The sequence below is a fragment of the Cohnella xylanilytica genome, from assembly GCF_014212175.1.
Lineage (GTDB): Bacteria > Bacillota > Bacilli > Paenibacillales > Paenibacillaceae > Cohnella > Cohnella xylanilytica.
In genome coordinates this window covers 57,467-115,137 of sequence record NZ_JACJVR010000064.1, presented here as the reverse complement: position 1 = coordinate 115,137, position 57,671 = coordinate 57,467, and the positions used below count along the sequence as shown (strand labels likewise).

Here is a 57,671-nt window from a genome sequence, read left to right as displayed (position 1 = left end):
ACGAACCCCAGGACGAATCGAAACGCCGGTTCCTGAAATACGCCGGCACCGCCGTCGGCGGACTCGTCGTCGGCGGCGTTGTCGGCGGACTGATCGGCGCGAACAGCAAGGCGGGCAACGAGGCGTCTCCGGCTCCGTCCCCTTCCGGCTCGACGCCGGCCGCTCCGTCCGACCGGGACTTCAACCAGGCGCTCATGTACTTCAACCAGGACCAGTTCCAGACGGCGGAAGCCGCCGCGGAGCGGATCTTCCCCGCCGACGATCTCGGCCCCGGAGCCAAGGAGCTCGGCGTGGCGTTCTTCATCGACCACCAGATGGCGAGCGCCTACGGCATGAACGCGCGGGATTACATGTCGCCGCCGTTCCACCCCGGAGAGGCGTACCAAGGGTATCAGCTGACGTTCAAGCGGCAGGAGCTGATGGCGCTCGGACTGGACGCCCTGAACGAGTACAGCCAGGACAAGTTCAAGAGCAAATTCGCCAAGCTCACGCCGGAAAACCAGGACGCCGTGCTGACCGCGTTCGAGACGAACGAGGTCCATCTGAAGGGCGTGCCCGCCGGGACTTTCTTCAACATGCTTCGCGCCCTGACGATCGAAGGCGTCTACGCCGATCCGCTGTACGGCGGCAACAAGAACATGGGCGGCTGGAAGATGCGGAGCTATCCCGGCAATCAAATGAGCTATTTCGACGTGATCGAGAAGGAAGGGCTCGTCAAGCTCGAGCCGCTCAGCTTGCACGATCATCTGACATCCTGACAAGGAGGGCGTTACGGAGATGGCTACCAAATTACCGAAGACGGACGTCGTCGTCGTCGGCATGGGCTGGGTGGGCGGCGTCATCGCGGCCGAACTGACCAAGGCCGGCCACAGCGTCGTCGGGCTGGAACGGGGCAAGATGCGCACGACCTCCGACTACTATCACGTCCACGACGAGCTGCGTTACGCGAACCGCTACGAGCTGATGCAGGATTTGTCGAAGGAGACGGTCACGTACCGCAACAACGAGAAGATCGCCGCGCTGCCGATGCGCTCGTACGGCTCCTTCCTGCTCGGCGACGGGCTGGGAGGCGCCGGCGTTCACTGGAACGGCCAATATTTCCGCTTCCTTCCGTACGACTTCCAGATCCGGACGAAGACGGTCGAGCGGTACGGCAAGTCCAAGATCCCGGACGGAATGACGCTGCACGACTGGGGCATCACGTACGACGAGCTGGAGCCGTACTTCGTCAAGTGGGAGCAGATGGCCGGCATCTCCGGCGACCCGACGACGACCGAGCACGTCGGCAAGATGTCCAAGCCGTTCCCGACGGCTCCGATGAAGGAGACGCCCGGGATGAAGCTGTTCGTCGAGGCCGCCAAGAAGCTCGGCTACCATCCGTACCGGATGCCTTCGGCCAACCTGTCGGTCAATTACAAGAACCCGGACGGCATCGAGCGGGCCGCCTGCCAATATTGCGGGTTCTGCGAGCGGTTCGGCTGCGAATACGGCGCGAAGGCCGATCCGTGCGTCACCGTCATCCCGGTCGCGCAGAACACCGGCAAGCTGGACCTGCGCACGTATGCCAACGTGACCGAGATCGTTCACGACGGCAAGAAGGCGTCCGGCGTCCGGTACGTGCACATGCCGACGGGCGAGGAATACATCCAGCCGGCCGAAGTCGTCGTCATGGCCAGCTACGTGTTCAACAACGTCCGGACGCTGCTGCTGTCCAAGCTCGGCAAGCCCTACGACCCGAAGACGCAGTCCGGCGTCGTCGGCAAAAACTACTGCTATCAAGTGAACGGGGCCAGCACCGCCGCTTTTTACGAGGACAAGGAATTCAGCACGTTCATGGGCGCCGGCGCGCTCGGAGCGGTGCTCGACGACTTCAACGGCGACAACTTCGACCATACGGACCTGAAGTTCCTTCACGGGGCGAATATCAGCTTCACGCAGACGGGCCTTCGCCCGATCGAGTACAATCCGACCCCTGCCGGAACGCCCGCATGGGGCGCGGCATTCAAGCAGGCGTCGATCAAATACGCCAACCGGGTGCTGAAGGTGTCCGCCCAAGGCTCCTGCATGCCTTGGCGGCACCATTACCTCGACCTGGATCCGACGTACAAGGATTCGCTGGGACGCCCGCTCGTCCGCATGACGTTCGACTTCGAAGACCAGGACAAGGAGCTCGTCAAGTTTTTGGCGGCGAAGACGAAGGAGATCGCCGACCAGATGGGCGCCGCGAAGACGGAGATGAACGACAAGCTGTCTACCTACAACATCGTGCCGTACCAATCGACGCATAACACGGGCGGCACGATCATGGGGTCCGATCCCGGGGATTCCGTCGTCAACAGCTATCTGCAGATGTGGGACGCGGAGAACGTCTTCGTCTGCGGGGCGTCCGTCTTCGGGCACAACAGCGGATACAATCCGACGGCGACGGTCGGGGCCCTCTCGTACCGGGCGGCGGAAGGCGTGCTGAAGTATCTGCAGAAGGGCGGTTCCCTCGCGTGAGCGGCGGGGAAGGCTCGGCGGCGCCGGTCGAGTGGCTCAAGCATCTGGCCGAGCTGCGCAAGCGGCTCATCTTCGTCGGGCTGTGGTTCCTGGCGTCGCTGGCCGCCGGCTTCTGGGCCTCCCCGCGGCTGCTCGGCTTCCTGAAGCGGCATACGGGCGATATCCGGATCGATTGGAGCGTCTTCTCCCTGTCCGACGGGCTGATCGTCTATATGAAGTGCGCGGTTCTGATCGGCGGCGTGCTGACGCTGCCGTTCGCCCTGTATCACGTCTGGGCGTTCGCGAGACCCGGGCTGACGGAGAAGGAGGCGAGGACGACGCTGCTGTTCGTGCCGGCCTCGTTCTTGCTCTTCCTCTGCGGGATCGCGTTCGGGTATACGGTCGGGCTGCCGATGATGATCCGCTTCATGATGCGGCTGAACGAGAGCATCGGAGCGGAGGAGGTATACGGAATCCGCCACTACGTGACGTTTATTCTGAGCTTCCTCTTCCCGATGGGGATCGCCTTCGAGATGCCGCTCGCGCTGCTGTTCCTGACCCGGCTCGGCCTGCTGTCGCCGGCTTCGGTCAAGCGGGCGCGCAAGTACGCTTACGTCGGCCTGGCCGTCGTCGGCTCGTGCATCTCTCCCCCGGACTTCGTCTCGCACCTGGCGGTGACGCTGCCGCTCATTCTGTTGTTCGAGCTCGGGGCGTTCGTCTCGACGCGGTATTACCGGCGCAGGGAGCGGCTGTCGGCCCAGACGGCCTAGCCGCGGATAAGAGGGGCGCCCGCCGTTCATCCACTCCCGCCGCCTCGGCGCACGCCCGCGAACAACGATAAGTAAAGCCGCTCCCGAATAGGAGCGGCCGCGAAGGAGGTGATCCCATGTTCAACAACATCGGCGTATCCGGCTTGATCATTATTCTCGCGATCGCGCTGATCGTCTTCGGGCCGGCGAAGCTCCCGCTGCTGGGCCGGGCGTTCGGCGACACGCTGCGGGAGTTCCGCAATTCCACGAAGGGAATCGCGGACGACCGGGCGGACGAAGAGCCTGCGAGAATCGAAGCGAGAATCGAAGAGATCAACGGGCGATAGGACGGGCGCGATTGCCGCCGCTGCTGCCGTACGAGATGCGGTTCGTCGTGCGGCGGCGCCGGCGGGACGAGCCCCACACGCTGCCGATGCCCATCAGGAAGGTCGGAATGCCGGCCGCGACGAAGACGAGCGCCCAATCCCGCAGGGTGAGCGGAACGGTCTTGAACACGGGCTGCAGCGGTTCGACGTACAGGACGGCGAGCAGCAGAAGCAGCGACGACAGCACGGCCAGCACCAGGAACTTGTTCTCGAAGAACCGCCGGTGGAAAATCGAGCGGGAGCTGCGGCAGTCGAACACGTGGATGAGCTGGGCGAGCACGAGCGTGGCGAACGCGACCGACTGCGCGTGAACGAGCTGGGCGCCTTCTCCCTTCAGCCCGCCGAGCGTCAGCACGAACGCGGCCAGCGTGCACAGGCCGATCAGAACGCCGCGGCTGATAATCTTCCACCCGAGCCGGCGGGCGAAGATGTTCTCCTTGGCGGAACGGGGCTTCTGGCGCATCAGGTCGCTCTCCGCCTGGTCGACGCCGAGGGCCATCGCCGGAAGGCCGTCCGTCACCAGGTTCACCCACAGAATCTGGATCGGAACGAGCGGCAGCGGCATGGCCAGCAGCATGGCGAAGAACATGACGAGAATCTCCCCGACGTTGGAGGCGAGCAAGTAGCGGATGAACTTGCGGATGTTCTCGTAGATGCCCCGCCCTTCCTCCACCGCCGCGACGATCGACGCGAAGTTGTCGTCGGCCAGCACGAGCGACGACGCCTCCTTCGTCACGTCGGTGCCGGTGATGCCCATGGCGATGCCGATGTCGGCCGCCTTGACCGCCGGAGCGTCGTTGACGCCGTCGCCGGTCATCGCCACGACGTGCCCCTTCCTCTGAAGGGATTGCACGATGCGCAGCTTATGCTCCGGAGAGACGCGGGCGTACACGTATACGTCGTCGGCCAGCTTGTCGAGCTCTCCGTCGTCCATCGCCGACAGGTCCGCCCCGCTGAGCACGCGCCCGCCCTTCGGCAGAATGCCGAGCTCGCGGGCGATCGCCTCGGCGGTCGTGCGGTGGTCGCCGGTGATCATGACCGTCTTGATGCCCGCCTGCCGGCACTTGACGATGGCGTCGAACACCTCGCGGCGCGGCGGATCGATCATGCCGGCGAGGCCGACGAAGATGAGGCCGTTCTCGGCCTGGTCCTCGGACTCGCACGACTCGTGGGAGCGAACGTCGCGGTAGGCGAAGCCCAGCACGCGCAGCGCGTCCTGCGCCATCGCTTCGTTCGCCTGCAGCACCTTCGTCTTGAGCGTTCCGGTGAACGGCACGACGTTCCCTTCCCAGAGCACGTACGCGCACCGGTCGACGAGCAGGTCGGGCGCGCCCTTCGTGCAGATCAGCTTGCCGCCCTGATGGGAGACGAGCACGGACATCCGCTTGCGCTCCGCGTCGAACGGGAATTCCTTGACGCGCGGGTACAGCGCTTCGAGCGACGGGCGCGACGCGCCCGACTTGCCGGCCAGCACGAGCAGCGCGCCTTCGGTCGGATCGCCTTTGACGTTCCATCCGGAGGAGGCCGCGGCTTCGGATTCTTTGGCCGTCTTCTTTTTGCGGGCGTCTTCCCCTCTCTCGTCCTGGGCCAGCTCGGCGTTGTTGCACAGCGCCGCGATCTGCGTCAGCCGGCGGAGACCCGCGTCGCTCTTCGCCTCGACCGCGCGGCCGTTCGCCAGGAACTGCCCGATCGGCTCGTAGCCTTCGCCCGTGACGTCCAGCCGCCTGCCCCCGACCCACAGCCGGGTGACGGTCATCTTGTTCTGGGTCAGCGTCCCCGTCTTATCCGAGCAGATGACGGACGCGCAGCCGAGCGTCTCGACGGACGGAAGCTTCCTCACGATCGCCCGCCGCTTGATCATCCGCTGGACGCCGAGCGCGAGAGCGATCGTGACGATGGCCGGTAGCCCTTCCGGGATCGCCGCCACCGCCAGGCTGACGCCCGCGAGGAACATGCCGTAGACCGGCTGCCCGTGCAGCACCCCGGCGAGCACGACGACGACGGTCAGCGCCAGCGCCAGGACGATCAGGATCTTGCCCAGCTGCTCCAGCCGCCGCTGCAGAGGCGTCTCCGCTTCCTCCGTCTGCTGGATGAGCCCGGCGATTTTGCCCATCTCCGTGCCCATTCCCGTCATGACGACGATGCCCTTGGCCGTGCCCCGGGTGACCATCGTCCCGAGATAGCCGCAGTTCTTCCGGTCGCCGAGCGGAAGCTCGGGAGAGTCGATCGGCGCAGCCGTCTTGACGACCGGCACGGACTCCCCGGTCAGCGCCGCCTCCTCGATCGTGCACTGGTTGCTCTCGATCAGCCGCAGGTCGGCCGGCACGCGGTCCCCGCTCTCGAGCAGGACGAGGTCGCCCGGCACGAGCTCCTTCGCCGGCACGACGACCATCGAGCCTCCCCGGATCGTCTTGGCCGACGGAGCCGACAGCTCCTTGAGCGCCTTCAGCGACTTCTCGGCCCGGTATTCCTGGAAGAAGCCCAGCACCCCGTTCAGCACGATGATGGCGATGATCGTGAGCGCGTCGAGCATCTCCCCGAGCAAGCCCGAGATGACGGTCGCCCCCGCCAGCACGAGCACCATGAAATCTTTGAACTGATTAATGAACAGCTTGATGGGCGACTCGCCTTGCCGTTCCGACAATTCGTTCGGTCCGCGGTCGCGCAGCCGGCGCGCCGCCTCCTCCGGGCTTAACCCTCCCTTGGCGTCCGTGCCAAGCGCCGACGCCAATTCGTTCTCGGTTAACTGGTGCCAAGCCTTCCCTTCCACGACGGTCATCCCCTCCCGCAAATCGCCGTCCGCCGTCGGCAGGACAGCCGTTCTCCCCTATGTGTATTCAGACAAGCCGGGAAATATCCCCCCTCGTCCGAATCGGCCGAATCGGCCGGCCCTTTCCCTTTGACGGCAACTGTGGCATCATAGGAGAACGGAAATCGTTCCGAATTTCGCCTATTACCGGGAGTAACCACAAGATGTCGCTGGACGGAATCGTAACCCGCGCGCTCGTTCATGAGCTTCAAGCTCTGAAGGGCGCCCGCATTCATAAAATTTATCAGCCGACGGAGAACGAGATCGTTCTTCACGTACGGGGCCAGGGGTTCGGCCGGAAGCTGCTGCTGTCGGCCCATCCTTCGCTGCCCCGCATTCACTATACGGAGCAGCCGTGGACCAATCCGATGGAGCCTCCGATGTTCTGTATGCTGCTGCGCAAGCATTGCGAGGGCGGCATCATCGAGGAGATCCGCCAGGACGGCATGGAGCGGATCGTCTGGATCGACATTCGGCACCGCGACGAGCTCGGGGACTTGTCGATCAAGCGGCTCGCGCTCGAGATCATGGGGCGGCACAGCAACCTGATCCTGCTCGATCCGGCGTCCGGCACGATCCTGGACAGCATCCGCCACGTCACGCCGGCCATCAGCAGCTATCGCGTCGTCATGCCGGGGACGGCCTACGTGCCGCCTCCGCCGCAGGGCAAGTCGAATCCGCTGGACGTCGTCGGGGAAGCGGCGTTCGCCGCGGAGCTGGAGAAGGCGCTGCAGGGCTCAGGAGGCAGAGCGGAGCGGAAAGGTAACGGCAGCGGGGACCGCGACGGAGGAGTCGCAGGAAGCGGTGGCGGCGCCGGAAGCGGTGGCGAAGGCGGTGAAGGCGGCGGCAGGACGGACCTCTCGCCTAAGGAGCTGGCCGGCGCGCTCGTCGGCGCGTTCTCGGGAGTCAGCCCGCTGCTGGCCAAGGAGATCGTCCATCGGGCGGGCGGCGAGGCGGCTTCCCTGTGGCCGGCGTTCCGCGGTCTAATGGCCGAATTCGCCGGCCACCGCTACGAGCCGACCATGATCGAGACGCCGGACGGGCGGACTTCCTTCTCGGCGGTGCGGCTCACCCATCTGCAAGGGACCGAGCGCTCGTTCGGGACGATGAACGAGTGCCTGGACGTCTATTACGGGGACAAGGCGGAGAGGGATCTCGTCCGGCAGCGGACGACCGATCTGGCGCGCCTGCTCGCGAACGAGACGGCGAAGAACGAGAAGAAGCTGGAGAAGCTGCGCGAGACGCTGCTCGAGGCCGACGAGGCGGACCGCTTCCGGCGGCTCGGCGAGCTGCTGACGGCTCACCTGCATCAGGTGAAGCGGGGCGACGCCTCGGCCGAGGTCGTCGATTATTACGAGGAAGAGCAGCCGACGGTCGCGATCCCGCTCGACCCGCTGCTGACGCCGACGGAGAACGCGCAGAAGTACTTCCGCAAGTACAACAAGCTCAAGAACAGCCGAGCGGTCGTCACCGAGCAGATCGAAGGCGCCGAAGAGGAGATCCGCTACCTGGAGTCGGTGCTGCAGGGGCTCGAGACGGCGACTCCGGCCGACATCGAGGAGATCCGCGAGGAGCTGACCGAACAGGGTTACATCCGGTTCCGGGGTTCCAGGAAGGGCGCGAACGGGAAGAAGAGAAAGGGCGACCGACCCGCGATTCTCTGCTACACGTCGAGCGAGGGCGTTCCGATCTACGTGGGCAAGAACAATACGCAGAACGATTATGTCACGAACCGGCTCGGCCAGCCGACGGACACGTGGCTGCACACGAAGGACATCCCCGGCTCGCACGTGCTCATCCGCGGCGCCGACTTCGGCGAAGCGACGCTGCACGAGGCCGCCATGATCGCCGCCTACTACAGCAAGGCGAAGGAGTCCAGCGGCGTGCCGGTCGACTACACGCGCATCCGCCTCGTCCGCAAGCCGAGCGGCGCCAAGCCCGGCTTCGTCATCTACGAGGGGCAGAAGACGCTGTACGTCACCCCGGACGAAGCGCTCGTCCGTTCGCTGCCGAGCGCGGTGAAGCAGGTATAAGGGATGGAAAAAGCCTCGCGGCCGGCCGCGAGGCTTTATGGTCTATTCGTCGGCGGCCCGGGCCGCCGGTAGGACGAGCCTTCACCCGCGCGCGCTCCTCCGCCGGAGCTCCGCCAGAACCGAGACGTCCACGGTCCGATTGCCGATCGCGCCGTGATAGATCTTGCCCTTGCGGGCGCCGTGGAAGTCGGAGCCTCCGGTCGCCAGCTTGCCGTGCTTCTCGGCCAGCTCCCGGAAGTACCGCTCCGCCTCGGGACCGTGGTCCGAATGATACGCCTCCAGCCCGTCGGCCCCGTCCAGCAGGAACTTCTCGGCGAGCGCGTCGTTGCGGTACAGGCCGGGATGGGCGACGATCGCCGTCCCTCCGGCCTCGCGGATCCACCCGAACACCTCCAGCGGCGAGATGCGCGGCGGCGGATCGACGTAACCCGGCTTGCCTTTGGCCAAGTAGCGGTCGAACGCCTCCTGGGTCGTCGCGACGACTCCCCGGCGGACGAGCGCTTCCGCGATGTGCGGCCGGCCGATAGTCTCGTCCATGCCCGGCTCGCGGCCGGCCGCCTCGGCGACCTCCGCCATCGTCAGCGGAATGCCCAGCTCGTTCAGCCGCGCGACGATTCCTTCGTTGCGGGCGTCGCGCACGTTCCGCTGGGAGACGAGCCGGCGCAGCAGCGTCGGATCCTCGACGTCGATATAGTAGCCGAGCACGTGGATCTCGGTTCCCTCGTACGAGGTGCTGATCTCCACGCCCGGCACGACTTCGACGCCGCAGCGCCGGCCGGCCTCCTTCGCCTCCGCGATGCCGGCCACCGTGTCGTGGTCGGTGATCGCGATGGCGGCGAGGCCCGCTTCCTTCGCCATCTTGACGTTGTCCGCCGGCCGGTGAACGCCGTCCGACGCCGTCGTATGCGTATGCAAATCAGCTCGATTCATTCGTCAGTCCCCTTAAGTATTCTAGTAGCACGGCGGCATGCAGCGGCAAATCGGACGTCTTCGGCCGCACGGCGTAAAATTGCCGGCGGAAGCGGACCCCTTCGATCCGAACCGGCTTCAGGATGCCGAGAGCCGATTCGTTCTTGATCGACCATACCGACAGGAAGCTGAGGCCGAGCCCGGCTTCGACCGCCGACTTGACCGCTCCGTTGCTGCCGAAGTCGCTGACGATGCGAAGCTGGTCTTCCTTCACCCCGTGCCGCTCCATCTCCTCCACCATGACCTGCCTCGTCCCCGAGCCGCTCTCCCGAAGGACGAGCGGTTCTTTGGCGACCTCGGCTATCGTCACCTCTTCGCGGGAAGCGAACGGGTGGCTCACGGGAACGATCAGGACGAGCTCGTCGTTCATGACGGGCTCGGTGAGAACCCCGGGATCGTCCGTCGGAGCTTCGACCAAGCCGAAGACGAGCCCGTGGTGGGCGATCTCCTCGACGATCTCGCTCGTGTTCATCACCCGCATGCTGACCGAGATGTCGGGGTAACGCTTCAGGAACGGGCCGAGCAGGCGGGGCAGCACGTATTCGCCGATCGTCAGGCTGGCGGCGAACTTCAGCTGGCCCTTCAAGTCTTCCACATATTTGGCCATGACCGCGTCGGTCTCCCGCATCAGCTCGACGGCCTTGCGCGCCTGAGGCAGCAGGCAGCGTCCCGCTTCGGTCAATTCCAGCTTCTTCGTCGACCGAAGCAGAAGCTTGACGCCGAATCTCTCCTCCAGCGCCTGGATTTGCATCGTGACGGCGGGCTGGGTCATGTGCAGCGCCTGCGCCGCCGAAGAGAAGCTGCCCCGGTCCGCGACCGTGTAGAAGATATGGAGCTGGTGAACGTTAAGCGACATCTGTCTTCTTCACGCCTTTCCCGGTCGATAAACTGATTCCCATTATACCATAAGATGGAGACGTTCCCGCGCGGAAAAGCATAACGCCCACGGCCCCCATAATGGGGGAGCCGAATCAGGAATCGTCGGAGCCGGCCGGGCAGCTCCCCGCTCCGGCCGCCGTTCGTCCGTAGCATCCCCCGAATCCGGCTTCTACCGGCGCAGCCCGTTCAATCGTCTTCGGCCTTCATCGTCGTCTGCTGTCCCGGATCTCATTCGGCCTTCCGCCGCCCGTCCCCGCCTTCGCGCCCGATCCCCGCCGCCCCGCCGGCAACGCAAAAAGGCATGCCCTCAAGGCATGCCCGGCGCTTCTTGCTATCTTCTCTTGCGATTGTTCTTGATCAAGGTCATTCTCCTGGAATGGCGCAGCCAGGAATAGTACGTCTTCAAGTCCCTAAGCTCCATCGTCTCGGACATGCGGCCCAGGAAGGTCACGACGATCATCTTGTGCAGCGGATTGCCCAGCAGGTCCACTTCCTTCTCGGAGACCGCGAATTCCGCGACGAAGACGAGATCGTCGTCGATCGTGTACACGTCTTGCTCGTGCCGATAGTAAGAGACGATTCGGCCTTCCTTCAGGCATTGCCACAGATACTGGGCAATATCGGAGTAACCGGTCTTCACGGCCTCGACCCGGTCGGTCCAACGGGCGCGCGCGTGATTGGTGATAATGATGTCGACGATCTTCTTGTCGCCCAAGGCGACATGGAAAGGTTCGTATGTACCCCAACGCTCGGTCTGCTTGTCTTTCACCGGGTTACCCCCTTCCTGAATGTAAGCCTTAAGGACTAGATATCGGGCACAAAAATAGGAAGTTAAGTACATTCTAACCCACGTATTCTCGAAGATTCAACAAAAAATTAAAACCGATCCAAGGTTGGAAGAAAAAGGGCGGACGCTCTGCTCTCCTCGAGCTCGATCGCGGTCAGCAGCTCCTTCAACGCCTTCTCCAGCCGGGTAAACGGAACGATCCATCTCTCGGTCGAGAGCCCGCCGTTCGCGGCCGAGATCGCCGCCTCCAGCGATTCCGCCGCCGCGAATACCGCCCGCGCCGACAGATTGCCCGCGACACCCTTCAGCGTATGGAGAAGCTTGGCCGCCGCATCCCCTTCTCCTCCTTCCAGCTTGCCGCGGAGAACATCGGCGAAGCCGTCGTACTCCTGGCCGAACGTCCGGAGCATGTGCCTGAGAATCGACTCCTTGCCGTTCACCCGGTCGAGCGCGTCCTCCCAATCGATCTGGCGGGCGTGCCGCAGCCACCGGTCGACGACTTCGAACAGGACGTCGGCGCGAATCGGCTTCGTGACGACGTCGTTCATTCCCGCGTTCAAGCATTTGACGCGGTCCTCCATAATGACGTTGGCCGTCATGGCGACGATCGGCAGCTGCCAGCCCGACCGCCGGGCGCGGATCGCGCGGGACGCCTCGATCCCGTCCATCTCGGGCATGTGAAGATCCATCAGAACGAGATCCCAATGGTCCCGGCGGAGCAGCTCCAACGCCTCGCGGCCGTTCGACGCGATGCCGGTCTCGTACCCCCGGCTGTGGAGCAGCTCGCACGCGACCTGTTGATTGATCGTATGATCTTCCGCGAGAAGTATGCGCGGCTTGTCCGGCCGCGAGCTTTTTTTCTTGGCCTTCCGCGGAGCTTCGGGGCTCCCGTGCTCCCGCTCCTGCCGGATGCTCTCGATCAGGTTGCGAAGCGCCCGGCGGTTCACCGGCTTGATCAGCATCCGGTCGGGCCGGGCCGATCCTTCCATGCGGAGCCACTCGCTCTGGCCGTAAGGCGTCGTCATCGCGATCGTCAGCGCCGGCCGAGCCGCTTCCTGCAGCTTCCGCCACGTCTCTTCCCCGTACATGTCGGGCATCTCCATGTTGCAGATGACGAAGTCGAACCTCTTCTCGGCCTCCGGCCCGCCGAGCAGCGCCAAGGCGCTCTTCCACGAATCGGCGAAGACGGCTTCCGCGTTGCAGGAAGCGAGCATCCCGCGCAGCGTGTTCTGCATCAAGCCCGGCCTCTCGATGCACAGTACGGAGGAACGGGGAACGTCCCCCGCGGGAATCGCGGGACGGGGCGCCGCTTCGCCCGTGGCGACGGGGAAGCTGAGCGAGAAGAAGAACCGGCTTCCCTGCCCCGGCTCGCTCTCCGCTTCGAGCCTTCCCCCCATCAGCGACACGAGCTCGTCGGCGATGACGAGGCCGAGGCCGGTTCCGCCGTACTTGCGGCTCGTCGACCCGTCCGCCTGGGAGAACGGCTGGAACAGATGGGCCATCTGCTCCTCGGAGATGCCGATTCCCGTGTCCGCCACCGAGAACTCCAGCTTCACCCGTCCGGCGGAAGCTTCCGGCATCCGGACGCGGAAGTGCACGTGGCCCCGGTTCGTGAACTTGATGGCGTTGTTCGCGAGGTTGAGAAGAATCTGCTCCAGCCGCAGCGGGTCTCCGATCAGACGCTGGGGAAGCGAATCCGGCACGTCGAAGATCATCTCCAGCTGCTTCTTGCTCAGGAAGATGCTCAGCGTGTCCCCGAGCTTCCGGAACAGCTCCTCCGGCTCGAACGCCACCTGCTCCAGCTCGAACTTGCCCGCCTCGATCTTGGAGAAGTCCAGGATGTCGTTGACGATGCCGAGCAGCACCTCGGAGGAGGTGACGATCTTCTGCAGGTAATCCCGCTGCGCTTCGGTCAATTCGGTCCTCTGCAGGAGCTGCGACAAGCCGACGATCCCGTTGATCGGAGTCCGGATCTCGTGGCTCATCCGGGCGAGGAACACGCTTTTGGCCATGTTCGCCTCTTCCGCGCTCTGCTTCGCCCTCGTCAGCTCGGCCTGGATCTCCTTCTGCTTCGTGATGTCCCGGAACAAACCGACGTACCCCGTGACCCTTCCGTGCTTGTCCACGATCTTGCTGACGTTGAGGAACACGGGGATCGGTTCCCTGTTCTTGCGGATATAGATCCGTTCCTCGGAATACGACATCCGGCCCGCGAGCATGGCGCGGAAGTATTCCAGGCCGGGTCGGACCGTCCGGCCGAGCTTGCCGGACAGCCGCTTCGCCTTCGCCTCGAGCTCCTCCATCGAAGAGAAATGCAAGGGCGTCATCTTCCCGACGACTTCATCCGCGGAATAGCCGAGCATCCGCTGCGCCGTGTCGTTGAACTGCGTGATCCGATAATCCCTGTCCGTCACGATGATGCCGTAGTCGTTCTGGTTCGTGACCGCTTGCAGCGGCTCGAACAGATTCCTCAGCTGCTCGACCATGCCGTTCACGGACGACGCGAGCGCTCCAATCTCGTCGTTCATGCCGGGCTTCAACGGCTCGGCGTGGAAGTACCCGGCGGCGACCGCCTCCGTCGTCTTCAGAATCTCGCGGATCCGCTTGAACGGGGGCGTGATCAGCAGCAGGAACAGCACGGCGAGCGCCAGCTCCATCGCCAGGCAGATCGCGATCGTGCGCAGCAGCAGCTGGTGCAGCGGCTTGTACAGCTTGTCCGTCGGCACGACGAGAACGAGGCTCCATTCCGTTCCGGGGACGGCGGACGCGAACAATCGGCTTCCTTCCCTGGCGATCGTCGTCTCCTTGCGGCTCGCGAGGGCCCGGACGATCGTCCGGTTGTCCTCCGGGGTCAGCCGGGTCGCCGTGTAAGTCGAATAGAGAGCGTTGCCGGTCCGGTCCAGCAAGGCGAATTCGTTCGGAACCCGTTCGTTCTCGGAGAGCCTCAGAACCGTCTGCGACAAGCTGCCGCCGATCTGGCCGATCGGAACCGAAGCGACGAGCACGCCGGAGACGAGCCGGGTCCGGTCGTATACGGGAAGGAGGATGTACGCCGAGTCTTCGTCCGGGAAGGCCTCCAGCTGATAAGCGTGCCGGATGACGCTCGCGCCCTGAAGCGCCGACGCGAAGGCGGGTTCGTTCCGGATGCTCGCGGCGGTTCCGTTCGTCATCCGAAGGCGCCCTTCCCGGTCGCTGAAGCCGAGCGCGCGGAAGGTCCCCTGCAGCAGCCATTCCTGCTGCAGGGCGGTCATGAATCTCTCCTCCGAGCCTCTCTCGAACGGAATCCGGTCTCGAAGCGACGCCGCCTGGCGGATCAGATCGTCCACCCGCACCGCGACGGAATCGGAGCCCGTCCGCACCGACAGGCTCGCGTTGTCGAGCAAGGAAGCTTTGATCGTCGACTGCGCCGACCGGTAATAGATCAAGCCGCAGACGACCAGCGTGAAGCCGGTCGTTAGTAGAAGCAGAAGCCAGGTCCGCAGGCGCAGCGATTGGAACAACCGTCTCTCTCCTCTCCGCGATGCAATTCCCTTTAAGCCCGATTCGCCCCGGCAATGACAAAAACCTCCTTCGCGCCCAAAAAATCCGTTCGGATTCCGGCAGGAAGGAGATTCGATGAAGCCGCCGTCCGTCCCGTCCTCCGCGGGCGGCGGATGCGCGGCGGCGTTATTCCAGCGCGAGCTTGTAGCCGACTCCCCATACCGTCTTGATGTACTGGGGCTCCTTCGGGTTCTTCTCCAGCTTCTTGCGCAGATTGGTAATGTGGACGTCGATGGCGCGGTCGTTGACGTACGAATCGATGCCGCGAAGCGTATTGATCAGCTCGTCCCGCGTGAACACCCGTCCGGGGAATTCGAACAGCAGCTTGATCAGCTCGAATTCGGAGAACGTCGTCTCCACCGGCTGGCCGTCCACCGTCACCGTTCTCTTCTGCAGGTCCAGTCCGATTCCGTGCGCGGCGTCCGGATCGGCGGCCGCCGCGGCCGTCTCGGCGGGGGCGGCGAGCGAAGGCTTGTACCGGCGCACGGCGGCCCCGATCCTCGCCTTGAGCTCCTGCATGCTGAACGGCTTGCACATATAATCGTCCGCGCCGGCGTTAAGGGCGCGGACGCGTTCGTTCACCTTCGTGTTCATGGAGATGACGATGATCGGCGTATCGAATCGCCGGCGCACGGTCTCGCACAGATCGATTCCGTCCATGTCCGGCAGCATGAGGTCCAGCAGGATCACGTCGGGCCCGAAGGCGTCGACCGCTTCGAGGCCGTCGCGTCCGGTCTCCACCCTGCGCACGGAGAACTCTTCGTCGGTCAAGTACATGGAGATCATCTCTCCGATGATCTTCTCATCTTCGATGACGAGAATCTTGGTCAATGTAGGCGCACCTCGAATCGAAGCGAATTGTTTTGATTCTTAAAAATGCGTTAACATTTTACCTGAAGCTCATTATAATTGGATCGGAAAATGATGTCTATATTGCGCTTTCTATGTATATATCGGTCGAATGTCGCGAAATTGTTAAAGAAATATGAAGAAAAAATTCGTTCAAGCCGCGTTCGGAGAGCCCGTCGGACCGGGCGCGCGGACAAAAAAATTCCCTTCCCGCCGATGGGGAAGGGAGTCGAACAAGCGGCCGGTCCCGATTACAATCCGTAAAACCGGGTCTTGTCCGGAACGTTGCGCTCGTATTCCGTCTTGATCTCGTTGCGATATGAACGCTCGATCTTCTTGACGTAAGGAAGCCGCTGAAGATGGCGAAGCGTCTCTTCGGAAGCGCTGGCGTCGACGTACAGCACCGCGTAATGCATCTTGCGCGAGAGGTAATGCAGCGTTCCGTATTTATCGAGCCCTCTCGCGGCCTTCCAATCGCTGTACCAGACGATGTAACCGGTCCGTTCGCCGAACTTGCCGGCGATCGTATTGTCTTGCTCCGCGGGAGCTTCGGCGCCTGCCGGCTCCACCACTTCATCCATCATCCGCATCCTCCTCCGCCGCAAGAACAGCTGCCTCCGCTGCCGCAGCCCTTCGGATTCGGATTGTTGTCCGGAACCTTGATGCTGTCGGACACCGCGCGGGCGATCACGAGAGACACCTCGTGCAGCAGGAGGTCGACGGCTTGCTCGGCTTCCTTGTACTGCTTGACCGGTCCGATCGCTTCCAGCCGGGCTTCCAGTTCGTACACCCGGTCGAGCGCTTCGTTGTAATCGGGATGGAACCGGCCGAACCGTTCGCATTCCGCGAACCGTTCCTTGGCCTTGGCGAAGTCGCGGGCCAAGGCGTGGACGTCGGCGTCGCGACTCACCTTGTCCTTGTAATAAACGTATTCCGCGGCCAGCGCGGATTGCTTGATCATCTCTCCCAGCTCGTAGGCGCGGGACAGCAGCGTCGCGAAGTCGGCGGGCTCATCTTCCGACGCGCGGCTCGGCACCGCTGCCTCGGGCTGGTTCTCGGTAACTCCGATCAACGGGTTCACCCCACCTTTCGGCTAGTGTGCTCCCCAATATCATACCACAAACGTCGACCGTGCGGTCAATGATTTGTCCAAGTCCCGTCCGGCCCCGGCCCGGAGGGCGCCGGAAGCTCGATCATCATCTCCGCGAAGAGGTCGGCGGACCACTCTTGGCGCGGGAAGCGGACCGGCCCGGTCTCCCCGTCGGGCCGGATCCAGCCGGTCGCCGCCCAGCCCCGTTCGGTCGGCGTCACCTTCTCCGGAACGAAGCGGACCCAATCGTTCTCCCGCCGAAGCTTCAGCCCGGTCCGCCAGGCGATGGCCCGCTCCACCAGCTCGCGCCGGGTCGAGACGTGGTAGCTTCTCGGCTCCTTCAGCCAAGCGGCGGGAACGTCCCCGAGTCCCGGGAACAGCTCCTCTTCCTTCGGCGGCGAGCGATCCTCCTCGTAGAAGGACGAAGCGGGCCGCCGCTGCACCCAGCCCGGGTCGGCCGGCCTTCCCCCGCGTTCCGGAGAACCTCCGTCCGGGACGCCGGGTTCGGCCCTGTCTTTGGCCTCCGGCTTGCCGCCCGCCGTCCGCGCGCCGGCCGCGGGGACGGCCGCGGCGGGATAGCCGAGCTCGCCGAGACGCCGGACCAGCGCTTCCGCGCAGCCGGGCCTGACGACGAAGACGCGCTCCGAGAGCCGCTCCTCCAGCAGGCCCGACGCCGTCTCGTCCCGCGCGACGAGCTGGGCCGCCTCCTCGTCGGCGAGCCGCAGCAGCGTCGCTTCCGCGACCGAAGCCTTGCCGAGCCGCGAGAACCAGTCCGCCAAGGCGCGCCTCGCCGGCTCGGGAAGCGGGCTGCCCGACTCTTGCGCGAGCCAATCGGCTAGCGAAGAGAACGTCCAGCCGGCTTCGCTCGCCCGGCGGCACGATTCGCGGGTCAGCCGGTACGCGAAGACGACATCGGCGGCCGTCCGCTCGGCGACGCCCTCGAGTATCCACCGCGCGTCGAAGCCCGCTTCCGGCGGCACGAGAATTTCGAGATCGGGCTGAACGTAGATCGTGCCTTCGCCGGGAGCCGCCTCCGCGGCCGCGCTTCCTCTTCGAAGGCCCGGAGGCCTGGGATCGATCGTCCAGCGCAGCATTCTCTCTCCCGCTCCCGGCGGATCCGATACGACGGCTCTCTCCAGCCAGCCGCAGGCCGCCATCAGGCCGAGCCATCTCTCCCAGGCTTCGTCTTCGCCTTCCGCGGCCGAATCCGCGCTCCCGCGAACCTCGCTCTCCTTGTACCAGAGGCCAGGCGTCAAGCCGCGCAGCGCCGTCGCGGCTCTATGCAGCTTCGCGTCCCGCCCCGCGTACCGCAGCGTCGCAAGCTCCAGCAGCCCGGCGTCGACCTCGGGACGGGTCTTGCCCGCCCAGGCCGCGGGCGGCCGGTCGGACACCACGATACGCCCCGGCTCCCTCGCGAGCGCCCCGACGCAGAGGCCGATATCGAGCGCGAGCGCGACGTTCGGCGGCGCCGGCTGCTCGCGCGCGGTCACAATGCCGGAGGACTCGACCTCCTCGCCCGTCAGCCGCATGGCGGACACGAGCTTGTCGGCCCGCGCCTTATGGGGAACCCCCTTCGCCGTCAGCGGGAAGCCGTGGCGCCTCATGGCCGACCAGACCGTCAGCAGCTCCAGCGACAAGGGGAGGCGGGAGCCGGCCGAGAGAGGCTCCGCGTCCGCCTCCCCTTCGAACGGCAGCGGCTTCGCTCCCGGAGGGTCCAGCGTCAGCTGCCAGATTCCGGCCTTCTCGGCGGGCACGTAGAGCAGCCGGTCTCCCCACGCCTTCCGGACGGCCAGCAGAACGCCGTCCCGGCGCATCCGGGCCAGCGCTACCCGGATCTCCGCCCCGGTCCAGGCTTCGTCGGCCGCGAAGCCGAGCTCGGCTTCGTCCTCGCCGAACGGGAGTCCCGCGTATCTTCGGACAATCCACCGAAGCAGCCTTCGCTCGAGCCGGCTCGCCCCGCCGGCCCAATAACGGCACGCGGCGGCCTCGTCCAGTTCGATCTCGAGCGTCCCGTCCTCCGCCGGCTTCGCCCGAAGCTCGGCCGCCGGCCCCGAACCCGCCTCATACTCCGGCAGACTGCCGGAAGTTCCCGCACGCTCCCTCTTCACGCTTCCGCCCCTCCGATCGGCGAAGCCTCCGGCTCGAACCGGTCGACCTCGTACGGATAGCCTTGCTCCAGCAGGAACCGCTGCCGCTTGCGGGCGAATTCGACTTCGTCCGTCCCTTCGCTGACAAGCGAATAGAAGTACGCTTGCGAGCCGTCGCGCTTCGGCCGCAGAATGCGGCCCAGCCGCTGGGCCTCCTCCTGCCTCGAGCCGTAGCTGCCCGAGATCTGGATGGCGACCGAGGCGTCCGGAAGATCCACCGCGAAGTTGGCCACCTTCGAGACCGCCAGGACGCCGAGCTCTCCCCGGTTGAACCGGTCGTACAGCCGCTGCCGGTCCGCCTGGGGCATCGTGCCGGTTATGACGGGCAGATCGAGCCGCTTGGCGAGGAAGCGGAGCTGGTCCAGATAATGCCCGATGATCAGCGTCTGCTGCTTCCGGTGCCGCTCGAGAAGCCGTTCGACCGCTTCGAGCTTCCGCGGATTCTCGCCCGCGATCCGCTGCCGGGAGCGCTTCGGCGCGGATTGATAGAGAGAAGCCGACTCCTCGGCGAGCGGAACGCGGACTTCCCGGCACGAGGCCTTGGCGATCCAGCCCTCCTTCTCCAGGTTCAGCCAAGGCGCGTCGTACTTCTTCGGGCCGATGAGGGCGAACACGTCGTTCTCGCGGCCGTCCTCGCGGACGAGCGTCGCCGTCAGGCCGAGCCTCCTCGTCGCCTGAAGGTCGGCGGTCATGCGGAAGACGGGCGCGGGCAGCAGATGAACCTCGTCGTAGACGATCAGCCCCCAGTTCCGGTCGACGAACAGCTTCCAGTGCGGGTAAGCGCCGTCCTTCGATTTGCGGTGGGTCAGTATCTGATAGGTCGCCACCGTGACCGGCCGCACCTCCTTCCTGTCCCCCGTATAGACGCCGACGTCCCGCTCGCTCAGCGTCGTATGCCGCAGCAGCTCCCGGATCCACTGGGAGACGGAAGTGGCGTTCGGCGTCAAAATCAACGTCTCGCAGCGCAGCCGGGCCAGCGCCCCCATCCCGACCCACGTCTTGCCCGCCCCGCAGGGCAGGACGACGACCCCGCTTCCTTCGCCGCGGACGTCTCCGCGCTCCGGAGCGAACGCTTCTACCGCTTCGGCCTGGTAGTCGCGAAGGGCGACGGCTTCGCCGGCCTCGGTCGTCCGCCGCAGTTCGACGGCGAGCGCTTCCCCCGCCCGGTAGCCCGCTTCGTCGACGACGGGATAGCCCCGCGCCGCCAGCTCGCGCTTGACCCAGCCCCGGGCCTCCGGCCTCACGCGCACGCTCGCGGCGAGCGGCGGTTCGAGCCAGCATGGCCGCAGGGCTTGAACCGCCGCGATCTCGCGCAGCAGCCCCGGGTCGTCCGAGCGGAGGACGAGCCCTTCCTCCTGAACGAGCCGAAGCTTGCCGTACCGGTCCATCGAACGCCGGATCTCGCCTTCCAGGGCGGCCGGCACGCCGTAGCGCGCCAGCGACCTCAGCTTCCGCAGGACGCCGTCGGCCGTCCAGCCGGCCGCGGCCGCGTTCCAGAGCGTGACCGGGGTGACGCGGTAGGTATGCCATTCTCCCGGCCGCTTCCGCAGCTCCGCGACTTCCCGCAGGACGTCCCGGGCCTCCTCGTACCGCGGATGACGCTCGCTGAGCAGCATCGTGCCGTCGGATTGGATCAGCAGCGGCTGCGAATGAACGATGCTCATGGGATCTTCCTTCTCCTTCCGGCGCGCCGCCGCGGCCTTCCGGGCCGGCTCGGGCCCGGCCGATCGGGAGCGGCGCTTGAAGAATATCGCTATCTGGTCCCATGATGTCCAATTCGCCGCCCGTTCAGCCGCCCGCCGCCCGAACGGCGAAGAAGCCCGGCTCCGCCGCTGGCGGAACCGGGCTCCGGTTCGATTCGGATTCAGTGCGTATAAGACGGTTCGCGGTGCTCCTGCTCGGAGATGGCGCTGAGCGCTTCCCCGGCTTCGCTGACGAAGATCTCTCTCATCGCGAGGTCGCCGATGGAGACGACCCCCAGCAGCTCGCCGCCGCGGACGACCGGCAGCCGGCGGATCTGGCGGGCCGCCATCAGCTGGCCGGCTTCGTCCACGGACAGGTCGGGCGAGATCGTCTCTACCTCTTCAGTGAGCACGGTCATGACCGATTCCGAACCCGGATGCTTCTCCGCGTAGCCGCGGATGACCAGGTCGCGGTCGGTAATGACGCCGATCAGCTTGCTGCCTTCCACGACGGGGAGGAAGCCGATGTCGTGCTTCTTCATCAGAACGGCGCATTCGTAAATGTTGTCTTGCGGCTTCACCGTCACGCAGTCGGTGGTCATGATGTCGGACACTTTGCGCATGCTGTTCATCTCCTCCTTGTTCACGCACGCCTTAGCGTGGCCGAAAAGCAAGGAGATCATGCGCGGCCCTCATGCCCTCACGCTCGCGGGCCGGCGTCCTCGGCGGAATCGTCCGCCACTCCGACGAGCAGCTTCGCCGCGGTCAGCATCGCCTTCTCGTCGATGTCGAACCGGGGATGGTGGTGGGGCGCGGAGGAGCCGTCCTCCGCCCCGGCTCCGACGAAGAAGAAGCAGCCCGGCCGCTCGCGCAAATAATAGGAGAAATCCTCTCCGGCCATAATCCCGTCGCAGCGCCGGACGTCGCCGGGCTCCAGGATGGACGACGCCACCCGGAAGAAGCGCTCCGCTTCGGCCGCGTCGTTCACGACCGGAGGGTAGCCCTCGTAATACGCGACCTTCGCTTCGGCTCCGTGCATCGCGCCTACGTGGCGGGCGACCTCTTCGATCCGCTGCCGGATATGCGCCCGGGCTTCGGGCGTGAACGTGCGCACCGTGCCGGCCAGCGTACACCTCTCGGCGATGACGTTCCGCGCCGAGCCGGCGTTCAGCATGCCGACCGACACGACCGCGGATTCGAGCGGGTCGACGTTCCGCGACACGATCGTCTGCAAGGCGACGACCAGATGGGCGCCCGCGACGAGCGCGTCGACGCTCTGGTGGGGCAGCCCCCCGTGCCCGCCTCTTCCGACGATCTCCACCTCGAATTCGTCCGGCGAAGCCATGAACGGGCCGGGCCGGGTCGCCGCCGCTCCGCTCGGGAAGGGCGTCCAGAGATGGACGCCGTACACCGCGTCCACGCCGTCCAGCGCCCCGTCCGCGATCATGCCGACGGCGCCTCCGGGCAGCGTCTCCTCGGCCGGCTGGAACAGGAACACCCGCGTCCCCGCCGTCTCCTCGCGATGAAGGCTGTAATATCTCGCCACGGCCAGCAGCTCGGCCGTATGGCCGTCATGGCCGCAAGCATGCATGACGCCGGGCACGGACGAAGCGTACTCGGACGTCTTCTCGTCCTGAATCGGCAGCGCGTCGATGTCGGCCCTAAGGGCGATCGTCCTCCCCGGCCGGCCGCCCGTCAGCCGGGCGACGAGGCCGGTGCCGGCTACGCCTCTGCGGACCTCGAGCCCCCACGCCTCCAGCTTCTCCGCGATCCAGGCCGATGTCCGGTGCTCCCGGAACGACAGCTCCGGATGGCGGTGCAGATAACGCCGCCATTCGACCATGTCGCCGAACAGCGAGTGCAGTGTCTCTTCTCTCATCGGCACGTCTCCGCTCCTCTCCCGCTATCGCTCTTGATGCCTCCTATTGTAGCAGAAAGCGAGTCCCTTCGTAATCCCGCGGCAATCCCGCGATAATCGCGTGCGAAAATGTCGACGAACGTTCGCAGATTCCAAGCAAGGCAGGCTTGCAGAAGCACGGTAAACCGTCTATGATGGAGGGTGAACAGAGGCTTGTTTGCATTTTCCAAAGGAGGAACTTTGATGATTCTCGAGAATACGGGTCTGAACGGTTTGAAGAGCGATCTTGCGCATCTGGACGAATCCAGCGAGAAGCTGGGCTTCGTTCGTTGGCAATGGGAATATACCCGCGCGACGTACGACCTGAAGCTGGAAGACCGCGCGAGCAACAACGACTACTACCTGCGGATCAGCACGCGGGCCGTGGAGGGCAAGCTGGAGAATCCCGACGCCATCCTGCAGATTGAATCCGTCTACATCGGCCGCGCCACGTTCCCGCACGGCCTCGATTACGAATCGCCGATTCCGCAGCCGATTCTTAACGCCGCCACCCAGCGGGCCCAAGAACTGAAGACGCTGCTCGGCTGACGGGAACCGGGGGACAACCAATGAAGACCCCTGCGAGCGGCGGGCGCGGAACGCCGGACTTTCTGCTGCTCATTCTGACGCTTCTGCTGGTCGGCTTCGGCTTGATCATGGTCTTCAGCGCCAGCTCCAGCATGACCGTCGTCTCCCCGAAGTACGGGAACGACGCGCTCTACTTCACGAAGAGACAATTGATGTTCGCGGGACTCGGAACGTTCATGATGCTTATTCTCATGAACGTTTCTTATATGAAGTACAAGAAATGGTTCGCTCCGTTCCTCTTCATTATGCTGATCACGCTTATGATCCTTCCGTTCATCGCCGCGGAACGCAACGGGGCGCGCAGCTGGATCGGAGTCGGCAGCCTCGGCATTCAGCCGACCGAATTCGCGAAGATCGCGGTGATTCTGTACTTGGCCGCGATCATCACGAAGAAGGACGACAAGTTCCGCGAATTCAAGCGCGGCCTGCTGCCGGTCATGATCGTCATCGGACTCATCGCCGGCCTCATCATGCTGCAGCCCGACCTCGGGTCTTGCGTGATTCTGCTTCTGGTCGCCACCGCCATGGTCGTCGCCGGCGGAGCCAACCTGAAGCACGTGCTCATGTCCGCCGGGGTTATCGGGGGAATCGGGGCGCTGTGCTTCAGCATCTACATGCTCGCCAAGCCGGGCTTCGACGGCGGCTACCGGATGGCCCGCTTCACCGCCTTCCTCGATCCGATGGCGGACAAGGACGGCGCCGGGTACCAGCTGCTTCGCTCGCTCGAAGCGTTCGGCCACGGCGGCTTCGCGGGCGTCGGCCTCGGCAACAGCGTGCAGAAGCTGTTTTACTTGCCTTATGCCTACAACGACTTCATCTTCGCCATTATGGCGGAGGAGCTCGGCTTCATCGGCACGACGCTGTTCCTCCTCTTCCTCCTGCTCTTCCTGTGGAGGGCGCTGATCGTCTCCTTGCGATGCCCCGACGTCTTCGGAACGCTCGTCGGCGTCGGCATGGTGTCCCTGATCGCACTCCAGGCGCTGATCAACGTCGGAGGCGTCAGCGGGGCGATTCCGATGACGGGGGTGACGCTTCCGTTCATCAGCTACGGGGGCTCGTCCTTGCTCTCGCTCATGATGGGCATGGGCGTGCTGCTGAGCATCTCTCGCGAGTACAATCGCGACGGACGCGACAGCTCCCCGGCGCGCGAACGCCGGGAGACCGCGCGCAGAAGATAGGGCTTCGGCGGAAGCCCGAATAACGGGAGAGCCCCCTTCGGCGTTGTGCCGAAGGGGGCTCTCCCGTTCTGTTCTTCTCGCTCTATTTGACCCGATGAGCTTCCTCGATCTCCGCCTCGTCCTTGAAGGCGACGCCTTCAACCTTGACGTTGACCTCGACCACGCGAAGGCCGGTCATATTCTCTACCGCCTCGCGAACGTTCTCCTGAAGGCGCAGGCCGACCTCCTGGATCGGAATGCCGTACTGGACGACGATCCTCAGATCGATCGCCGCCTCCACTTGCCCGACTTCGACGGACACGCCTCTCTGGGCGTTGCGGCCGCTCAGCCTCTTGGCGAGGCCTTCGGAGATTCCGCCCGACATCGCGGCGACTCCCGGCGTCTCCAACGCCGCCAAGCCGGCTATTGTGGCGACGACATCATCGGAAATACGGATTAACCCTTGCTGCAGCTCTTCGGTCATCGGCGGCTCACACTCCCGGAAACATGATCATTCCTATTGTACTGGAAGTACACGCCAGAAGGCAACATCGCGCGCCGGCGCCAGGGCCTGGCGGCGCATTTACTTCATGCGATCTTTCCGATATAGTTAGAACAGTTGACGCAGGTTCCAAGCTCATCCATCGTACAAGAGGTGTCGTATCGTTGAAAAAGCTGTTTTTCCCCCTTCTGATCGCGTTCTTCGCTCTTAGCGCCGTCGCGCACTACGCGCACTGGAACGCCACCGTGCAATTCATCCTCTCGGCCGTAGCCGTCGTGTTCGTCGCCGGCTTCCTCGGCAAGGCGACCGAGTCCGTCGCCCACTACGCGGGACAGAGGCTCGGAGGCTTCCTGAACGCCACGTTCGGCAACGCGGCGGAGCTGATCATCGCGATTTTCCTCGTCAAGGAAGGCCTGTTCGACATGGTCAAGGCGAGCCTCACCGGCTCGATCATCGGCAACCTGCTGCTCGTGCTCGGAGCGAGCGCGTTCGCGGGCGGCCTGAAGTTCAAGGAGCAGAAGTTCAACATCCACCTGGCCGGCCAGAACGCCTCGCTGATGCTGCTCGGCGTCATCGCGCTGTTCATCCCGGCGGTGTTCGTGAAGACGGAGCATCTGTCGACCCATGACACGATGTCGATCAGCGTGACGGTCGCCGCCGTCCTGATCATCGCGTACGCGGGATGGCTCGTCTATTCGATGATCACGCACAAGAGCCTGCTGGAAGACAACGAAGAGACGAAGCCCGACCACGGCGAGGAAGCGAGCTGGTCGAAGGGCAAGTCGATCCTCTATCTCGTCATCGCGACAGTGATGGTCGCCTTCGTCAGCGAGTGGCTCGTCGGCACCCTGGAAGTGTTCACCCACAAGTTCGGCTTGTCCGAGCTGTTCGTCGGCGCGTTCATCGTCGCCATCGTCGGCAACGCCGCCGAGCACAGCGCGGCCATCATGCTCGCCATGAAGAACAAGATCGGCGCCGCCGTCGAGATCGCGGTCGGAAGCAGCCTGCAGATCGCTCTGTTCGTCGCTCCCGTCCTCGTCTTCGTCAGCCTGTTCTTCAACCAGCATATGGACATTCTGTTCTCGACGATCGAGCTTGCGGCCATCGCCGTCGCCGTGCTGATCGCCACCTCCATCTCGAGGGACGGGGCGACGACGTGGTACGAAGGCAAGCTGCTCCTTCTCGTCTACGTCGTGCTGGGAGTCGCGTTCTACTTCGTCTAAGCGCGGGAAGAAGCGAGCCTATGAGAAGAAGCCTTGGAAAGGCCGTCCGGCCGATCCAAGGCTTCTTCTCTATTCTTCTCGCTGTCCGCGCAGGCCGTCCCGGCCGAGGCTCTCCGGAACTCCGGCCGAACAAAGCGGCCCCGGCGCGGAGCGGCGCCGGGGTCCGATCGTGCATGTATCGGGAGGGACTACTCTTCCCTCTGAGCCATCGCTTCGTATAGCAACGCAAGATTGCGTTCCAACTGCATGACGAGAAGCTTGCCCGCGCCTTCGTCTACGAGTCCCGCGCGCACCGCAAAGTCGACCGCCCGGGAGAAGCCGTACATCTGAGTGTCCAGCACTTCCTCATAAAGCGGGCATTTGCGGGTCGCCAGATTCTCCATTTGAATGGCGATCAGTTTCTCGATCTTGTCCGCATCTTCCTGCAGCAGGCGAAGCGCCTTCTGATTCAGGTGCACCATGACATCCGATGAAGCCATTCCAACTCCCCCTGTGCCCTTACTTGCCAATCCATCCTAATCCTATCCCTTTCATATTAGACGAAATCCGCTTCTAGCACAAGGACAGGAACCGGGAAAAACGGACCGGACAAGCAAAATCCTTCGGCGACCTTAGAGAAGCCGGTTCGGAACGACAAAAAGCCCGGATCGGAAGGATCCGGACCTTGATTAACAGAGATGCCGCGGTCAGCTCCTGGCCTTGGTCCCCAACCGGCGCCACAGGATCGCTCCCAGCGCCAGAATCGCCGCTCCGGCGAGGAGGTAAGCGAAGTCGCGGTTCACGACCCCCGTCACCTCCCGCCAATGCTCTCCCAGGAGAGTGCCGATCAATTGGAACGAGCTCGTCCACAAGAGCGCCCCGAGAGCCGCGTACAGCACGAACGAACGGTAGGAACGCTTGCCGACGCCGGCGAGCAGCGCCGTGGCGTGCCGGAGGCCCGGCACGAAATACCCGACGAGGATGATCGCCTGGCCCCACTTGGCGAACAGCCTCTCGTGACGGTCCATCCGGGCGGCCGTGAAGCCGAGACGGCGTCCGTACTTCTGAAGCAAGGAGAGACCGAGCGTCCGGCCGATCCAATAGCTGGCCGACATCCCGACGACGCTGCCGCCGATGGCCGCCAGCATCGTCCATCCGAGCCGCATGCCGCCCTGGGACACGAGGTAGCCCGCCGCGGTCAGCAGCACCTCGTCCGGCACCGGAAGGCCGACGATGCCGAGCGACATCGCCCCGAACAAACCCCAATAGCGATAATGGAACACGAGCTCCAGAAGCGGGTCGGTGACGTTCACGTGAACTCTCTCCTTGCTGTCAGAAGACCCCCGTCCGGGCTCGGACGGGGGCGTTCGGATCGCGTTGTATGTCTATAAATCCGCTAGCGACTCGCAGAATTCGTCAGTCTACGATCGTGACGTTCAGGTTGTGCTTCGCGAATACGGTGGACAGCTCCTTCTTCGCCTCGTCGGCGTCGGGGCCGTGCACGTGCAATTCGTAAGCGTGTCCGCCCACCAGCGTCGTGAACAACCCGAGGATGCTCTTCACATCGATATACTTGTTCTCGGCTTGAAGTACAATGGAAGAACGGAATTTGTTGGCTGTCTGCGACAGTTCCACGATGGCTGCGTTGTTGGACATGGAAATCCCTCCAAATGATAGGGTGGTCAACTACTTCCCTCATCATACCTTGACGCCCCCCCGTCATGCAAGGGGGAAAACGCTTTATTTAAGCGCATCGGGATTTAACCCCAGCAGCTCGGGCACGACGAACAGGCCGTCCTTGCGAATGAGGACGTCGTCGAAGTAAATCTCCCCGCCGCCGTAGTCCGGCCGCTGAATCTGCACCAGGTCCCAGTGGATGGACGAACGGTTGCCGTTGTCGCAATCCTCGTAGGCCTGGCCGGGGGTGAAGTGGAGGCTTCCCGCGATTTTCTCGTCGAACAGAATGTCCTTCATCGGATGCAGGATATACGGGTTGAAGCCGAGGCTGAACTCCCCGATATAGCGGGCGCCCTCGTCGCTGTCGAGCACCTGGTTGATCCGGTCCGGGTCGTTGGCGGTCGCTTCCACGATCTTGCCGTTCTCGAAGCGGAACTTGACGTTCTCGAACGTGAAGCCGTTGTAGACGCTCGGCGTATTGTAGGCGATCGTTCCGTTGACGGAATCGCGGACCGGGCAGGAGTATACCTCTCCGTCCGGAATGTTCCGTTCGCCGGAGCACTTCTTCGCGCCGATTCCCTTGATGGAGAACGTCAGATCCGTCCCCGGGGCGACGATGCGCACCTTGTCGGTCCGCTTCATGAGCTCCTGAAGAGGGTCCATCGCCCGGTCCATCTTCTCGTAATCGAGGTTGCAGACGTCGAAGTAGAAGTCTTCGAACGCTTCCGTGCTCATGTTGGCCAGCTGCGCCATCGAGGGGTTCGGGTAGCGGAGAATGACCCACTTCGTCTTCTTGACCCGCTGCTCCATATGGACGGGGTGACGATGCACGCGGTCGTACAGCTTCATCTTGTCCGATGGGACGTCGGCCAGCTCGTTGGCGTTCTCTCCGGAGCGGATACCTATGTAGCCTTGCATTCTCTGCATCCGGTTGAGGTCGTAGGCCGCCCAAGTCTCCATCTGCTCCAGCGTCGCGTGCTTCAGCAGCGTTCTCGTGACGGAGCGGTCCTCGATCTCGACGTACGGACGTCCCCCGCGCTTGGCCACCTCCTCGATCAGGCATTGGAGCAGCTCGCGCTCGGAGCCGATCATCTCGATCAGCACGTTGTCTCCCGGTTGAACCTTAACGGAATAGCCGGCCAGGTTGGCGGCGAGTCTCTGCAGACGCGGATCGCGCATGCGCGTTTCCTCCTTTGAAGCTTGATTGATCTTCATGCGTTATAGAGCGGGCCTTGCCGTCCGATCGGGACGCCGGAGCGCGCTATGAACCCATTGTATCACCGGAGCCGCCCTTGCGGAAAATCGTGACGGAAGTTCTTCTCTCCCGGCGTTCCTTCCCGTCGGCCTCGTACCGGAGCTCGGTCTCCTCCCGCAGCTCCTTCGGGAACCACGTGCGCTTGTCCGCGATCCACGTGAAGACGGTGGACGCTTCGAGGGAGGCGAGCCGCTCTTCGAGCTCCGCCTCCGAGCGGCCGAGCGCGCGGAACGCCTTCGCACGCGGATTCCGATCGTTCTCCCGGCTCGGATCGATCCGGGCGTTCAAGCTTCTCCGCGCTTCCTCCATCTGTCTTCGCAGCGGCTCCGCGATCGCGCGCCGCGCCGCTTCCGGACGGACCGCAATCCGGAACGCGACGGTATCCCGCGAGGGCGGCGGCGCGTACGCGATCTCGGAGGCCTGCAGCTGGGCCGCCTCCGCGAGCGCCAGCGGATGATGGCCTTGTCCGCCGCCCGCCCCGCCGGGCCCGTCCCACTGGAGAACGATCGGCCGGTGGCCGGACACGAGGCCGCGGTAGCTCGCTCCGCCCAAGGCCGCTCCGTCCGCGCCGAACGCCGCCCATTCGCCGGCGTACGAATAGCCGTCGCGGCCGGACAAGGCCGACGCCGACAGCGCGAACGCCTTCTCCGGGGGCATTCGCGAAGGGGCCAGGCATCCGGGCGAGAGAACAAGCCCCGCGAGGGCGGCCGCGGCCATTCCCCATCGAAGGAGCGTCCGTCCGAGCATCTCTCCCCCTCCTTTTCCCCCGTCATCGCATGCCTCCCTATCGTCTCCCCCCGTCCGCCCGTTATTCCGCTCCCCGCCTGGCGAAGACGAAAAAACCCCGTTCCCGGGAACGAGGCTTCTTGGCGTATATTCGATGCGGACTTATCCGACCGCGACCGTGTTGCGGCCCTTGTGCTTGGCGTCGTACAGCGCCATATCCGCCCGGTAGAACAGCGATTCGACGCTGACCTTGTCGTCGGCGGCCGTCCATTCGGACAACCCGCAGCTGACCGTGACCTTCGGGCTTGTCTCCTCCTCGACGCGCTTGCGGATTCTCTCCGCGACCCTCATCGTCTGCTCCAGGCTGAGCTTCGGCAAGTAGATCGCCAGCTCCTCTCCGCCCCAGCGCGCGGCGATATCGGTATCGCGGATGGCGGAGCGGATGATGGTGCTCACCTGGATGAGAATCGCGTCGCCGATCTGATGGCCGAACGTGTCGTTCACCTTCTTGAAGTGGTCGATATCGACGAGAATAAGCGAGCCGTAGCCGTCCTTCTGCTGCTTGCGCTGGATTCTCTCGTTCAAGTAATGGCGGGCGAACAGTCCGGTCAAGTTGTCGGTGATGACCATCCGGCGCACTTCCGCGTGCAGCGACGAGTTCGACACCGCGAGTCCCAGATGGGCGGACAGCACCTGCAGCAGCTTGTAATTGTCGTAGGAGAAGTGGTTCGGCAGCTTGTGCGTGACCATGACGGCCCCGATCATCTCTCCGTTGAGCAGCAGCGGTGAAGCCAGCAGCGAACGCGATTGCGTCACGTCCATCAGATGGGAGCTTACGGGCGTCGCGGAGTGGTAGTCGGACAGAATGATCGGCTCCTTCGTCGTCAGCATGACGCCGCAGAATCCGTAGTCCTTGTCGAACTTCTCGTTCGTCATCTCCGGAGCGTTGGTCGACATGACGATGAAGTGGCCGTTCAGCGGATCGAGTTGAAGGATGAAGCAGTAGTCGGCCTTGAAAATGTGAAGCAGCTCCGCCGTCGCGAACTGCATCGTGTCGGAGAGCCGGAGGCTGCTGTTGAGCCGGTGCGTCAACTCGTTAATGAGGCGGAGCTCGCCGATGAGCGTATTGGCCTGCTCGTGCAGCTTCGCCTTCTCGAACGCGGTGCCCGCCCCTCCCGTCAGCATCGTGACGAACCGCAGGTCGACGTCGTCGAAGTCCTTCGCGGACACGTCCAGCAGCAGCACGCCGTAGACGCCCTGCTTCCCGGTCAGCGGCAGCGCGATCCGGCGGCGGGTTCCCTCGTATTCTTCCCGCATCTCGCCTTCCATGAACGCCTTCCAGCAGATGTCCATCTCCTGCTGGTGGAAGGCGAGCGGCTTCACCTTCTCGTTGGAGCTGCTGTAATCCTGGGACAGGAACAGATCCGTCCGGCACATCGGGTACACCTGCTCCAGAATGTTGAACACTTCCGCCAGGACGTTCTCGACGTCGATGTGGTCGTTCAGCCTTCTTAAGACGTCGAACAGCAGGTCGCGCCGGCGCTCTTCCCGCGCCGTCAGATGCGACGCCTGCAGCAGGTCCTTGACGAACAGCAGCTCGAAGCGCCGGTACAGGCAGCTCCGGAAGTGGAGGGCCGCCGCCTGGAGCAGCTTCAGCTCGCCCGCCTGGGCCGTGCCGGCCGGCAGCAGGCAGGCGAGCGCCGCGCAGGGGATTCCCGACGTGCGGGTGAAGACGGGCACCGCGATCGAGTCGAACGACCGAATGGACGGCGAGACGTGCTCGTCCGCCCGGACGAGCGTCGGACGGCATGTCCCGAGCGCGATGCTCGCCGCCGTCGGACCGAGCGTCTCCTCGCCCCAATGCCACGGAACGATCGCCTTGTCGTCGGCGCCCGTCCCGGCGACGGCCACGGTCGTGCCGTCGGGATGCAGGAGCAGAATCGGATAATCGGGCGTCCAAGGGAACCCTTCGGTCTGCTCCTGCCAATCTATGAAGCTTCCGTGAAGAAGCGAATGCGTATAGGGCATGTCGGCTTCGGCCAGATCCTGCCGTTGTACCCACAGCGGAAGTTCGTTCGGAGTGCGGGGTGATTGATCGTTTGCCTGATTTTGTCGAAACGAGCCTTGCCAATCGTCTTGAAGTGCCATCCCCCGTCCCTCCTTGCCGGACTCGCGCTGATTCTTTTAACTTAACTATACAATGAAACCAGGAATTTTGCACTATATCATAAGGAAAATACAGGGACTTGCGGCCGAATCGACCGCCGTTATTTTATTTTAAAAATGCAAACGGTTACCATGCGGTTCATTCTTGACTTCGCGGCCTGGGATCGTATAATATAACTTGTTGAATATTGGGCAAACGGTTTGTGTCACCCTCACGGAAGAATCCACCGGCGGGCTGCGGCTGAACATCCCTGCCGGGACCGGGGAAGACGGACAAGTCTCTCCTCGGTGCGGAATCGACCGGCGCAACGATACCCCATTTTCAAAATCTTATTTTGAAAAAGGAGTCTGCACACTCATGGCACGTTATACAGGACCCAAGTTTAAACTGAGCCGCCGTCTCGGCATCTCCCTGAGCGGGACCGGCAAAGATCTGAAGCGCCCGTTCCCTCCGGGACAACACGGCGCGAACCAACGCCGCAAGGTTAGCGGCTACGGCCTTCAATTGCTGGAGAAGCAGAAGCTTCGCCACATGTACGGCCTGAACGAGAAGCAATTCCGCAACCTGTTCGACCGCGCTTCCAAGCTCAAAGGTAAAGCCGGCGAGAACTTCATGTTCCTGCTCGAGAGCCGCTTGGACAACCTCGTGTACCGTCTCGGCTGGGCGAACTCCCGTCCGGGCGCGCGCCAATTGGTCTCGCACGGTCACGTGACGGTTAACGGCCAGAAGGTCAACATCGCGTCCTACACCGTTCAACCGGGCGACGTGATCGGCCTGCGCGAGCGCAGCCGCGGCCTGAAGGCGATCAAGGAAGCCCTCGAAGGCCGTCATCACCTGCCTTCCTACCTGGACTTCAACGCGACTTCGATGGAAGGCAAGTACGTCCGTCTGCCTAGCCGCGACGAGCTGTCCCAAGACATCGAAGAACAACAAATCGTCGAATTCTACAGCCGCTAATCGGCTGCCCCGAGCAAGATCGAAGAACGCCTTCGCCGTCTCCGGACGCCGGAGGCGTTTTTTTTTCTGCGTAATTCGGGCTCCGGGTCGCTTGTCCTTGCGGAGATCGCGACACGCGGAGCTTTTATCTTTTGGCCCGGTCCCCGTTTCGATTGGGGGAGGCGCTAGCGAATCGAGGAGACGCTATTTGCTGAAAAGGGTGGTTTTCCATTCCGACGAATCGTATAGAGGCTATTTCGTGCTGAAAGCCCCTTTTTCCCCGGTTTTCCCAAATAAGATCGCCGGGGTTCGTTAGAGCTTCAAAATAGGCTTCCTAACGCTAAATAGCGTCTCTTGAGTTCGATAGAGAACGGGCTATGAACCGGAAGCGAAAGGGTCTTTCGTCGTTTTTATGCCTCCGAGAATAGCGGCCCTTGGCAGGGCTAGAAGCAAGAACCCCGAATCGCGTTCGCGCTCCGGGATTCTTCTCGGCTACGCCTCTGCCGGCGATGCTCGCCGACGGAGGCTTCGACAGGCTCTAATTCTTGCACCTAGTCCTAGCTCTTGCTCTTGCTCTTGCTCTTGCTCTAATTCTTGCTCTAGTTCTTGCTCTTGTCCGAGCTCCTGCTCTTGTTCCTATTCGGCCGCAGGCGGCAACGGCTTCGTCGGAGCCGCCGGCGACGGAACCGCCGCCGGCTTGTCGGCCGCGTCCGGCAGCGCCTTCCGCGTCAGCCCCTGCACCAGCTTGTTGATGTCGATGCCCGACACGCTCTTCAGCATCTCCGGCGCGGTCGCCATCAGCGAAGTCACGTAGTTGCTCACCCGCGCGGCGCCTTCCCCATGTCCCGTATCGACGACCGTCAGCTTGTCGATGGACGAGATCGGCTCCGCGACCTTGCCGGCGAGCTCCGGCAGCATCTTCACGATAATGTCGAGCACGGCGGCTTCGCCGAACTTCTCGAACGCCTCCGCCAGCTTCTCCTTCGCTTCGGCTTCCGCCAAGCCCCGCAGCCGGATGACCTCGGCTTCGGCCGTCCCCTTGGCCCGCTGCGCCTCCGCTTCGGCCAAGCCGTTCAACCGCTTCTGCTCGGCGCTTGCCTTCGCTTCCGCTTCGATCTTGTACTGCAGCGCGTCCGCCTCGCGCAGCCTGCGCGCCTTGTCGGCTTCCGCCGCCTGCTCGACGGCGTAGCGGTCCGCGTCCGCCTTCTTCTTCACTTCCGCGTCGTACTGCTTCTCGCGGCGCAGAATCTCCTTCGCCTCCAGGTCGATCTCCCGCTCCTTGCGGACGAGCTCGACCTTCATCTGCTCCTCGACGACGCTCTGCTTGGAGCGGGCTTCCTGGATGGCGTACGCCTGGTCGGCTTCCGCCTTCGCCTGATCCTGCTCCTTCTTGAAGGACGCGACCTTCAGCTCCTTCTCCTTCGTCGCTTCGGCGATATTCGTGTCGCGCAGCAGCTCGGCCTTCTGGCCTTCTTCCTCGGCCTGCGCCTTCTGAATGCGCGAATCCCGCACCGCCTGCGCCTCCGCGATGTCCGCGTCCCGCTTGACCGCCGCGATCCTCGGCTTGCCGAGCGCCTCCAGGTAGCCGTGCTTGTCGCGGACGTCCTTGATCGTGAACGACACGATCTGCAGGCCCATCTTCTTCAGGTCCCTCGCGGCGACCCCTTGCACTTCCTGGGCGAACTTGTCGCGGTTGCGGTACACTTCCTCGACCGTCATCGTGCCGAGGATGGCCCGAAGATGCCCTTCGAGCACTTCCTGCGCTTCGCCCTTGAGCGATTCCGTCGGCTTGCCCATGAATTGCTCCGCCGCCGTCGCGACGTCTTCGACCGAGCCGCCGATCTTGATGATCGCCACCGCGTCGGTCATGACCGGCACGCCCTGCTCCGTATACACCTCGGGCGTGGTGACATCGAGCTTATGGGATAAGAGCGACAGGAACTGCGCCTGTTGGAAGATCGGCAGGATGAAGGCGCCGCCCCCGCGCACGATTTTGATTCTCCTGCCCGATTCGTCGATCGCCACGTTCTTGCTTCCGAGGAACGAGCCCGTCACGATCATCGCTTCGTCGGGCGACACCGTCTTGTACCTCGCCCAGAAGGCGAGGCCGAGGACGAGCAGCACCGCCACCACCAAGATCGGTATGTACAGATAATCCGGGAAATTCTCCATGCGCGTTACCCCTTCCATCTAATAGTTGGTTATGAAGTTCTGTCGCGCGGGACCAAGCTTCCGTCAATCCATCCGGGAGACGTACAGCGTCCCTTCCTTCACTTCGACGACGACGACCGGCGTGCCGGCCGGAACCTCTTCCCCGTCGAAGCTCGCGGCCACGTGGTTGACGTTGCCGGCTCCGACCCGGACGAGCACTTCCCCGCAGCCGGACGCCGGTATCGGCGTCAGCACTTCCGCGCGCTTGCCCGCAAGCTCCGACATCGAGTAGCCCGTCGAATTCTCGCTGCCTCGCATCGGGCGTACGTAAAGGAAGTACACGCCCGTGCCGATGACCGCGGCCGTCGCGGCCGAGGCGGCGTAAACGCCGGGGCCCGGCAGTCCCGAATATCGATGCAGCAGCAGGCCGGTTCCCCCGAATACCGTCACCGCGCCCGACAGCACGACGGGCTGGAACAGATGATGGACGTCGATCGAGAGCCATCCGAAGAGGCCGTCGGCCGCTCCGCCCAGACTGTCGCCGAAGACGAGCGTGACGACGGCCGTCAAGGCTCCGAACGCGAGGCAACACCAGAACACCGCTTCCATAGGCCATCACTCCTCCATCTCGCGGATTGGCGTTCCTTCCCTTCATTATACGACCTGGCGAAGGATAAAGTTTCTAATTGTATCTTGCAAATATGGCTTATGCAAGTTGAGGGAGATCCTGGAATCGGAAGGATAAGAAGGATAAGAGGATATGAGGATATGAGGATATGAGGGTATGAGGGTATGAGGGTATGAGGGTATGAGGGTATGAGGGTATGAGGGTAAGAGGGTAAGAGGGTAAGAGGAATCAGAGCAATCCTGCGGAGAGGTCGGCTCCGGCAGGCTGCCAGTTCCGATCGCCGCACATCCGGCGCCGAGCCGCAGAACGAAAAAAACCGCCTCCGAACGAACGTCCGCCGGCTGGCGGGCATTCGTCGGGGCGGGTTGCGCCCGGTTCCTATTCTTGTTCCGTATTCTTGATCCCCTCGCTCGGGTGCCGGCCCGGGCTTAGCGGATCGCGATGCGGGCGAACTTCCTCTTGCCGACCTGAATGACGTCCCCGTTCTTCGGGGAGATCTCCCCGTTCGGGTCGGTCAGCTTCTCTTCGTTCAGGCGAACGGCGCCTTGCTGGATGCTGCGGCGCGCTTCGCTGACCGAAGGCTGCAGGCCGAGCAGCGTCAGCAGCTTCGTGATGCGGATCGAGCCGTCCGACAGCTCCGATTCCGGCAGCCCGAGCTCCTCGATGTCTTCCGGCAGAGCGCGCTTCTGGAAGACGGTGACGAAGTGCTCTTCCGCCGCCGCCGCAGCCTCTTCGCCGTGGTACATGCGGACGAACGTGCGGGCGAGCCTCATCTTCGCGTCGCGCGGATGGACGGAGCCGTCCTCGAGGCCCGCGCGCAGGGCAGCCAATTCTTCGTTCGTGATGTCGGTCGCCAGCTCGTAATATTTAAGCATCAGTTCGTCGGGAATGCTCATCGACTTGCCGTAGATCTGGTTCGGCTCCTCGTCGATTCCGATATAATTGCCGAGACTCTTGCTCATCTTGTTCACGCCGTCGAGACCCTCGAGCAGAGGCAGCATGATGGCCGCCTGAGCCGTCTTCCCGTATTCGCGCTGCAAGGTGCGGCCCATGAGCAGATTGAACTTCTGGTCCGTTCCCCCGAGCTCGACGTCGCTCTCGAGCGCGACCGAATCGTACCCTTGCATAAGCGGATAGAAAAATTCGTGAACGCTGATCGGTAGACCCGATTGGAAACGCTTCGTGAAGTCGTCCCTCTCCATCATCCGGGCCACGGTGATCTTGGCGGCGAGCTGGACGACGTCCGCGAAGTTGAGCGGCGACAGCCATTCCGAATTATAATAGACGGTCGTAAGTTCGGGATCGAGAATCTTGAAAATCTGCTTCTTGTACGTCTCGGCGTTGCGCTTCACGTCCTCCTCGGACAGCTGCTTGCGCGTCTCCGACTTGCCCGTCGGATCGCCGATCCGGCCGGTGAAGTCGCCGATGATCAGCTGCACGCGGTGTCCCAGGGACTGGAACTGGCGCAGCTTGTGCAGCACGACCGTATGTCCGACGTGGATGTCCGGCGCCGAAGGGTCCAGTCCCAGCTTGACCTTCAGCGGACGCCCGGAGACGACCGATTCGGCCACCTTGGCGGCGAGCTCCTCTTCCGGCACGATGTCCGCCGCGCCGCGCTTGATCACTTCCAGCTGACGCTGCACCTCGCGCTGCTGATCCGGCGTCAATGTTCGTTTATCCTCTGCCATGTCCGTTCCTTGCCCCCGCATTCCTTCGCAATTTCTCTCTTTATAGCACAACGCTTCGAAGGAAGTCAAACCATGCCAAATGTGCTATAATAGTTCTGTTTGTTGAAGGAGGCCATTTATGAACGAGACGAAACAAACTCCTCCCCCGCGCGAAGGCGCAGGCTCGGGCTGGTGGATGGCGGCCCGCATTTTCCTGTACACCATCCTGTGGCTCGTGCTGTTCGGCGTGCTGACGGGACTGGTCGCGGCCGGAGCCGTCGGAGGGTACATCGCGGCGTTGGTCAAGGACGACCCTATTCGCCCAAGGGCGCTCATCGAGCAGAAGATCAACGAGAACGCGATCACCGGCTTCGTTTATTTCCGCGACAATACGCTGGTCGGCCAGCTCCGCACCGAGGAAGACCGGCAGCCGGTCACTTACAATCAAATTCCGAAGGTCGTCATCGACGCCGTCGTGTCCATCGAGGACCGGAACTTCTTCAATCATATCGGCGTCGACGCGAACGGCTTGCTGCGCGCCGTCAAGCAGCAGCTGCTGAACGAAGACGTCCAGACCGGCGGAAGCACGCTGACGCAGCAGCTGGCTCGCCAAGTGTTCCTCACTCTGGACAAGACGACGAGCCGCAAGGCGAAGGAGATCTTCCTGTCGCTCCGTCTGGAGAGATTCCTGGGCAAAGAAGAAATCATTACCGCTTATTTGAACAAAATCAATTACGGCAACGGCTCGTCCGGCTACAATCTGTACGGCATCAAGGCGGCGGCCAAGGGCATCTTCGGCCGGGACCTCAGCCAGCTGAACCTGGCGCAGGCGGCCTACCTGGCGGGACTTCCCCAGCGTCCTTCCGCCTATTCCGCCTTCACGAGCAAAGGGGAGTTCAACGAGAAGAACTTCAACCGCGCGCTCGCGAGACAGAAGCTGGTGCTGGACAAGATGCTGGAGTACGGCAAGATCACGCAGGCCCAGTACGACGAGGCGCGCGCCTTCGACTTGTACGCTTCGCTCGCCAAGCCGACCCAGAAGGCGTACAACACGTATCCTTACCTGATGCTCGAAGCCGAGCGCCAAGCCGCGCAGCTGCTCGTGCTGAAGGAGAACCCGGATCTCAAGAAGGAAGATCTCGGCAAGAAGGAGAACGCGGCGCTCGTCGAAGACGCCCGGGAGCAGCTTCTGAGAGGCGGCTACAAGGTCAAGACGACGATCGACAAGACCGTGTACGACCTGATGCGCAAGGTCGCCGAGAACCCGGACAACTTCACGCCCGACGACAAGGTCAAGGGCGTGGAACAGACGGCGGCCGTCATGCTCGACCAGAAGACGGGAGCGATTCTCGGCATGATCGAGGGCCGCGACTTCCACATCGAGCAGATGAACTTCGCGACACAGATGACCCGTCAGCCCGGGTCGGCGATGAAGCCGATCGCCGCTTACCTGCCCGCGCTGGAGAAGGGATTGATCCAGCCGGCCAGCGTCATCGACGACGCGCCGATCGTTCTGAACAACGGCGGCTCCGGCAAGCACATCCCGAAGAACGTCAACAACAAGTATGCCGGACTCGTGACCGCCCGGTACGCGCTCAACAATTCGCTTAACCTGCCTGCCCTGAAGATTTTCCTCGACAAGGTCACGATCAAGGAAGCGTGGGCCTTCACCAAGGAGATGGGCATCACGACTCTCGTCGACAAGGATTATCAGGCGCAGACGGGCGTCATCGGCGGTCTCACGTACGGAACGAGCGTGGAAGAGCTCACCAACGCGTACGGAGCGATCGCCAACAAGGGCGTGTTCAACGACGCTTACCTGATCGAGGAGATCCGCGATTCGAACAACGAGATCGTCTACAAGCACGAGGCCCAGCCGAAGCGGATCGTCTCGGAGCAGTCCGCCTACCTGATGACGGATATGCTGCGCACGGTCATTACGGACGGCTCGGGCAAATCGCTCAAGACGCTGTTCGACAAGTACGGCAAGATCCCGATCGTCGGCAAGACGGGGACGACTCAGAACTACTCCGACGTCTGGTTCGAAGGCTATACTCCGGACATCACCCTCGGGGTGTGGGTCGGCTACGAGACGCAGAAGTATTCGCTGTCCACGGACGGACGCAACCGCGCCCGCCAAATCTGGGCCAAGGTGATGAACTCGGTCACCGACGCCAAGCCGGAGCTGTTCCCGACGAAGCAGTTCGAGAAGCCGGACGGCCTCGTCACGAAGACGGTATCCAGCGTAAGCGGCAAGCTGCCGACCGAGCTGACGAGACAGGCGGGACGGCTGACGACCGACCTGTTCAACAAGAAGTTCATTCCGACCGAAGAGGACGACGCGCTCGTCAAGGTCAAGTACATCACCTACAACGGCGTCAACTATCTGCCGCATCCGGAGACGCCGGAGGATCTGCTCCGCGAGTCGATCATGATCAAGCGCGAGAAGCCGATCGACGAGCTGATGGAAGAGATCCAGGCGGCGCTGCCGAAGACGTCGCCGAGCAGCCGCAAGTCGCTCTCGTTCTATCTGCCGAAGGACGCGAAGGACAGCGCTCCTTCCAAGACGGACCCGCGCGCGGACGACGGCCGCAAGCCGAGCGCCCCGGGCAACGTCATGGCGGAGACGCTCGCCGGCGGCAAAGCCCGCATCACGTTCTCTCCGAGCCCGGAGGCGGACGTCGCCGGGTACCGGCTCTACCGTTCGGTGAACGGAGGCTCGTTCGAGAAGGTCGAAGCTTCCGTGTTCGCGGGGGATGAATCCAAATTCGTCAATTACATCTCCGCGGCGAATTCGTATCAGTATTACGTGACCGCCGTGGACGTCGCCGGCAACGAATCCGACCGGAGCGCCGTCGTCGGCGCGGGCGGGGATTCGGGTACGGATCCGGTCGATCCGAACCTCCCGCTCCCGGGCGACAACGGAAGCGGCGGCGGACAGGAGACGAATCCGGGCGGCGGATCGTCGCCGAACCCGTCTCCGGATCCGGGCAGCGCCCAGACCCCGCCTACCGCTCCGACCGGTCTTCAGGGATCGGGGAGCGAGATGGGCGTAACGCTCACCTGGAATTCCAATGCGGAGACGGAAGGCGTCAGCAAGTACGAGGTTTGGTTCAGTTCCTCCGACGGCGGCAAATACAAGCTGCTCGGATCGACGCAGACGCCGAAGTTCGAGTACGTGACGCTGCATCCGGCCGGCTCGTACCGCATCACCGCCGTCAACGCGTACGGCTCATCCGATCCGTCCGGATCGGTCGTCATTCCATAACGGAACACGCAACAAGCCGCTGTTCCCGCGCGATCTTCTGCCGGGGACAGCGGCTCTTGTATGTATCCGGACGGACAACTTGCTGTGAACAGAGGGGCTCCCCCGCGGTCGCTTCGACCTGCGAGAGAGCCCCTTCTTCCTAAGGAAAATGGATAATCGCTTAATCTTCGATGGTGGACAGGTCGCCCGTCGGCAGGTTCAGCTCCCAGGCCTTGAGTACCCTCCGCATGATCTTGCCGCTTCTCGTCTTCGGCAGCTTGTCGCGGAATTCGATCTCGCGCGGCGCCGCATGGGCGGACAAGCCGACCTTGACGAACTTGGCGATGTCGGCCTTCAGCTCCTCGGAAGGCTCGAAGCCTTCGCGAAGCGAGATGAACGCCTTGATGATCTCGCCGCGCAGCGGGTCCGGCTTGCCGATGACGCCCGCTTCGGCGACCGCCGGATGCTCGACGAGCTTGCTCTCGACCTCGAACGGTCCGACGCGCTCGCCCGACGTATTGATAACGTCGTCGATTCGGCCTTGGAACCAGAAGTAGCCTTCATCGTCCTTGTACGCCGAGTCTCCCGAGACGTACCAGCCCGGGATCCGGAAGTATTCCTCGTACTTCGCCGGGTTGTTCCAGATCTTGCGCATCATGGACGGCCACGGCGTCCGGATGGCGAGGTTGCCCATCCGGAACGGCGGCAGCTCGTTGCCCTGATCGTCGATGATCGCCGCCTGGACGCCCGGTACCGGCTTGCCCATCGAGCCCGGCTTGATCTCCATGCTCGGGTAGTTGCAGATGAGCTGCCCGCCCGTCTCCGTCATCCACCACGTGTCGTGGATACGCTGTCCGTAAACCTTCAGTCCCCAGCGGACGACCTCCGGGTTCAGCGGCTCCCCGACGCTGAGGACGTGGCGCACGCTCGACAGGTCGAACGGCTTCACGGCATCGTCTCCGGCGCCCATCAGCATCCGGAACGCCGTCGGCGCGCTGTACCAGACCGTGACCTTGTACCGCTCCAGCGTCGAATACCAATCCTGCGGGCTGAACCGGCCGCCGCGCACGACGTTCGTGACGCCGTTCAGCCACGGGGCGAACACCCCGTAGGAGGTGCCGGTAACCCAGCCCGGGTCGGCGGTGCACCAGTAGACGTCGCCCTCCCGCAGGTCGAGCACGACGCGGCCCGTATAATAATGTTGAATCATCGCGTTCTGAACGTGGAACACGCCCTTGGGCTTGCCCGTCGAACCGGAAGTATAATGAAGAATGAGTCCGTCCTCGCGGCCCAGCCACTCGATCTCCGCTTCCTCCGACGCTTCGGCCAGCTCCTTGCGGAAGTCCACGATGCCGTCGCCCTCCTGCACGTCGTCGCCGAACACGATCAGATGCTTCAGCTCCGGCAGCTCGTCGCGGGCGATCCGGGGCAGCAGCGCCGGGGTCGTGACGATGGCGACCGCGCCGCTGTCCTGCAGCCGGTCCTTGACGGCCGTCTCCATGAACGCTTCGAACAGAGGCCCGACGACGGCGCCGACCTTGAGCGTTCCGAGCAAGCCGATATACAATTCGGGGGTTCGCGGCATGAAAATAAACACGCGATCGCCCTTGCCGATTCCGAGCTTGCGAAGCACGTTGGCGAAGCGGTTGGAGGCCTTCGCCAGATCGGCGTACGTGTAGCTCTCCTCGCGCTGATTGTCGCTGTAATGAAGCGCGATGCGGTCGCCCTTCCCGTTCTCCACGTGCCGGTCGATCGCCTCGTACGCCATGTTGACCTTGCCCGTCTTCGCCCAGGAGAAGTGGGCTTCGATGTCCTCCGGACGGAAATTCTTCACCGCTTCCTCATAAGAACCGAGGTTGGAACTCGTTGCCGTTACGGCTACTTTCTCATCGTGTTGCAGTGTCATTACCATCACCATCCCGTTAGAGTACGATAATCCCCGAATCGTATGCGCTTACAATCGGCATTTCGGTATGCGCTATTGCCATTATAGCACAGCGGGAACGCATTGAGCATTCCGAAGGACGGGGAATATCCGCCGATAGGGGACAGAATTGGCGAACGTTCCGCCGATATCGCCGGTTTGTCCCCTTTTCGGACTCCAATAAAGCGCTCGCATGGTGTATAATGACAGCATCCCAGAAGGAGAGATCGGACATGGAGCACGTGAAGCGCTACCAACGGCATATCCGGCCCGGCCGCGGCGGCCCCATCGTCGTGGAAGGCCCCGTTCCGCCCGACCGGCTCGAGCGATACCGGATGCATCCTTCGCTCGACGCCTTCCGCCGCCCCGCCGAACAGCATGCCGCTCTCGTCGAGATCGCCGGCTTGCCGGAAGGCCGGATCATCGCCGCGGTCGACGGCGAGGTTATCGTCGGCTACGTCACCTTCCATTATCCCGACGAACTCGAGAGGTGGTCGGAAGGCGGCATGGACGACCTGATCGAGCTCGGCGCCATCGAGGTGGCGGACGACTACCGCGGGCTCGGCCTCGCCAAGGCGCTCGTCGCGACGGCGTTCGAAGACGGGCAGCTGGATAACGCCATCGTCTACACGACCGAATATTATTGGCATTGGGACCTCGAAGGCAGCGGGCTGAACGTCTGGCAATACCGGGAGATGATGGAGAAGCTGATGAAGTCCGTCGGCATGGTCTGGTTCGCGACGGACGACCCGGAGATCTGCGCCCATCCGGCCAACTGCCTGATGGTCCGGATCGGGAAGGACGTCCCCCTCGCCTCCGCCGAGAAGTTCGACCGCGTCCGGTTCCGGCAGCGGTTCATGTATTGAATTCGATCGTTACCCGCGCGAAAGGAAGAGATTGCCTTGACTTCATCCGCCCACGGCCCGGTATGGATCGACTGTTCCAGGTCCGGAAGCTACCGGTTCCATGAAGATCATCCGTTCCACCCGGTGCGCCTGCTGCTCGCCGAAGATCTGCTGAGGGCCTGCGGCGCGCTTAGCGACGATCAGATCGCCCCTTGCCGGGCGGACGGCGTCGAGGAGGCGCTCGAATGGATCCACCGGGCGGACTACCTGAACGTCGTGAAGGAGCTCAGCGAGCCGTCCCCGTCTCCCGGCGCGGTCGGGCAAGCGCTCCGCTACGGCCTCGAGCAGGACGGGGACACCCCTTACTTCCCGGGCATGCACGAAGCCGCGGCCGCCGTCGTGGAAGGCTCGCTCGCGGCGGCCGAAGCCGTCATGAGCGGCCGGGCTCCGCACGCGCTGCATCTCGGCGGCGGGCTGCACCACGCTTTTCCCGACCGGAGCTCGGGCTTCTGCGTCTACAACGACGCCGCGGCCGCCATCTCGTGGATGAACCGGCGCTACGGCGCCAAGGTGCTCTACATCGACACGGACGTCCATCACGGCGATGGGGTGCAATGGTGCTTCTACGCCGATCCGGAAGCGTTTACGTTCTCGATCCACGAGACGGGCAAATATCTGTTCCCGGGCACCGGCTTCGCGAACGAACGCGGCACGAGCTCGGGCTACGGGACATGCCTGAACGTGCCGGTCGAGCCCTATACGGAGGACGAGTCGTGGCTCGAATGCTTCTCCGATTCCTTGTCCCGCATCGTCCGCTCGTTCAAGCCGGACGTCATCGTCAGCCAGCACGGCTGCGACGCGCACGCCTTCGACCCGCTCGCCCACGTTCACTGCAGCATGCGGATCTACCGGGAGATGCCGAAGCTCATTCACAAGCTCGCTCACGATTACGCGGATGGCCGTTGGGTCGCGCTCGGCGGCGGAGGCTACGACCATTGGAACGTCGTGCCGCGCGCCTGGGGGCTGCTCTGGCTCGAGATGACCGGCCATCCGCTGCTGAAGGCGATCGACGCGTCGCCCGACGGGGGACCGCTGCCGGCCGATTGGACGAAGATCGTCTCAAGCCGCCGCCCGGCGGAGCTGCCTCGCACGTGGCTGGACGATACGGGCGCCTGGGAGCCGATGCCCCGCCGCCAGATCATCACGGCCAAAAACCGCGAAGTGCTGGAGATCGCTCTCCAGCACTTGGGGTAACGCCGTCCCTATGTACGAACTGCGAACCGCCGTTCAGCTCCCGCTCGATTCCGTCGAGACCCCTTCCAGCGCTTCGGCGAGGTTGTCCTCCGACACGACGCGGATGCCGTGTCTTCGCAGAAGCGCGGTCGTGACGCCGACGCCTTCCTTCTTCCGGGCCGCAAATTCGCCGTCGTAGATCAAGGAGCTGCCGCAAGACGGGCTGAATTCCTTGAGGACGACGACGGTCGCCCCTCTCTCCCTCGCCATGTCGAGCGTCCGGAAGGCGCCTTCGACGTATTGGGCCGTCACGTCGCGGCCCGAACGCTCGACGACCTTCGCTCTCCCGTCGAGCACGTCATCCCCGTCTCCTCCGACGATCTCGGCAGGCTCCCGGGGAGTCGCGAAGCCTCCGAGCAGCTCGGGACATACGGTCTCCGCCCGGTTCTCCGCTATCAAGCTCCGAATCCGTTCGTCCAGGCAGCCGGTTCCGTTATACCGGACCTGCAGCCCCGCCAGGCATGAGCTGACCAGAATCATCGACTTGTCCCCCTTATCGTTAAGAATCGCCTCTTCCCGCCGACGGCAACGACAAAAGGCCGCTTCGGCGGCCTTTGACGGTTAGGTTGCGGATATCGCCGCCATTCAGCGTCGCCAAAATAGCTTCGATCATCCGGCAACGCCGATTCGGCAACAGCTATCACGGGTCAAGATACGGCATTGCCGCTGCCGAACTGCCATTACAGCTTCCGCAGCATCTCGTTCACGATCGCGTACGAGCGATTCGACGCTTCCACCGTGAATTCCGCGAAGTTCACGGAAGCGGAGCCGTCGGCCTTGTCCGACATCGAGCGGATGACGACGTAAGGAACCTCGTTCATCGCGCAAGCTTGCGCGACGGCCGCTCCTTCCATCTCCGTGCACGCGCCGCCGAACGTCTCGTGCAGCTCCCGCACCTTGTCCCGGTCGGCGATGAACTGGTCGCCCGACAGGATCTTGCCCTTCTTGCAGCGGCCCGGAGCCGCCTTCTCCCCTGCCTCGACGGCGATCGCCACGAGCTCCGGGTCCGCCGGCCAGTCGGACACCTCCTGGAACGGGATAACCCCTCTCGCGAACCCGAGAGGCGTCACGTCCATATCGTGCTGCTGGCAGCTCGTCGAGATGACGATGTCGCCGATGTTCAGTTCCGGATCGAGCGCCCCGGCCACTCCCGTGAAGATCACTTTGTTCGCGTTGAACCGGTCGATGAGCACCTGCGTGTAGACGGCCGCGTTCACCTTGCCGACGCCGCACTTGCAGATGACGACGGGCTTCCCGTGCAGCGTTCCCGTATGGAAGCGAATGCCGGAGCGGTTCATCTCCACGGCGTCGCACAACCCGCTCAGCAACAGATCGACTTCCTCTTGCATCGCTCCGATAATGCCGATCATTGTCTAATTCCTCCTCCTACATCCAGAAAATGCCCTGGCGCGGGCCGATACGTTCCCGCGCAGGGCATCTGTTTGCGTGCAGTCGACGATCGCGCTTAGACCGAAGCGACCGATTGGCGCACGATCAATTCGTGAGGGAGCACGACCTTGGCCTGCTCGACCGTCTCCTTCTTCATCAGCTTCGTCAGAAGCCGCATCGACACGGCGCCGATGTCGTACATCGGCTGAGCCACGGTCGTCAGCTGCGGCCGGACCATCGAGGCCATCCGGATGTTGTCGACGCTGATGACGGACACGTCTTCGGGGACGCGAAGGCCGGCGTCTTGAATGGCGTGGATCGCCCCGATCGCCATCTCGTCCGTCGCGGCGAAGATCGCCGACGGACGCTTGGGCAGGCCGAGGAAATACTGGGCGGCTTCCATGCCCGATTCGTACTTGTAATTGCCGACCCGGACGTACTGCTCGTCCACCGGGAGGCCGGCCGCTTCCAGCGCGCGCTTGTACCCCTGGTAACGGGCGTAGCCGTTCGCCGGATCCTGGAGCGTTCCGCTGATCATCGCGATCGCGCGGTGGCCTTCGGACAGCAGACGGTTGACCGCGTCGAAGGCGGCTCCTTCATGGTCGATGTCGACGGAAGGCATCGTTCCCTTCTCGTCGGTCGTCGCGCACAGCACGATCGGCACGTTGGAGGTGCTGAACGCCTGAAGATGCTCGTCCGTTACGGCGCCGCCCATGAACAGGAGCCCGTCCACCTGCTTCTCGAGCAGCGTGTTGATGACCCGGATCTCCTTCTCCTTCCGCTTGTCGGCGTTGCAGAGAATGATATTGTAATGGTACATGTTCGCGATGTCTTCGATTCCGCGGGCGACTTCGGCGAAGATCGCGTTCGCGATATCGGGAATGACGACCCCTACGGTCGTCGTCTTCTTGCTCGCCAGCCCGCGAGCGACCGCATTCGGCCGGTAACCGAGACGTTCGATCGCTTCGTACACTTTCTTGCGGGTCTGCGGCTTCACGTTCGGATTGTTATTGACAACCCGCGATACCGTCGCCATCGACACGCCGGCTTCACGAGCCACATCATAAATGGTTACCGTCACGTCACTCGCTCCAATGTCATGAACAACCTAGTCTGTAGCCGGCTCGTCCATGGGATAATAAGGTAATGATATTACAAAACAGTCGGATTCGCAACGTTTACGTCGGTTCATTCGGGCCGGTTCGCGCGATGCCCGACGGCCCTCGGCCGCCGATGCCGCCTCTTAGGCTTCGGTCCGGCTTCCTCCCGGTTCCCCGAGACGCTCGCTGAGGAACGGATACGTGATTCGCCAATGGGATTCGTCCCACACCGCTTGGCCGTCCTTCACCAGAATCGCCTGCGGCGACTTGTGCGTGACGCCCAGCGTCTCGGCGATGGCATTGCTGACGGGGCGCTCCTCGATGACCCGCACGAGCGCGAAGCCGACCTCGTCGGAAGCGTCCGATACGTAGTTCATCAGCTCTTCGTGGGCGCCCGCGCTGACGGAGCACTGCGTGCTGTGCTTGAACACGAGCACCGGCTTCTCCGCGGACTGCCGAAGCGTCTCCTGCCAATCCTCCAATGTCGACAATTGCCGGATAACCGCCACTACGATTCCCTCCTTGAAAATAATTCTGCTTATTTTCATGGTATCAGAAATAAGCCGGAAGCGCAAAAAGAAACGGGGCGAAATTCGCCCCGTCGGCCTTGTGCTCCCGGCTCAGGATATGTATTGAGCGCTTAATTGCGACAATCGGCTCTTCAGCTCCGCCATCCAGGCTTCGTCGCCGACCGAAGACGCGATCAGCATGAGATCGAGCAGCTCGTTCGTTCTCTCTTCGGCGATGGAGGCCACCGACACCGCCTGAAGCGGCTTCTTGCGCGCGAGCGCTTCCCGAAGAACCCCGGCCCATTCGTGGACCTCGTCGAACGGGATATGCTGCGGCTTCGGGTCGGAGCCCAGCCGGCCGACGAGCCGTCCCAAGTCCTCTTTGACGCCGGGGAACACCTCGTTGCGGGGGCATTGCTCGCAGGAATAGACGGGAACGTTGGTTATGCTCACTTTACGCGCGTGGATGACGGTGCGCAAAATCAACTTCATGGCGTGACCGCAGGTGCAGCGTTTCAACAACGGGGTTCTCTCCTTGACCGACATAGAATGGACAGAAGGAAGCCGAACGCGGGCCCGCTTCCTTGACCATTGTATTCGCCCAAGGAACTCAAGATTCCTTCTTTAGGAGCCGCTGTAATTTTTGGAACTTGCGAGAAGCCGGGCCCTTCTCCAGAGCCAGATCGCCGCGACGGCGACGGCCGCCCCGATCCCGTCGTGCAGCAGGTCGCCCCAGTCCGGGGAACGGCCCGGAACGTAGGATTGGTGCCATTCGTCGGTGGCGCCGTACGCGACGGACAGGACGAGGACGAGCAGGCAGCGCCAGGCGTTCATCCGCCCGAAGCCGAACCCGATCGCGAACGCGACGGCCAGCGCGAAATAAGCGACGTAGTGGACGGGGTCGAACGTCTCGAGCCCCGGGAACAGCTTCCGCGCCCACGGCAGCCAGCCGTCGAGCTCCCCTCCCGTGCGGGCGGACAAGGCGAAGATGATGGCCATGCAGGCGACGGCCGGAAGCCAGCGCAGAACGATGCGGAAGGACGCGCGGTTCGCTTCCATATTCGGTTAACGCCTCCTTCGATGTCGGGATGAATGAATGCCGCGATTTTGATAGAATGAGAACGGACGTGATTCCGCTAATAGAGCAAGGAGGCTGCCGCATGACGCGAGCCAAGACGGTCGTCTGCCTGGTGGACGACGAATTCGAAGATTTGGAACTGTGGTACCCCGTCTACCGGGCCCGCGAGGAAGGCGCGACGGTGGTGTACGCGGGACCCGAGAAGGGCCGGAAGCATATCGGCAAATACGGCGTTCCCGCCGTCGCGGACATCGGCTACGACGTGCTGGACGCGAACGCGTTCGACGGCCTGCTCGTGCCGGGGGGCTGGGCGCCCGACAAGATCCGCCGCGACGCGAACGTGCTGAAGTTCGTCCGCGAGATGAACGCGGCCGGGAAGCCGATCGGCCAGATCTGCCATGCCGGATGGGTGCTCGTCTCGGCGAAGATTCTGTCCGGCCGGAAGGTGACCTCCATGCCGGGCATCCGCGACGACATGGAGAACGCGGGAGCCGAATGGTTCGACGAGCCCGTCGTCGTCGACGGCAATCTGATCTCCGCAAGGCGGCCGCCGGATCTTCCGGAGTACGCCAAGGCGTTCTGCGACGCGTTGTACGGCCGGCGCTAAGGCGCCGGTCGAAGAAGAGGGACGGCTCCCGGCGATAGGCGCCGGCGCGAGCCGCCCCTCTTCTCCTTTATGAGGCCGAGACGGGGCGCCCGGACGGCTACACCCCCGGCCGCACGTTCCCCGCCGCGAGCGTCGCCTCGGCATGGAACCTCTCCAGCCGGTCGCGGATCTCCTTCGCGGTGCGCAGCTTGAAGATCTCCTCCATCAACGCGCGGCTCTCCCGGGCGTACGTGCGCAGCATCGTCTCCTTGACGGGCAGGATCGCCTGCGCCGACAAGCTCAGCTCGTGGATGCCGAGCCCGAGCCAGATCGGCATCGCGCGGACGTCCCCGGCGAGCTCGCCGCAGACGTTGACCTGGATGCCGCGGCGCTTCGCCGCCTGGACGACCGCGCGCAGCATGCGCAGCACGGCCGGGTGATACGGCTCGTACAAGTAGCTGATCTGCTCGTTCATCCGGTCCACGGCGAGCGTGAACTGAACGAGATCGTTCGTTCCGATGCTGAAGAAGGCGACTTCTTCGGCCAGCAGCTCGGCGACCGCCACCGCGGCCGGCACTTCGATCATGATGCCGGTCGGCACGTCCTTCCGGAAGGGGACGCCTTCGGCTTCGAGCTCTCCCATGGCCTCGGCGAGCACGCCGTTCGCTTCCCTCACTTCCTCCACCGACGCGATCAGAGGATACATGATCTGCACGTTGCCGTACGCGGAAGCCCTCAGAATCGCGCGCAGCTGGACCTTGAACAGATCCTTGCGGCTCAAGCTGAAGCGGATGGCCCGGAAGCCGAGGAACGGGTTCTCCTCTTCCGGCAGCTCGTGGTAGTCGAGCTGCTTGTCTCCGCCGATATCGAGCGTTCGGATGATGAGGGGTTTGCCTTGCAGCTTTTCCGCGGCCATCCGGTACACTTCGTACTGCTCCTCCTCGGTCGGGAACCGGCTCCGGTCCATGTACAGGAACTCGGTCCGGAACAGGCCGACGCCTTGGGCGCCGCTGCCGAGCGCCGCGTCGAGCTCCTTGACGGAGCTGATGTTCGCCGCCAGCTCGAGCGTCTCGCCGTCCGGCGTGACGGAAGGAACCTGGGCGAGCTGCTGCAGGCGGGCGCGGGATTCCAGGTGCCGCTTGCGCATCTCCGAATACCGCATGATCGTCTCGGCGTTCGGCTCGACGTGAAGCAGCCCCGCTCCCCCGTCGATGATGAGCAGGTCTCCGGTCTCGATCGGCTCCTGCAGCTTGTTCTCGACCCCCATGACAAGCGGAATGCCGAACGCCCGGGCCATGATCGCCGAATGGGAGGACGGGCTTCCGACCATCGTCACGATGCCCAGCACGACGTCCGGCTTCAGGTGAATGAGCTGGGAAGGCGTCAGCTCCCGGACGACCAGGATGAACGGCTGCGTATCCGACGGCAGCATGATCTCCGGGGCGCCGAGCAGATGCTTCAGCAGCCGGTTGCCGACGTCCTTGATGTCGAGCGCGCGCTCCTTCATGTATTCGTCGTCCAGCAGGTCGAACATCGTGACGAAGTGGTCGATCGCTTCCTTGACCGCCACCTCCGCCGCCTTGTACTGCCGTTGGATGATCCCCTTGATCTCGTTCATGAACACCGGATCGTCGAGAATCGCGAGGTGCGCTTCGAAGATGCCGGATTCCTCGGAGCCGACCGTCTCGTCCATCTCCGTCTTCATCTCTTGGATCTCCGTCTTCGAGCGCTTGATGCCTTCGTACAGCCGGTCGAATTCGAGAGCGAGATCGCCCACCCCGACCTTGTGCTCGGGCAGCTCCCATTCCCAGTTCGGAAGGACGAACGCTTTGCCGATCGCGATGCCTTCCGATGCGCCCAACCCTTGGATCATGATGCTCCCCCCTTATTCTCTCTCTCTTTGACGACGACCGACATGACCGCCGCCTGCCCCTTCTTCACGGACGCGAACGGCGCGAAGCGCCAGGAACGCACGATGTCCGAATTGGTGATGACCATCGGGGTCGCGATCGACTTCGCCCCCGCCTTCAGCTTAGGCAGGTGGAAGCGAATGAGCGGCTGTCCCGGGCTCACCTCGTCGCCCTCCTGCACGAGCGCCGTGAAGACGTCCTTCAGCTGGGACGTGTCGATGCCGATATGCAGCAGCACCTCGAGACCTTCCTTCGTCCCGATTCCGACCGCGTGCTTGGACGGATACAGATGGATGATCTTGCCGGCCACCGGCGCGACCAGCTCTCCCTTGTCGGGCAGGAACGCGACGCCGCGGCCGACGAGCCGCTGCGCGAAGATCGGGTCGTCGACGTCCTCGAGCGGGATCATGCGGCCTTGCATGGGCGCATGGAATTGAACCTGATGGACGTCCTGCTGCATCAGCTTCGCGATCTCTTCGCGGATCAGGTCCGAGTACGTGCCGAACACGACCTGGACGTGGCCGCTGCCGAGATGGATGACGCCCGCCGCCCCGAGGTGGCGCAGCGACTTGGCGTCGATGCGGCGGTCTTCCGCCAGCGTCAGCCTCAGCCTCGTGATGCAGGCGTCGAGCCGGACGATGTTCTCCTTGCCGCCGAGCGCCTGCAGAATAAGCGGCGCGCGGTAAGGAACGTCGCCCGCCCAGTCGTCCAGCCGGGTCGCATCCTCGCGTCCCGGCGTCGACAGCTGGAACTTGCGGATGGTGAGCCGGAACAGGACGTAATAGAACGCCCCGACCGCAAGGCCGAGCGGGATAATCATCCAGCCCTTCTGGGACAAGGGAAGGTTGATCAAGTATTCGAGAGCGCCGGCGGAGAAGCTGAACCCGTCCCGAATGCCCAGCTCGTACGTGAGCCACATGACGCCCCCGGAGATCAGGGCGTGAACGAGGAACAGGTACGGCGCGACGAACAGGAACGCGAACTCGACCGGCTCCGTCACCCCGGTCAGGAAGGCGGTCAGCGCGGCGACGCGGAACTGCTTCGCGATCTTCGGCTTCAGGTCTTCCCGCGCCTCGTGGATGATGGCGTAGGCGATCGCCGGCAGGGCGAACATGATGATCGGATACAAGCCGGCCATATAGGCTCCCGCCGTCGGATCGCCCGCGAAGAAGCGCGGCAGATCGCCGAAGAAGACGTCGCCGGAAGGCGAGCGGTACTCCCCGACCTGGAACCAGAACAGATGGTTGAGCAGGTGGTGAAGCCCGAACGCGACCAGCACCCGGTGCAGGAATCCGTACAGGAACACGCCGAACCCGCCGGCGGATCCGATGACGTTGCCGGACTCGGCGATCCAGGAGACGAGCGTCTGTCCGACTTGGATCATGAGCCAAGAGAACAAGAGGGAGAAGCCCGCCATGAAGATCGGCACGAACCGCGAGCCGCCGAAGAACTGAAGCCACTCCGGAAGCTTGAGCGCCTTGAACCGCTCGTTGGCGAGCGCGGACGCGATGCCGATGACGGCTCCGGCGAACATGGAAGGCTGAACTCCGTTCGGATCATACGTATGCGTGACGGTACTAAAAATGATCATTCCGGTCAAGGCGGCCATTCCCGCGAACACGGATTGGTTGGCCATGCTGAGCGCGATTCCGACCGCGAATACGTAGGGGACATATTGGAAAATCGAGATGCCCGCCGCGTGCAGAAGCTCGGGGGCCGTCGGCCAGCCCAGCGATTCCCACGGCAAGCGGGAGAGCATGATGAGTATGGCGGCCGCGGGCAGCACCGTCATCGGTAGCATGAGTGCCCGGCCAAGCCGTTGGAGATAGCCCAACCCGAACATGAGCCTGTAACGCCCCCCTTTCTCTCGATGTTAAGTCTTCCGGGCTCTTCTTGTCAAAACAAAACGGAACCCGCCGCCCGAAGCCCGAGCTCCGGGACCGCCGCAGGCTCCGGCAGAAGACGTTTATTTCCGCTTGTTCGCGCTGCCGGTCCCGTCTGACGCGCCTGCAAGACGGTTTTGTCCGCTTGTTGGCGCCCCCACGCCCATCTGACGACCCTGCAAGACGGTTTTTTCCGCTTGTTGGCGCTCCCGCGCCAGTCAAACGCTCCCGTAAGACGGGTTCTTCCGCTTGTTCGCGCGATTCTCGTCTAAGGCGCTCTCTTTATTCTCTCCCGTCTCCGCCCTTGACCGCGTGGAATACGGCAAAATCGAAATACCGGAACACGCAATCGGCCTCGCGGAAGCCCGCTTCCTTCAGCCAGGCCACCTGATCGCCCGCCTTGGCGTTGATGTCCTGCTTCCTTCTCTCCCTGGACGCCTCGATCGCCGCCCGCTCCAGGCCGCTGCTCTCGATGCTCGCGTCCCAACGGGCCCGGTACAAGCGATCGTAATAAGGCGATTCGCCGGCGACCTGGTCGGCGTTGACGAAGACGCCGCCGTCCTTCAACGCGCCGTGGACGCGGGCGAACAGCGATCGCTTCGCTTCATGGGTCAGATGGTGAATGGACAGCGACGAGACGATAAAATCGAACTTCTCCTCGAAGGCGCAGCTCGAATAATCCCCTTCGACGTACCGGAACGTCCCCGGCGCGCCCTCGAATCTTCGGCGGGCTTGGTCCAGCATGCTCGCGCTGAAGTCGATCAGCGTGAAGCGGGCGTCCGGAACCTTCGCCGCGACGAACGCCGTCAGCAGCCCGGTTCCCGCTCCCAGATCGAGGATCGCGGGGCTCGGCCTCTTCGCTTCCACCAGCGAGACGGCGATCCCGTAGAAGTCGTCGAAGCAGGGAATGAGCTGCCTCCTCTGCTTGTCGTATTCTTGCGCGACCTCGTCGAACAGTCTCTTCACCTTGTCGTTCATAACCCCATCTCCCCTTCCGCCCGGCTTCCTGCCTTGCTCCAGCCGGGACTTCCTGTAAGGAGATTGTATACCGCTTCTCCCATCGGTTGAAATATATAAAACCAACAACCTCTATAGTCCATCTCTATAAGCGATCCGATAAAGGCGGGCGAGAGAAGCACGGGTTTGCGTTTTGAAAATGCGGAAAAATAACGGAGTATCTCCCGGAAGAGTTTACGTCCGGCCTTTCGAAGCCCTTTGCAACCGCCAAAACCGAATATCGGCAAAGAGCTGAGAACAGACGGCCGCAGGGAGATACCCCGCCTTGAATTTTTTGCGCGTTTACAATCGCCTTAACCTTGCCGCTTGCCTTCCGGAAGCAGGATCGAATCCTCCACCTTGATGCAGCGGTCCATTATGACCTCCAGGCCGCCCTCCTGCGCGATGCGGGCCGTCTCGTCGTTGGCGATGCCGAGCTGCAGCCACAGCACCTTCGCCCCGATCGCGACCGCGTCCTCGGCGATCGGAGGCGTATGCTCCGGCCTGCGGAACACGTTGACGATATCCACCGGCTCGGGAATGTCCTTGAGCGACGGATAGCTCTTCTCCCCGAGCACGCTCTCGGCGTTCGGGTTCACCGGGATGATGCGGTAGCCCTTCTTCTGCATCGCTTCGGACACCATGTGCGACGTCTTCGACGGATCTTCCGACAAGCCGACGACCGCGATCGTGTTCGCCGCCAGCAGAATCTCCTTGATCCGTTCCCTCGTCGGGTTCTCGAATGCCATTCCCATCAGCCTCCCGTTTATTCAGATGCGGCTGCCGCCGATTCGGCTCGAGCCCGCCTCGGGCGGCGGCTATGCGACGGCGCCCGCGCGCGGGGCGGGGACGCCGGTATCGCCTTTTACTTTACCCATTCCACCTGCGCGCCAAGCGCCTTCAGGTGGTCGAAGTAGTTCGGGTAGGACTTCGCCACGTGGTGAGCGTCCCGGATGCGCAGCGGCCGCTTCGACCGAAGGCCGACGACCGTCAGCGCCATGATGACGCGGTGGTCGAAGTGCGCGTCGATCTCCACGCCGCCTTCGAGCCCTTCCGGACGGCCGTGCACGATGATCTCGTCCTTCTTCTCCTCGACGTTCGCTCCCGCCTTGCGAAGCTCGGCCAGATAGTCGGTGATCCGGTCGCATTCCTTGTAGCGCAGGTTCTCGACGTTGTAGAAGCGGGAGGTTCCTTCCGCGAACACGGCGGCCGCGACCATCGCGAGCACGCCGTCCGTGAACTCGTCGCCGTCGAACTCGCCGGCGGTCAGCTTGCCGTTCCCTTTCACATGCACGACTCCGTTCTCGTGGGTGAGCGGGACGCCCATGGCGCGCAGAACGTCGACGACGGCGCGCTCGCCCTGCTTGCTGTTCTCGAGCAGGCGATGGACGGTGACGTCGGAATCGGTGACCGCCGCCGCCGCCAGAATGGCCGCGGAGCCCGGGTAGTCGCCTTGCACCGTGTACGTCTGCGCCTTGTACTTCTGCCGCCCCGGCACGCGGTAATGCATCAGGTCGGCGGACGCCTCCACGACGATGCCGGCCTGCTCCAGCACCTCGAGCGTCTGGCCGACGACGACCTTGGACTTGAGGTCGTTCAGCACCTCGATCTCGCTGTCTTCCTCCAGCAGCGGAGCGAGGAACAGGAGGGCGCTCAGGTACTGCGAGCTGACGCTGCCGGACACTTGAATCTTGCCCCCGCGCGGATTGCCGCCGCGGATCGTGATCGGCAGGCGGCCGTTCTGGTGCTCGACCTCCACGCCCATGCTCTGAAGAGCCGCAATCAAGTCGTCGTGGGGGCGCTTGCCGAGCGATAGGGGGTACGTATTGACGAAGGTGACCTCCGGAAGCAGCGACGCCACCGCCATCAGGAAGCGCAGAACGGCTCCCGCGTTGCCGACGTTCAGCTCCTTGGCCGGGAACGGATGGCGGCCGAAGCCGGTTATGACGATTTTCTCGTCGTCCTCTTCCACGACGGCGCCCAAGTCGCGGATGCAGCGCCGAAGGGCGTCGCTGTCCTCGCTGTGAGCCGGGTAACGGATCGTGCTCGTTCCTTCGGCCAAGGCGGCGACGAGCAGATAGCGGGTCGTGTAGTTCTTGGAGGATAACGCCTGAATCTCCCCTTGCAGCCTGCCGGTCGGGGTTACGATCATGTCCATGTCGGATAACGCTCCTTATGTGATAGGTATTAAATTACAGGTTCCGTCCCAATAGCCAGCCGAGGGCGTACAGCAGCCAGCCGCCTCCGTAGGTCAGGGCCGCGTAGACGGACAGCGTCCGGTACCGGCGCTCTCCCGCCATCGAGGCCTTCTGCACGTTCAGCGTCGAGTAGGTCGTCAATCCGCCCAGAATGCCCGTCCCGAGAAAAGCGTACAAAGCCGGCCGGTCCGTTCGCCACTCGAGCCCGTACAGAACGCCGATCGCGAGCGAGCCCGCCCAGTTGACGGCCAGCGTCGCGTAGTGCGGCTTCGCGTCGCGCACGGCGGCGAACCGGCCCGCCCCGTATCTGGCGAGGGCGCCGATCGATCCTCCGAGGCCGACGAGCGCCGCCGTCGCCCAATGGTTCATGCTCGCCCTCCCCTTCCGACGGAGAGCCCGACCGCCGCCAGCAGCCAGCCGAACAGCCCGCTGGCGAGGGCGTAAGCGGCCGCGGAGCCGTACGCGTGATGGCGGACGAGCTCGCCCAACTGGGCGTTGAACGCGCTGAACGTCGTGAACGCTCCGAGGAAGCCGGTGCCGGCCGCTTCCTTCCACCAGGCCGAGACGAGCTTGCGGGAGGCGAGCCCGAACAGCAGGCCCAGCAGCAGCGAGCCGCCGAGATTGATGGCCAGCGTCGCCCAAGGGAACGAAGCGCCTCCCCCGTCCGGCAGCGCCAAGGTCAGCCCGTAGCGGGAGACCGCCCCCAGGAAGCCGGCGACGGCGATCGCGACGGCGATTCCCATCTTCGTCATTCCCTTCTCCGCGCCCATTTGACAGCCTGTCGGGCGGTTCTATATGATCGTTATTGTAAGGGAAGCGAGGAGCCTTCCGCTTCGCGCGGGGGGCCCCTCCTCCATGAACCGAAAGGAGTCCTTCCATGAGTTACGAGACGACTACGGTCGAGCAATTGAGAGCCCGGCTCGAAGCCGGCGAGAAGCCGTACATGATCGACGTCCGCGAGGACGAGGAAGTCGCCTACGGCATGATCGAAGGCGCCGTCCACATTCCGATGGGCCAGATCCCGGACCGGCTGGACGAGATTCCCCGCGACCGCGAAGTCATCTTCATCTGCCGCAGCGGCGGCCGCAGCGGCCGAGTGTGCGAATACTTGGCGCAGCAGGGCTTCGGCCAACCCGTCAACATGCTCGGCGGCATGCTCGCTTGGGCCGAAGCTTAAGCCGAGCCGTTCACAGCCAGCGCAGCAGCAGCTCGGCCACGTCTTCCGGCGCGAGCCGGGACGTGTCGACCGTCGCGTGCGCGAAGTCGTAAGCGCGGCGGCGGGTGGCGAGCAGCGCGTCGATGCGGGCCTCCGCGTCGCCGGCCAACAGAGGCCGGCCGGCGGCGTCTCCGCCGGCGGCGACCCGGGCGAGCAGGCTCCGCTTGTCCGCCGTCAGCGCGACGACCCACCCGCGCGCCAGCATGCGGCGGCGGTTCTCCTCGCGGAGAACGGCCCCGCCTCCGGTGGCGACGACGAGCCGGCTTCCGGAGAGCACGTCGGCGAGCGCCCGGCTCTCTAAGTCCCGGAAGGCCGTCTCCCCGTCTTCGGCGAAGATGTCGGGGATGCTCTTGCCCGCGCGCCGCACGATCTCTTCGTCGGTATCGATCCGGCTCCAGCCCAGACGCTCCGCCAAGAGCCGGCTTACCGTCGACTTGCCCGTCCCCATGAATCCGACGATGACGATATTGTTCGTTGTGCCCATTCCTGTCACGGCTGTCTTCCCCATTTCCCCAACATAGCTCCACCTATCATAGCACAATGCGC

51 protein-coding genes (1 of these 51 cut by a window edge) are annotated in these 57,671 nt (G+C 63.6%); 14 read left to right on the top strand and 37 right to left on the bottom strand.

The genetic code is table 11. The features are described from left to right. The 4 genes from H7B90_RS16960 to tatA form a co-directional block, all read left to right on the top strand. Positions 1-758: the 3' portion of a gluconate 2-dehydrogenase subunit 3 family protein gene (locus H7B90_RS16960; RefSeq protein ID WP_185137074.1), read on the top strand. It extends 19 nt beyond the left edge of the window; 758 of the gene's 777 nt are visible here — the last part of the coding sequence; its start codon lies off the left edge, out of view; its stop codon occupies positions 756-758. Between the two features lie 19 nt (positions 759-777). After that, entirely contained in the window at positions 778-2,499 is a 1,722-nt protein-coding gene (locus H7B90_RS16955) for a GMC family oxidoreductase (RefSeq protein ID WP_185137073.1), read from the top strand. Beyond that, positions 2,496-3,248 carry a twin-arginine translocase subunit TatC gene (gene tatC, locus H7B90_RS16950; RefSeq protein ID WP_185137072.1) on the top strand — a complete coding sequence of 251 codons (753 nt, stop codon included), beginning with the start codon at positions 2,496-2,498 and terminating at the stop codon, positions 3,246-3,248. Before H7B90_RS16955 ends, tatC begins: the two co-directional genes overlap by 4 nt. Before the next feature lie 116 nt (positions 3,249-3,364). Further along, positions 3,365-3,574, top strand: a complete 210-nt coding sequence (gene tatA, locus H7B90_RS16945; RefSeq protein WP_185137071.1) for a twin-arginine translocase TatA/TatE family subunit — start codon at positions 3,365-3,367, stop codon at positions 3,572-3,574. Here tatA and H7B90_RS16940 read toward each other — a convergent pair. Then, complete coding sequence (locus H7B90_RS16940; protein ID WP_376701736.1) at positions 3,561-6,383, bottom strand: calcium-translocating P-type ATPase, SERCA-type; 2,823 nt, start codon at positions 6,381-6,383, stop codon at positions 3,561-3,563. The two genes, tatA and H7B90_RS16940, sit on opposite strands and share 14 nt — an antisense overlap. Before the next feature lie 203 nt (positions 6,384-6,586). On the opposite strand from H7B90_RS16940, the gene H7B90_RS16935 reads away from it, so the two are divergent. Next, on the top strand, positions 6,587-8,455 hold the full coding sequence (locus H7B90_RS16935; protein WP_185137069.1) for an Rqc2 family fibronectin-binding protein: 1,869 nt from the start codon (positions 6,587-6,589) through the stop codon (positions 8,453-8,455). Between the two features lie 81 nt (positions 8,456-8,536). Here the strand turns inward: H7B90_RS16935 and H7B90_RS16930 are convergent, their stop codons facing one another. The 11 genes from H7B90_RS16930 to H7B90_RS16880 all read right to left on the bottom strand — a co-directional run bounded on the left by H7B90_RS16930 (position 8,537) and on the right by H7B90_RS16880 (position 22,277). Beyond that, positions 8,537-9,385 carry a PHP domain-containing protein gene (locus H7B90_RS16930; RefSeq protein WP_185137068.1) on the bottom strand — a complete coding sequence of 283 codons (849 nt, stop codon included), beginning with the start codon at positions 9,383-9,385 and terminating at the stop codon, positions 8,537-8,539. Beyond that, positions 9,372-10,280, bottom strand: coding sequence for a LysR substrate-binding domain-containing protein (locus H7B90_RS16925; protein ID WP_185137067.1), 909 nt, complete (start codon positions 10,278-10,280; stop codon positions 9,372-9,374). Before H7B90_RS16925 ends, H7B90_RS16930 begins: the two co-directional genes overlap by 14 nt. 354 nt (positions 10,281-10,634) lie before the next feature. Then, positions 10,635-11,072 (bottom strand): hypothetical protein, encoded by a 438-nt coding sequence (locus H7B90_RS16920; protein WP_185137066.1) that lies wholly within the window; start codon positions 11,070-11,072, stop codon positions 10,635-10,637. Between the two features lie 107 nt (positions 11,073-11,179). After that, a complete protein-coding gene (locus tag H7B90_RS16915; RefSeq protein ID WP_185137065.1) occupies positions 11,180-14,590 on the bottom strand; it encodes a response regulator in 3,411 nt (1,136 codons plus the stop codon). A 166-nt stretch (positions 14,591-14,756) separates the two neighbouring features. Then, positions 14,757-15,461 (bottom strand): response regulator transcription factor, encoded by a 705-nt coding sequence (locus H7B90_RS16910; RefSeq protein WP_185137064.1) that lies wholly within the window; start codon positions 15,459-15,461, stop codon positions 14,757-14,759. 269 nt (positions 15,462-15,730) lie between these two features. Beyond that, positions 15,731-16,003: a YlbG family protein gene (locus H7B90_RS16905; RefSeq protein WP_246578416.1), complete on the bottom strand. Its 273-nt coding sequence runs from the start codon at positions 16,001-16,003 to the stop codon at positions 15,731-15,733. Positions 16,004-16,059: 56 nt separating this feature from the next. Then, the gene (locus tag H7B90_RS16900) at positions 16,060-16,548 is read right to left on the bottom strand and encodes a YlbF/YmcA family competence regulator (RefSeq protein ID WP_246578415.1); all 489 of its coding nucleotides are present in this window, start codon (positions 16,546-16,548) and stop codon (positions 16,060-16,062) included. Between the two features lie 68 nt (positions 16,549-16,616). After that, complete coding sequence (locus tag H7B90_RS33435; RefSeq protein WP_185137063.1) at positions 16,617-18,677, bottom strand: helicase-associated domain-containing protein; 2,061 nt, start codon at positions 18,675-18,677, stop codon at positions 16,617-16,619. Beyond that, the gene (locus tag H7B90_RS16890; protein ID WP_185137062.1) at positions 18,674-20,380 is read right to left on the bottom strand and encodes a DNA repair helicase XPB; all 1,707 of its coding nucleotides are present in this window, start codon (positions 20,378-20,380) and stop codon (positions 18,674-18,676) included. Before H7B90_RS16890 ends, H7B90_RS33435 begins: the two co-directional genes overlap by 4 nt. A 200-nt stretch (positions 20,381-20,580) precedes the next feature. Then, positions 20,581-21,021, bottom strand: a complete 441-nt coding sequence (locus H7B90_RS16885; protein ID WP_185137104.1) for a CBS domain-containing protein — start codon at positions 21,019-21,021, stop codon at positions 20,581-20,583. Positions 21,022-21,098: 77 nt separating this feature from the next. Continuing rightward, complete coding sequence (locus tag H7B90_RS16880) at positions 21,099-22,277, bottom strand: amidohydrolase (protein ID WP_185137061.1); 1,179 nt, start codon at positions 22,275-22,277, stop codon at positions 21,099-21,101. Positions 22,278-22,499: 222 nt separating this feature from the next. Here H7B90_RS16880 and H7B90_RS16875 point away from each other — a divergent pair, with 222 nt between their 5' ends. Next, positions 22,500-22,844 (top strand): YugN family protein, encoded by a 345-nt coding sequence (locus H7B90_RS16875; RefSeq protein ID WP_185137060.1) that lies wholly within the window; start codon positions 22,500-22,502, stop codon positions 22,842-22,844. A gap of 20 nt (positions 22,845-22,864) precedes the next feature. Beyond that, positions 22,865-24,061, top strand: coding sequence for a putative lipid II flippase FtsW (ftsW, locus tag H7B90_RS16870; RefSeq protein WP_185137059.1), 1,197 nt, complete (start codon positions 22,865-22,867; stop codon positions 24,059-24,061). 82 nt (positions 24,062-24,143) lie between these two features. Here the strand turns inward: ftsW and H7B90_RS16865 are convergent, their stop codons facing one another. Continuing rightward, entirely contained in the window at positions 24,144-24,524 is a 381-nt protein-coding gene (locus H7B90_RS16865) for an Asp23/Gls24 family envelope stress response protein (RefSeq protein ID WP_185137058.1), read from the bottom strand. Positions 24,525-24,706: 182 nt separating this feature from the next. Here H7B90_RS16865 and cax point away from each other — a divergent pair, with 182 nt between their 5' ends. Continuing rightward, entirely contained in the window at positions 24,707-25,765 is a 1,059-nt protein-coding gene (gene cax / locus H7B90_RS16860; protein ID WP_185137057.1) for a calcium/proton exchanger, read from the top strand. Positions 25,766-25,953: 188 nt separating this feature from the next. Here cax and H7B90_RS16855 read toward each other — a convergent pair whose 3' ends face one another. From H7B90_RS16855 to H7B90_RS16830, 6 genes are all read right to left on the bottom strand, one after another. Continuing rightward, positions 25,954-26,244 (bottom strand): Fpa/YlaN family protein, encoded by a 291-nt coding sequence (locus H7B90_RS16855; protein ID WP_185137056.1) that lies wholly within the window; start codon positions 26,242-26,244, stop codon positions 25,954-25,956. A 207-nt stretch (positions 26,245-26,451) separates the two neighbouring features. Beyond that, on the bottom strand, positions 26,452-27,057 hold the full coding sequence (locus H7B90_RS16850) for a DedA family protein (protein WP_185137055.1): 606 nt from the start codon (positions 27,055-27,057) through the stop codon (positions 26,452-26,454). 103 nt (positions 27,058-27,160) lie between these two features. Next, complete coding sequence (locus tag H7B90_RS16845; RefSeq protein ID WP_185137054.1) at positions 27,161-27,400, bottom strand: HPr family phosphocarrier protein; 240 nt, start codon at positions 27,398-27,400, stop codon at positions 27,161-27,163. Between the two features lie 84 nt (positions 27,401-27,484). After that, positions 27,485-28,600 carry an aminopeptidase gene (locus H7B90_RS16840; protein WP_185137053.1) on the bottom strand — a complete coding sequence of 372 codons (1,116 nt, stop codon included), beginning with the start codon at positions 28,598-28,600 and terminating at the stop codon, positions 27,485-27,487. Positions 28,601-28,682: 82 nt separating this feature from the next. Next, entirely contained in the window at positions 28,683-29,423 is a 741-nt protein-coding gene (locus tag H7B90_RS16835) for a hypothetical protein (RefSeq protein ID WP_185137052.1), read from the bottom strand. Positions 29,424-29,564: 141 nt separating this feature from the next. Continuing rightward, positions 29,565-31,550, bottom strand: a complete 1,986-nt coding sequence (locus H7B90_RS16830) for a sensor domain-containing diguanylate cyclase (protein WP_185137051.1) — start codon at positions 31,548-31,550, stop codon at positions 29,565-29,567. 376 nt (positions 31,551-31,926) lie between these two features. Here H7B90_RS16830 and rpsD point away from each other — a divergent pair, with 376 nt between their 5' ends. Then, on the top strand, positions 31,927-32,526 hold the full coding sequence (rpsD, locus tag H7B90_RS16825) for a 30S ribosomal protein S4 (RefSeq protein WP_185137050.1): 600 nt from the start codon (positions 31,927-31,929) through the stop codon (positions 32,524-32,526). Between the two features lie 615 nt (positions 32,527-33,141). Here rpsD and floT read toward each other — a convergent pair. From floT to tyrS, 3 genes are all read right to left on the bottom strand, one after another. Continuing rightward, positions 33,142-34,677, bottom strand: a complete 1,536-nt coding sequence (gene floT, locus H7B90_RS16820) for a flotillin lipid rafts scaffold protein FloT (protein WP_185137049.1) — start codon at positions 34,675-34,677, stop codon at positions 33,142-33,144. 63 nt (positions 34,678-34,740) lie between these two features. Next, positions 34,741-35,265: an NfeD family membrane protein gene (locus H7B90_RS16815; RefSeq protein ID WP_185137048.1), complete on the bottom strand. Its 525-nt coding sequence runs from the start codon at positions 35,263-35,265 to the stop codon at positions 34,741-34,743. A gap of 447 nt (positions 35,266-35,712) precedes the next feature. Beyond that, positions 35,713-36,972, bottom strand: a complete 1,260-nt coding sequence (gene tyrS / locus H7B90_RS16810) for a tyrosine--tRNA ligase (RefSeq protein ID WP_185137047.1) — start codon at positions 36,970-36,972, stop codon at positions 35,713-35,715. A gap of 118 nt (positions 36,973-37,090) precedes the next feature. On the opposite strand from tyrS, the gene H7B90_RS16805 reads away from it, so the two are divergent. Beyond that, positions 37,091-40,219, top strand: a complete 3,129-nt coding sequence (locus tag H7B90_RS16805) for a penicillin-binding protein 1A (protein WP_185137046.1) — start codon at positions 37,091-37,093, stop codon at positions 40,217-40,219. A gap of 160 nt (positions 40,220-40,379) precedes the next feature. Here H7B90_RS16805 and acsA read toward each other — a convergent pair whose 3' ends face one another. Beyond that, a complete protein-coding gene (acsA, locus tag H7B90_RS16800; protein WP_185137045.1) occupies positions 40,380-42,104 on the bottom strand; it encodes an acetate--CoA ligase in 1,725 nt (574 codons plus the stop codon). A gap of 251 nt (positions 42,105-42,355) precedes the next feature. On the opposite strand from acsA, the gene H7B90_RS16795 reads away from it, so the two are divergent. Then, positions 42,356-42,988: a GNAT family N-acetyltransferase gene (locus H7B90_RS16795; protein ID WP_185137044.1), complete on the top strand. Its 633-nt coding sequence runs from the start codon at positions 42,356-42,358 to the stop codon at positions 42,986-42,988. 36 nt (positions 42,989-43,024) lie between these two features. Continuing rightward, positions 43,025-44,221, top strand: coding sequence for an acetoin utilization protein AcuC (locus H7B90_RS16790; protein WP_185137043.1), 1,197 nt, complete (start codon positions 43,025-43,027; stop codon positions 44,219-44,221). 33 nt (positions 44,222-44,254) lie between these two features. Here H7B90_RS16790 and H7B90_RS16785 read toward each other — a convergent pair whose 3' ends face one another. From H7B90_RS16785 to H7B90_RS16760, 6 genes are all read right to left on the bottom strand, one after another. Beyond that, positions 44,255-44,740, bottom strand: coding sequence for a 2-thiouracil desulfurase family protein (locus tag H7B90_RS16785; RefSeq protein ID WP_185137042.1), 486 nt, complete (start codon positions 44,738-44,740; stop codon positions 44,255-44,257). 200 nt (positions 44,741-44,940) lie between these two features. After that, positions 44,941-45,630: a 5'-methylthioadenosine/adenosylhomocysteine nucleosidase gene (locus H7B90_RS16780; protein WP_185137041.1), complete on the bottom strand. Its 690-nt coding sequence runs from the start codon at positions 45,628-45,630 to the stop codon at positions 44,941-44,943. A 95-nt stretch (positions 45,631-45,725) separates the two neighbouring features. Further along, a complete protein-coding gene (gene ccpA / locus H7B90_RS16775; RefSeq protein WP_185137040.1) occupies positions 45,726-46,730 on the bottom strand; it encodes a catabolite control protein A in 1,005 nt (334 codons plus the stop codon). A gap of 162 nt (positions 46,731-46,892) precedes the next feature. Further along, positions 46,893-47,258: a bacillithiol system redox-active protein YtxJ gene (gene ytxJ / locus H7B90_RS16770; RefSeq protein ID WP_185137039.1), complete on the bottom strand. Its 366-nt coding sequence runs from the start codon at positions 47,256-47,258 to the stop codon at positions 46,893-46,895. A 111-nt stretch (positions 47,259-47,369) separates the two neighbouring features. Beyond that, entirely contained in the window at positions 47,370-47,780 is a 411-nt protein-coding gene (locus H7B90_RS16765; RefSeq protein ID WP_185137038.1) for a hypothetical protein, read from the bottom strand. Between the two features lie 102 nt (positions 47,781-47,882). Beyond that, complete coding sequence (locus H7B90_RS16760; RefSeq protein WP_185137037.1) at positions 47,883-48,317, bottom strand: VanZ family protein; 435 nt, start codon at positions 48,315-48,317, stop codon at positions 47,883-47,885. Positions 48,318-48,418: 101 nt separating this feature from the next. Here H7B90_RS16760 and H7B90_RS16755 point away from each other — a divergent pair, with 101 nt between their 5' ends. Continuing rightward, complete coding sequence (locus H7B90_RS16755; protein WP_185137036.1) at positions 48,419-48,943, top strand: type 1 glutamine amidotransferase domain-containing protein; 525 nt, start codon at positions 48,419-48,421, stop codon at positions 48,941-48,943. A 97-nt stretch (positions 48,944-49,040) separates the two neighbouring features. Here the strand turns inward: H7B90_RS16755 and ptsP are convergent, their stop codons facing one another. From ptsP to H7B90_RS16720, 7 genes are all read right to left on the bottom strand, one after another. Further along, a complete protein-coding gene (gene ptsP, locus H7B90_RS16750; protein WP_185137035.1) occupies positions 49,041-50,795 on the bottom strand; it encodes a phosphoenolpyruvate--protein phosphotransferase in 1,755 nt (584 codons plus the stop codon). Continuing rightward, positions 50,792-52,675, bottom strand: coding sequence for a glucose PTS transporter subunit IIA (locus tag H7B90_RS16745; protein WP_185137034.1), 1,884 nt, complete (start codon positions 52,673-52,675; stop codon positions 50,792-50,794). The genes ptsP and H7B90_RS16745 overlap by 4 nt, the downstream gene beginning before the upstream one ends. Positions 52,676-52,997: 322 nt before the next feature. Beyond that, positions 52,998-53,693 carry a class I SAM-dependent methyltransferase gene (locus tag H7B90_RS16740; RefSeq protein ID WP_185137033.1) on the bottom strand — a complete coding sequence of 232 codons (696 nt, stop codon included), beginning with the start codon at positions 53,691-53,693 and terminating at the stop codon, positions 52,998-53,000. 332 nt (positions 53,694-54,025) lie between these two features. Further along, positions 54,026-54,460 (bottom strand): CoA-binding protein, encoded by a 435-nt coding sequence (locus H7B90_RS16735; RefSeq protein WP_185137032.1) that lies wholly within the window; start codon positions 54,458-54,460, stop codon positions 54,026-54,028. 116 nt (positions 54,461-54,576) lie between these two features. Continuing rightward, positions 54,577-55,869, bottom strand: a complete 1,293-nt coding sequence (aroA, locus tag H7B90_RS16730) for a 3-phosphoshikimate 1-carboxyvinyltransferase (protein WP_185137031.1) — start codon at positions 55,867-55,869, stop codon at positions 54,577-54,579. A 34-nt stretch (positions 55,870-55,903) separates the two neighbouring features. Further along, positions 55,904-56,278: a fluoride efflux transporter FluC gene (locus tag H7B90_RS16725; RefSeq protein ID WP_185137030.1), complete on the bottom strand. Its 375-nt coding sequence runs from the start codon at positions 56,276-56,278 to the stop codon at positions 55,904-55,906. Beyond that, positions 56,275-56,661, bottom strand: coding sequence for a fluoride efflux transporter FluC (locus tag H7B90_RS16720; protein ID WP_212961912.1), 387 nt, complete (start codon positions 56,659-56,661; stop codon positions 56,275-56,277). Before H7B90_RS16720 ends, H7B90_RS16725 begins: the two co-directional genes overlap by 4 nt. Positions 56,662-56,786: 125 nt before the next feature. On the opposite strand from H7B90_RS16720, the gene H7B90_RS16715 reads away from it, so the two are divergent. Further along, positions 56,787-57,086: a rhodanese-like domain-containing protein gene (locus H7B90_RS16715; RefSeq protein WP_185137029.1), complete on the top strand. Its 300-nt coding sequence runs from the start codon at positions 56,787-56,789 to the stop codon at positions 57,084-57,086. A gap of 10 nt (positions 57,087-57,096) precedes the next feature. Here H7B90_RS16715 and H7B90_RS16710 read toward each other — a convergent pair whose 3' ends face one another. Then, positions 57,097-57,609, bottom strand: coding sequence for a shikimate kinase (locus tag H7B90_RS16710; RefSeq protein WP_185137102.1), 513 nt, complete (start codon positions 57,607-57,609; stop codon positions 57,097-57,099). Positions 57,610-57,671 lie beyond the last annotated feature (62 nt).

What these genes read in the sequence shown, in the direction of transcription:
- H7B90_RS16955 (WP_185137073.1), top strand. Translation starts at nt 778, where the DNA reads ATGGCTACCAAATTACCGAAGACGGACGTCGTCGTCGTCGGCATGGGC.
- tatA (WP_185137071.1), top strand. Translation starts at nt 3,365, where the DNA reads ATGTTCAACAACATCGGCGTATCCGGCTTGATCATTATTCTCGCGATC.
- H7B90_RS16935 (WP_185137069.1), top strand. Translation starts at nt 6,587, where the DNA reads ATGTCGCTGGACGGAATCGTAACCCGCGCGCTCGTTCATGAGCTTCAA.
- H7B90_RS16930 (WP_185137068.1), bottom strand. Translation starts at nt 9,385, where the DNA reads ATGAATCGAGCTGATTTGCATACGCATACGACGGCGTCGGACGGCGTT.
- H7B90_RS16925 (WP_185137067.1), bottom strand. Translation starts at nt 10,280, where the DNA reads ATGTCGCTTAACGTTCACCAGCTCCATATCTTCTACACGGTCGCGGAC.
- H7B90_RS16890 (WP_185137062.1), bottom strand. Translation starts at nt 20,380, where the DNA reads ATGAGCATCGTTCATTCGCAGCCGCTGCTGATCCAATCCGACGGCACG.
- H7B90_RS16885 (WP_185137104.1), bottom strand. Translation starts at nt 21,021, where the DNA reads ATGCGCAAAGTGTCCGACATCATGACCACCGACTGCGTGACGGTGAAG.
- H7B90_RS16880 (WP_185137061.1), bottom strand. Translation starts at nt 22,277, where the DNA reads ATGAGAGAAGAGACACTGCACTCGCTGTTCGGCGACATGGTCGAATGG.
- H7B90_RS16875 (WP_185137060.1), top strand. Translation starts at nt 22,500, where the DNA reads ATGATTCTCGAGAATACGGGTCTGAACGGTTTGAAGAGCGATCTTGCG.
- ftsW (WP_185137059.1), top strand. Translation starts at nt 22,865, where the DNA reads ATGAAGACCCCTGCGAGCGGCGGGCGCGGAACGCCGGACTTTCTGCTG.
- H7B90_RS16865 (WP_185137058.1), bottom strand. Translation starts at nt 24,524, where the DNA reads ATGACCGAAGAGCTGCAGCAAGGGTTAATCCGTATTTCCGATGATGTC.
- H7B90_RS16855 (WP_185137056.1), bottom strand. Translation starts at nt 26,244, where the DNA reads ATGGCTTCATCGGATGTCATGGTGCACCTGAATCAGAAGGCGCTTCGC.
- H7B90_RS16845 (WP_185137054.1), bottom strand. Translation starts at nt 27,400, where the DNA reads ATGTCCAACAACGCAGCCATCGTGGAACTGTCGCAGACAGCCAACAAA.
- H7B90_RS16840 (WP_185137053.1), bottom strand. Translation starts at nt 28,600, where the DNA reads ATGCGCGATCCGCGTCTGCAGAGACTCGCCGCCAACCTGGCCGGCTAT.
- H7B90_RS16835 (WP_185137052.1), bottom strand. Translation starts at nt 29,423, where the DNA reads ATGCTCGGACGGACGCTCCTTCGATGGGGAATGGCCGCGGCCGCCCTC.
- H7B90_RS16830 (WP_185137051.1), bottom strand. Translation starts at nt 31,550, where the DNA reads ATGGCACTTCAAGACGATTGGCAAGGCTCGTTTCGACAAAATCAGGCA.
- rpsD (WP_185137050.1), top strand. Translation starts at nt 31,927, where the DNA reads ATGGCACGTTATACAGGACCCAAGTTTAAACTGAGCCGCCGTCTCGGC.
- floT (WP_185137049.1), bottom strand. Translation starts at nt 34,677, where the DNA reads ATGGAGAATTTCCCGGATTATCTGTACATACCGATCTTGGTGGTGGCG.
- H7B90_RS16815 (WP_185137048.1), bottom strand. Translation starts at nt 35,265, where the DNA reads ATGGAAGCGGTGTTCTGGTGTTGCCTCGCGTTCGGAGCCTTGACGGCC.
- tyrS (WP_185137047.1), bottom strand. Translation starts at nt 36,972, where the DNA reads ATGGCAGAGGATAAACGAACATTGACGCCGGATCAGCAGCGCGAGGTG.
- H7B90_RS16805 (WP_185137046.1), top strand. Translation starts at nt 37,091, where the DNA reads ATGAACGAGACGAAACAAACTCCTCCCCCGCGCGAAGGCGCAGGCTCG.
- acsA (WP_185137045.1), bottom strand. Translation starts at nt 42,104, where the DNA reads ATGACACTGCAACACGATGAGAAAGTAGCCGTAACGGCAACGAGTTCC.
- H7B90_RS16795 (WP_185137044.1), top strand. Translation starts at nt 42,356, where the DNA reads ATGGAGCACGTGAAGCGCTACCAACGGCATATCCGGCCCGGCCGCGGC.
- H7B90_RS16785 (WP_185137042.1), bottom strand. Translation starts at nt 44,740, where the DNA reads ATGATTCTGGTCAGCTCATGCCTGGCGGGGCTGCAGGTCCGGTATAAC.
- H7B90_RS16780 (WP_185137041.1), bottom strand. Translation starts at nt 45,630, where the DNA reads ATGATCGGCATTATCGGAGCGATGCAAGAGGAAGTCGATCTGTTGCTG.
- H7B90_RS16760 (WP_185137037.1), bottom strand. Translation starts at nt 48,317, where the DNA reads ATGGAAGCGAACCGCGCGTCCTTCCGCATCGTTCTGCGCTGGCTTCCG.
- H7B90_RS16755 (WP_185137036.1), top strand. Translation starts at nt 48,419, where the DNA reads ATGACGCGAGCCAAGACGGTCGTCTGCCTGGTGGACGACGAATTCGAA.
- ptsP (WP_185137035.1), bottom strand. Translation starts at nt 50,795, where the DNA reads ATGATCCAAGGGTTGGGCGCATCGGAAGGCATCGCGATCGGCAAAGCG.
- H7B90_RS16745 (WP_185137034.1), bottom strand. Translation starts at nt 52,675, where the DNA reads ATGTTCGGGTTGGGCTATCTCCAACGGCTTGGCCGGGCACTCATGCTA.
- H7B90_RS16740 (WP_185137033.1), bottom strand. Translation starts at nt 53,693, where the DNA reads ATGAACGACAAGGTGAAGAGACTGTTCGACGAGGTCGCGCAAGAATAC.
- H7B90_RS16735 (WP_185137032.1), bottom strand. Translation starts at nt 54,460, where the DNA reads ATGGCATTCGAGAACCCGACGAGGGAACGGATCAAGGAGATTCTGCTG.
- aroA (WP_185137031.1), bottom strand. Translation starts at nt 55,869, where the DNA reads ATGGACATGATCGTAACCCCGACCGGCAGGCTGCAAGGGGAGATTCAG.
- H7B90_RS16725 (WP_185137030.1), bottom strand. Translation starts at nt 56,278, where the DNA reads ATGAACCATTGGGCGACGGCGGCGCTCGTCGGCCTCGGAGGATCGATC.
- H7B90_RS16720 (WP_212961912.1), bottom strand. Translation starts at nt 56,661, where the DNA reads ATGACGAAGATGGGAATCGCCGTCGCGATCGCCGTCGCCGGCTTCCTG.
- H7B90_RS16715 (WP_185137029.1), top strand. Translation starts at nt 56,787, where the DNA reads ATGAGTTACGAGACGACTACGGTCGAGCAATTGAGAGCCCGGCTCGAA.
- H7B90_RS16710 (WP_185137102.1), bottom strand. Translation starts at nt 57,609, where the DNA reads ATGGGCACAACGAACAATATCGTCATCGTCGGATTCATGGGGACGGGC.